The 56,476-nt window shown below is 68.2% G+C and carries 55 protein-coding genes and 2 pseudogenes (1 of these 57 cut by a window edge); 25 read left to right on the plus strand and 32 right to left on the minus strand.

What is annotated here, in order from left to right:
• Positions 1-367 (minus strand): annotated as a pseudogene (locus tag AB4Z09_RS21790) (hypothetical protein); the annotation flags it as partial.
• A gap of 98 nt (positions 368-465) precedes the next feature.
• Here AB4Z09_RS21790 and glmS point away from each other — a divergent pair.
• On the plus strand, positions 466-2,328 hold the full coding sequence (glmS, locus tag AB4Z09_RS21795; RefSeq protein ID WP_442240652.1) for a glutamine--fructose-6-phosphate transaminase (isomerizing): 1,863 nt from the start codon (positions 466-468) through the stop codon (positions 2,326-2,328).
• A gap of 28 nt (positions 2,329-2,356) precedes the next feature.
• On the opposite strand, the gene AB4Z09_RS21800 is transcribed toward glmS, so the two are convergent.
• Entirely contained in the window at positions 2,357-2,710 is a 354-nt protein-coding gene (locus AB4Z09_RS21800; protein ID WP_442240653.1) for a cupredoxin domain-containing protein, read from the minus strand.
• 73 nt (positions 2,711-2,783) lie between these two features.
• On the opposite strand from AB4Z09_RS21800, the gene AB4Z09_RS21805 reads away from it, so the two are divergent.
• The 8 genes from AB4Z09_RS21805 to tsaD all read left to right on the plus strand — a co-directional run bounded on the left by AB4Z09_RS21805 (position 2,784) and on the right by tsaD (position 10,100).
• Positions 2,784-3,563, plus strand: a complete 780-nt coding sequence (locus tag AB4Z09_RS21805; protein WP_174912283.1) for a VOC family protein — start codon at positions 2,784-2,786, stop codon at positions 3,561-3,563.
• Between the two features lie 2 nt (positions 3,564-3,565).
• Complete coding sequence (locus AB4Z09_RS21810; protein ID WP_174912280.1) at positions 3,566-5,017, plus strand: NAD(P)H-hydrate dehydratase; 1,452 nt, start codon at positions 3,566-3,568, stop codon at positions 5,015-5,017.
• A 100-nt stretch (positions 5,018-5,117) separates the two neighbouring features.
• Positions 5,118-6,296 carry an alanine racemase gene (alr, locus tag AB4Z09_RS21815; protein ID WP_254623025.1) on the plus strand — a complete coding sequence of 393 codons (1,179 nt, stop codon included), beginning with the start codon at positions 5,118-5,120 and terminating at the stop codon, positions 6,294-6,296.
• Complete coding sequence (locus tag AB4Z09_RS21820) at positions 6,293-7,387, plus strand: alpha/beta fold hydrolase (RefSeq protein ID WP_429515799.1); 1,095 nt, start codon at positions 6,293-6,295, stop codon at positions 7,385-7,387. The genes alr and AB4Z09_RS21820 overlap by 4 nt, the downstream gene beginning before the upstream one ends.
• Positions 7,377-7,877: a tRNA (adenosine(37)-N6)-threonylcarbamoyltransferase complex ATPase subunit type 1 TsaE gene (gene tsaE, locus AB4Z09_RS21825; RefSeq protein WP_114718998.1), complete on the plus strand. Its 501-nt coding sequence runs from the start codon at positions 7,377-7,379 to the stop codon at positions 7,875-7,877. The genes AB4Z09_RS21820 and tsaE overlap by 11 nt, the downstream gene beginning before the upstream one ends.
• A 26-nt stretch (positions 7,878-7,903) precedes the next feature.
• Positions 7,904-8,560: a tRNA (adenosine(37)-N6)-threonylcarbamoyltransferase complex dimerization subunit type 1 TsaB gene (gene tsaB, locus AB4Z09_RS21830; protein ID WP_174912275.1), complete on the plus strand. Its 657-nt coding sequence runs from the start codon at positions 7,904-7,906 to the stop codon at positions 8,558-8,560.
• A complete protein-coding gene (rimI, locus tag AB4Z09_RS21835) occupies positions 8,557-9,054 on the plus strand; it encodes a ribosomal protein S18-alanine N-acetyltransferase (protein ID WP_114718891.1) in 498 nt (165 codons plus the stop codon). The genes tsaB and rimI overlap by 4 nt, the downstream gene beginning before the upstream one ends.
• A 5-nt stretch (positions 9,055-9,059) precedes the next feature.
• Positions 9,060-10,100: a tRNA (adenosine(37)-N6)-threonylcarbamoyltransferase complex transferase subunit TsaD gene (tsaD, locus tag AB4Z09_RS21840; protein WP_174912272.1), complete on the plus strand. Its 1,041-nt coding sequence runs from the start codon at positions 9,060-9,062 to the stop codon at positions 10,098-10,100.
• On the opposite strand, the gene AB4Z09_RS21845 is transcribed toward tsaD, so the two are convergent.
• The gene (locus AB4Z09_RS21845) at positions 10,045-11,442 is read right to left on the minus strand and encodes an exopolyphosphatase (RefSeq protein WP_442240654.1); all 1,398 of its coding nucleotides are present in this window, start codon (positions 11,440-11,442) and stop codon (positions 10,045-10,047) included. The genes tsaD and AB4Z09_RS21845 overlap by 56 nt on opposite strands.
• Positions 11,443-11,649: 207 nt before the next feature.
• Between AB4Z09_RS21845 and AB4Z09_RS21850 the strand changes: the two genes are divergently transcribed.
• On the plus strand, positions 11,650-12,231 hold the full coding sequence (locus AB4Z09_RS21850) for a potassium channel family protein (protein ID WP_442240668.1): 582 nt from the start codon (positions 11,650-11,652) through the stop codon (positions 12,229-12,231).
• On the opposite strand, the gene AB4Z09_RS21855 is transcribed toward AB4Z09_RS21850, so the two are convergent.
• Positions 12,228-13,961 carry a TIGR03767 family metallophosphoesterase gene (locus AB4Z09_RS21855; RefSeq protein WP_174914911.1) on the minus strand — a complete coding sequence of 578 codons (1,734 nt, stop codon included), beginning with the start codon at positions 13,959-13,961 and terminating at the stop codon, positions 12,228-12,230. The two genes, AB4Z09_RS21850 and AB4Z09_RS21855, sit on opposite strands and share 4 nt — an antisense overlap.
• An 82-nt stretch (positions 13,962-14,043) precedes the next feature.
• On the minus strand, positions 14,044-14,643 hold the full coding sequence (locus tag AB4Z09_RS21860) for an XRE family transcriptional regulator (protein WP_114718894.1): 600 nt from the start codon (positions 14,641-14,643) through the stop codon (positions 14,044-14,046).
• A gap of 199 nt (positions 14,644-14,842) precedes the next feature.
• Here AB4Z09_RS21860 and AB4Z09_RS21865 point away from each other — a divergent pair, with 199 nt between their 5' ends.
• From AB4Z09_RS21865 to AB4Z09_RS21875, 3 genes are all read left to right on the plus strand, one after another.
• Positions 14,843-15,649, plus strand: coding sequence for an IclR family transcriptional regulator (locus tag AB4Z09_RS21865; protein WP_442240655.1), 807 nt, complete (start codon positions 14,843-14,845; stop codon positions 15,647-15,649).
• Positions 15,650-15,712: 63 nt separating this feature from the next.
• Positions 15,713-16,645, plus strand: coding sequence for a 3-carboxyethylcatechol 2,3-dioxygenase (locus tag AB4Z09_RS21870; protein WP_174912266.1), 933 nt, complete (start codon positions 15,713-15,715; stop codon positions 16,643-16,645).
• An 86-nt stretch (positions 16,646-16,731) separates the two neighbouring features.
• Positions 16,732-17,550: an alpha/beta fold hydrolase gene (locus AB4Z09_RS21875; protein WP_442240656.1), complete on the plus strand. Its 819-nt coding sequence runs from the start codon at positions 16,732-16,734 to the stop codon at positions 17,548-17,550.
• Between the two features lie 235 nt (positions 17,551-17,785).
• Here AB4Z09_RS21875 and AB4Z09_RS21880 read toward each other — a convergent pair whose 3' ends face one another.
• The gene (locus AB4Z09_RS21880; RefSeq protein WP_174912257.1) at positions 17,786-18,130 is read right to left on the minus strand and encodes a hypothetical protein; all 345 of its coding nucleotides are present in this window, start codon (positions 18,128-18,130) and stop codon (positions 17,786-17,788) included.
• A gap of 408 nt (positions 18,131-18,538) precedes the next feature.
• Between AB4Z09_RS21880 and AB4Z09_RS21885 the strand changes: the two genes are divergently transcribed.
• On the plus strand, positions 18,539-19,123 hold the full coding sequence (locus AB4Z09_RS21885; protein WP_442240657.1) for an HNH endonuclease signature motif containing protein: 585 nt from the start codon (positions 18,539-18,541) through the stop codon (positions 19,121-19,123).
• A gap of 16 nt (positions 19,124-19,139) precedes the next feature.
• Here the strand turns inward: AB4Z09_RS21885 and AB4Z09_RS21890 are convergent, their stop codons facing one another.
• From AB4Z09_RS21890 to AB4Z09_RS21945, 12 genes and pseudogenes are all read right to left on the minus strand, one after another.
• Positions 19,140-20,123 carry an endonuclease/exonuclease/phosphatase family protein gene (locus AB4Z09_RS21890; protein ID WP_174912252.1) on the minus strand — a complete coding sequence of 328 codons (984 nt, stop codon included), beginning with the start codon at positions 20,121-20,123 and terminating at the stop codon, positions 19,140-19,142.
• Positions 20,124-20,228: 105 nt separating this feature from the next.
• Positions 20,229-21,707: an aldehyde dehydrogenase gene (locus AB4Z09_RS21895; protein WP_174912249.1), complete on the minus strand. Its 1,479-nt coding sequence runs from the start codon at positions 21,705-21,707 to the stop codon at positions 20,229-20,231.
• The gene (locus tag AB4Z09_RS21900) at positions 21,704-22,351 is read right to left on the minus strand and encodes an HD domain-containing protein (RefSeq protein ID WP_442240658.1); all 648 of its coding nucleotides are present in this window, start codon (positions 22,349-22,351) and stop codon (positions 21,704-21,706) included. The genes AB4Z09_RS21895 and AB4Z09_RS21900 overlap by 4 nt, the downstream gene beginning before the upstream one ends.
• Positions 22,352-22,357: 6 nt before the next feature.
• Entirely contained in the window at positions 22,358-23,665 is a 1,308-nt protein-coding gene (locus AB4Z09_RS21905) for an NAD(P)/FAD-dependent oxidoreductase (protein WP_114718904.1), read from the minus strand.
• 2 nt (positions 23,666-23,667) lie between these two features.
• Positions 23,668-23,988: a 2Fe-2S iron-sulfur cluster-binding protein gene (locus AB4Z09_RS21910; RefSeq protein WP_114718905.1), complete on the minus strand. Its 321-nt coding sequence runs from the start codon at positions 23,986-23,988 to the stop codon at positions 23,668-23,670.
• Positions 23,989-23,999: 11 nt separating this feature from the next.
• Positions 24,000-24,737, minus strand: a complete 738-nt coding sequence (locus tag AB4Z09_RS21915; RefSeq protein WP_114718906.1) for an SDR family NAD(P)-dependent oxidoreductase — start codon at positions 24,735-24,737, stop codon at positions 24,000-24,002.
• 1 nt (position 24,738) lies between these two features.
• On the minus strand, positions 24,739-26,553 hold the full coding sequence (locus tag AB4Z09_RS21920; protein ID WP_114718907.1) for a PEP-utilizing enzyme: 1,815 nt from the start codon (positions 26,551-26,553) through the stop codon (positions 24,739-24,741).
• Positions 26,554-26,621: 68 nt separating this feature from the next.
• Complete coding sequence (locus tag AB4Z09_RS21925; RefSeq protein ID WP_114719001.1) at positions 26,622-27,695, minus strand: PEP/pyruvate-binding domain-containing protein; 1,074 nt, start codon at positions 27,693-27,695, stop codon at positions 26,622-26,624.
• 57 nt (positions 27,696-27,752) lie between these two features.
• A pseudogene (locus AB4Z09_RS21930) lies at positions 27,753-29,021 on the minus strand (cytochrome P450); the annotation flags it as partial.
• A gap of 2 nt (positions 29,022-29,023) precedes the next feature.
• Positions 29,024-29,791: an HD domain-containing protein gene (locus AB4Z09_RS21935; protein ID WP_114718908.1), complete on the minus strand. Its 768-nt coding sequence runs from the start codon at positions 29,789-29,791 to the stop codon at positions 29,024-29,026.
• Between the two features lie 76 nt (positions 29,792-29,867).
• Positions 29,868-30,620 carry an IclR family transcriptional regulator gene (locus AB4Z09_RS21940; RefSeq protein ID WP_254622615.1) on the minus strand — a complete coding sequence of 251 codons (753 nt, stop codon included), beginning with the start codon at positions 30,618-30,620 and terminating at the stop codon, positions 29,868-29,870.
• A gap of 467 nt (positions 30,621-31,087) precedes the next feature.
• A complete protein-coding gene (locus AB4Z09_RS21945; protein WP_174912246.1) occupies positions 31,088-31,510 on the minus strand; it encodes a hypothetical protein in 423 nt (140 codons plus the stop codon).
• A gap of 264 nt (positions 31,511-31,774) precedes the next feature.
• On the opposite strand from AB4Z09_RS21945, the gene AB4Z09_RS21950 reads away from it, so the two are divergent.
• Positions 31,775-33,070, plus strand: coding sequence for a helix-turn-helix transcriptional regulator (locus AB4Z09_RS21950; RefSeq protein ID WP_114718911.1), 1,296 nt, complete (start codon positions 31,775-31,777; stop codon positions 33,068-33,070).
• Positions 33,071-33,609: 539 nt separating this feature from the next.
• Here the strand turns inward: AB4Z09_RS21950 and AB4Z09_RS21955 are convergent.
• The 9 genes from AB4Z09_RS21955 to AB4Z09_RS21995 all read right to left on the minus strand — a co-directional run bounded on the left by AB4Z09_RS21955 (position 33,610) and on the right by AB4Z09_RS21995 (position 41,706).
• Positions 33,610-34,008: a hypothetical protein gene (locus tag AB4Z09_RS21955; RefSeq protein WP_174912243.1), complete on the minus strand. Its 399-nt coding sequence runs from the start codon at positions 34,006-34,008 to the stop codon at positions 33,610-33,612.
• Positions 34,005-35,606, minus strand: coding sequence for an acyl-CoA synthetase (locus AB4Z09_RS21960; RefSeq protein ID WP_174912240.1), 1,602 nt, complete (start codon positions 35,604-35,606; stop codon positions 34,005-34,007). The genes AB4Z09_RS21955 and AB4Z09_RS21960 overlap by 4 nt, the downstream gene beginning before the upstream one ends.
• The gene (gene hcaB, locus AB4Z09_RS21965; protein WP_114718914.1) at positions 35,603-36,439 is read right to left on the minus strand and encodes a 3-(cis-5,6-dihydroxycyclohexa-1,3-dien-1-yl)propanoate dehydrogenase; all 837 of its coding nucleotides are present in this window, start codon (positions 36,437-36,439) and stop codon (positions 35,603-35,605) included. Before hcaB ends, AB4Z09_RS21960 begins: the two co-directional genes overlap by 4 nt.
• The gene (locus AB4Z09_RS21970) at positions 36,436-37,317 is read right to left on the minus strand and encodes an alpha/beta fold hydrolase (RefSeq protein ID WP_442240659.1); all 882 of its coding nucleotides are present in this window, start codon (positions 37,315-37,317) and stop codon (positions 36,436-36,438) included. Before AB4Z09_RS21970 ends, hcaB begins: the two co-directional genes overlap by 4 nt.
• Positions 37,318-37,381: 64 nt before the next feature.
• A complete protein-coding gene (locus AB4Z09_RS21975) occupies positions 37,382-37,954 on the minus strand; it encodes an aromatic-ring-hydroxylating dioxygenase subunit beta (protein ID WP_114718916.1) in 573 nt (190 codons plus the stop codon).
• Between the two features lie 7 nt (positions 37,955-37,961).
• Complete coding sequence (locus tag AB4Z09_RS21980; protein ID WP_174912234.1) at positions 37,962-39,191, minus strand: NAD(P)/FAD-dependent oxidoreductase; 1,230 nt, start codon at positions 39,189-39,191, stop codon at positions 37,962-37,964.
• Positions 39,188-39,538 (minus strand): bifunctional 3-phenylpropionate/cinnamic acid dioxygenase ferredoxin subunit, encoded by a 351-nt coding sequence (locus AB4Z09_RS21985; RefSeq protein WP_174912232.1) that lies wholly within the window; start codon positions 39,536-39,538, stop codon positions 39,188-39,190. The genes AB4Z09_RS21980 and AB4Z09_RS21985 overlap by 4 nt, the downstream gene beginning before the upstream one ends.
• The gene (locus AB4Z09_RS21990) at positions 39,535-40,872 is read right to left on the minus strand and encodes an aromatic ring-hydroxylating dioxygenase subunit alpha (protein WP_442240660.1); all 1,338 of its coding nucleotides are present in this window, start codon (positions 40,870-40,872) and stop codon (positions 39,535-39,537) included. The genes AB4Z09_RS21985 and AB4Z09_RS21990 overlap by 4 nt, the downstream gene beginning before the upstream one ends.
• A gap of 18 nt (positions 40,873-40,890) precedes the next feature.
• The gene (locus AB4Z09_RS21995) at positions 40,891-41,706 is read right to left on the minus strand and encodes a 2-keto-4-pentenoate hydratase (RefSeq protein WP_174912229.1); all 816 of its coding nucleotides are present in this window, start codon (positions 41,704-41,706) and stop codon (positions 40,891-40,893) included.
• Positions 41,707-41,868: 162 nt separating this feature from the next.
• Between AB4Z09_RS21995 and AB4Z09_RS22000 the strand changes: the two genes are divergently transcribed.
• The 4 genes from AB4Z09_RS22000 (at position 41,869) to groL (ending at position 45,510) form a co-directional block, all read left to right on the plus strand.
• Positions 41,869-42,840, plus strand: a complete 972-nt coding sequence (locus AB4Z09_RS22000; RefSeq protein WP_114718921.1) for a zinc-binding dehydrogenase — start codon at positions 41,869-41,871, stop codon at positions 42,838-42,840.
• A complete protein-coding gene (locus AB4Z09_RS22005) occupies positions 42,837-43,271 on the plus strand; it encodes a PaaI family thioesterase (RefSeq protein WP_114718922.1) in 435 nt (144 codons plus the stop codon). Before AB4Z09_RS22000 ends, AB4Z09_RS22005 begins: the two co-directional genes overlap by 4 nt.
• 208 nt (positions 43,272-43,479) lie before the next feature.
• A complete protein-coding gene (gene groES, locus AB4Z09_RS22010; protein ID WP_005518479.1) occupies positions 43,480-43,782 on the plus strand; it encodes a co-chaperone GroES in 303 nt (100 codons plus the stop codon).
• Between the two features lie 114 nt (positions 43,783-43,896).
• The gene (groL, locus tag AB4Z09_RS22015; RefSeq protein WP_442240661.1) at positions 43,897-45,510 is read left to right on the plus strand and encodes a chaperonin GroEL; all 1,614 of its coding nucleotides are present in this window, start codon (positions 43,897-43,899) and stop codon (positions 45,508-45,510) included.
• Positions 45,511-45,590: 80 nt separating this feature from the next.
• Here the strand turns inward: groL and AB4Z09_RS22020 are convergent, their stop codons facing one another.
• From AB4Z09_RS22020 to AB4Z09_RS22035, 4 genes are all read right to left on the minus strand, one after another.
• Complete coding sequence (locus AB4Z09_RS22020) at positions 45,591-46,295, minus strand: anti-sigma factor (protein WP_114718924.1); 705 nt, start codon at positions 46,293-46,295, stop codon at positions 45,591-45,593.
• A 1-nt stretch (position 46,296) separates the two neighbouring features.
• Positions 46,297-46,962 carry a sigma-70 family RNA polymerase sigma factor gene (locus AB4Z09_RS22025; protein ID WP_174912227.1) on the minus strand — a complete coding sequence of 222 codons (666 nt, stop codon included), beginning with the start codon at positions 46,960-46,962 and terminating at the stop codon, positions 46,297-46,299.
• 63 nt (positions 46,963-47,025) lie between these two features.
• Complete coding sequence (locus AB4Z09_RS22030) at positions 47,026-47,688, minus strand: fasciclin domain-containing protein (protein ID WP_114718926.1); 663 nt, start codon at positions 47,686-47,688, stop codon at positions 47,026-47,028.
• Between the two features lie 164 nt (positions 47,689-47,852).
• Complete coding sequence (locus tag AB4Z09_RS22035) at positions 47,853-48,143, minus strand: WhiB family transcriptional regulator (protein WP_174912223.1); 291 nt, start codon at positions 48,141-48,143, stop codon at positions 47,853-47,855.
• A 552-nt stretch (positions 48,144-48,695) separates the two neighbouring features.
• Between AB4Z09_RS22035 and AB4Z09_RS22040 the strand changes: the two genes are divergently transcribed.
• From AB4Z09_RS22040 to AB4Z09_RS22050, 3 genes are all read left to right on the plus strand, one after another.
• Positions 48,696-49,544 carry a hypothetical protein gene (locus tag AB4Z09_RS22040; RefSeq protein ID WP_442240662.1) on the plus strand — a complete coding sequence of 283 codons (849 nt, stop codon included), beginning with the start codon at positions 48,696-48,698 and terminating at the stop codon, positions 49,542-49,544.
• A gap of 129 nt (positions 49,545-49,673) precedes the next feature.
• Entirely contained in the window at positions 49,674-50,252 is a 579-nt protein-coding gene (locus AB4Z09_RS22045) for a sigma-70 family RNA polymerase sigma factor (RefSeq protein WP_031938667.1), read from the plus strand.
• Positions 50,245-51,225 (plus strand): anti-sigma-D factor RsdA, encoded by a 981-nt coding sequence (locus AB4Z09_RS22050; RefSeq protein ID WP_174912217.1) that lies wholly within the window; start codon positions 50,245-50,247, stop codon positions 51,223-51,225. Before AB4Z09_RS22045 ends, AB4Z09_RS22050 begins: the two co-directional genes overlap by 8 nt.
• 81 nt (positions 51,226-51,306) lie before the next feature.
• Here the strand turns inward: AB4Z09_RS22050 and AB4Z09_RS22055 are convergent, their stop codons facing one another.
• Positions 51,307-51,711: a DUF5319 domain-containing protein gene (locus AB4Z09_RS22055; protein WP_114718928.1), complete on the minus strand. Its 405-nt coding sequence runs from the start codon at positions 51,709-51,711 to the stop codon at positions 51,307-51,309.
• 208 nt (positions 51,712-51,919) lie between these two features.
• On the opposite strand from AB4Z09_RS22055, the gene guaB reads away from it, so the two are divergent.
• The 3 genes from guaB to AB4Z09_RS22070 all read left to right on the plus strand — a co-directional run.
• Complete coding sequence (gene guaB, locus AB4Z09_RS22060; RefSeq protein WP_174912214.1) at positions 51,920-53,443, plus strand: IMP dehydrogenase; 1,524 nt, start codon at positions 51,920-51,922, stop codon at positions 53,441-53,443.
• 30 nt (positions 53,444-53,473) lie between these two features.
• Positions 53,474-54,613, plus strand: coding sequence for a GuaB3 family IMP dehydrogenase-related protein (locus AB4Z09_RS22065; RefSeq protein WP_114718930.1), 1,140 nt, complete (start codon positions 53,474-53,476; stop codon positions 54,611-54,613).
• A 196-nt stretch (positions 54,614-54,809) separates the two neighbouring features.
• Positions 54,810-56,476, plus strand: the 5' portion of a protein-coding gene (locus tag AB4Z09_RS22070; RefSeq protein WP_442240663.1) for an FAD-dependent oxidoreductase. The gene runs 97 nt beyond the window's last position; the window shows 1,667 of its 1,764 coding nt (coding positions 1-1,667); it begins with the start codon at positions 54,810-54,812; its stop codon lies off the right edge, out of view.

Raw genomic sequence — 56,476 nt, forward strand, 5'->3', positions numbered from 1 at the left:
ACGCTGATCCGACCGGGACCGAGGCGCACACCACGCTGATCCGACCGGGACCGAGGCGCACACCGGTGCAGATGTCGAGGGTGGTGCCCAGGTCGGCGGCGAGCCCGAGGTGTGACGGCACCGGGCCGCGTTCGGTAGCCGGCGCCGCAGCGACGATGCCCCACGATGCGAGGTGTTCGAGCGTCGCGGCGTAGTTGGCGGTGCTCGCCAGCCAGTCGTGCGCGAAGGCGACGGCGGGGAGATTGAACCCCTCGGCGGGGGTGTAGACCACGCCGGGTTGCCCCGCGAGCGCCAGGTCGCCGCGCAGCACCTTGCGTGGGCCACGCTTGGACAGCTTGGATACCAGGGACTTCGGTGTCTGCGCCACGGGGGAGACGTTATCCGATCGGGTGCGACCCCCGGGAGTTGCGCCGCATCGCCCGTCCGAGTTCGTTCCGGACTGTGGTCCAAGTACCCTGGTGAACCATGTGCGGAATCGTGGGTTACGTGGGCCACCGCCAGGCTTTGGGTGTTGTCGTCGAGGCGTTGCGGCGGATGGAATACCGCGGCTACGACTCCGCCGGGATCGCCGTGGCGGACGGTGTGGGCGGGCTGGCCACCGAGCGTAAGGCGGGGCGCCTCGCCAATCTCGAGGCGGAGCTCGCCGAGGTGGGCGCCGACAAGTTCGTCGGCACCACGGGAATGGGTCACACCCGCTGGGCCACCCACGGCAAGCCGACCGACCGCAACGCCCACCCGCACCGCGATGCGGGCGGCAAGCTCGCCGTCGTGCACAACGGCATCATCGAGAACTTCGCGCCGCTGCGCGCCGAGCTCGAGGCCGCCGGGGTGGACCTGCTCAGCGACACCGATTCCGAGGTCGCGGTGCACCTCGTCGCGAAGGCGTACGAGAGCGGTCCCACGGCGGGCGACTTCGTGGAGAGCGCGCTGTCGGTACTGCGTCGGCTCGAGGGCGCGTTCACGCTCGTGTTCACGCACGCCGACCATCCGGACATGATCATCGCCGCGCGTCGTTCGACGCCGCTGGTCGTCGGTGTCGGTGAGGGCGAGACGTTCATCGGGTCGGACGTGGCGGCCTTCATCGAGCACACGCGCGATGCCGTCGAGCTCGGGCAGGACCAGGTGGTGGTCATCACCGCCGACGGTTACACGATCACCGACTTCGCCGGCAACGAGCAGCAGGGGCGCCCGTTCACGATCGACTGGGACCTGCAGGCCGCCGAGAAGGGCGGTCACGACTACTTCATGCTCAAGGAGATCCAGGAGCAGCCGCAGGCCGTCTCCGACACGCTCCTGGGCCATTTCGCCGACGGCAAGATCGTCCTCGACGAGCAGCGACTGTCGGATCAGGAGCTGCGCGACGTCGACAAGATCTTCGTCGTCGCGTGCGGCAGCGCCTACCACTCGGGCCTGCTCGCGAAGTACGCGATCGAGCACTGGACGCGGCTGCCCGTCGAGGTGGAACTGGCCAGCGAGTTCCGTTACCGCGACCCGGTGCTGGATCGGTCGACGCTCGTCGTCGCGATCTCGCAGTCCGGTGAGACCGCGGACACGCTCGAGGCCGTCAAGCATGCGAAGGACCAGAAGGCTCGGGTCCTCGCGATCTGCAACACCAACGGTGCACAGATTCCCCGTGAGGCCGACGCCGTCCTCTACACGCGGGCCGGTCCGGAGATCGCCGTGGCCTCCACCAAGGCCTTCCTCGCCCAGGTGRCTGCGAACTACCTGGTGGGATTGGCCTTGGCGCAGGCGCGCGGCACGAAGTACCCGGACGAGGTGGCGCGCGAGTACGCCGACCTGGCCGCGATGCCGGAGCTGGTCACCCGGGTGCTCGCGACCGTCGAACCGGTGCGCGCGCTCGCACGCGAGTTCGCACAGTCGCCCGCGGTGCTGTTCCTGGGTCGCCACGTGGGTTACCCGGTGGCGCTCGAGGGTGCGCTCAAGCTCAAGGAGCTCGCGTACATGCACGCCGAGGGCTTCGCGGCCGGTGAGCTCAAGCACGGTCCGATCGCGCTGATCGAGGAGGGCCTGCCGGTCATCGTGATCATGCCGTCGCCGAAGGGCCGGGCGGTGCTGCACTCGAAGCTGGTCTCCAACATCCAGGAGATCAAGGCGCGCGGCGCGAAGACGATCGTCATCGCGGAGGAAGGCGACGAGGCGGTGCGGGCACACGCCGACCACCTCATCGAGATCCCGGCCGCGCCGACGCTGCTGCAGCCGTTGTTGTCGACGGTACCGCTGCAGGTCTTCGCCGCCGAGGTGGCGCAGGCCCGTGGCCTGGACGTCGACAAGCCGCGCAACCTCGCGAAGTCCGTCACGGTCGAATAGCGAGACCGTCAGGACAGGCTCGGTGTCGTCACATCACGATGACGACACCGAGCATGTCCGGGTGCAGCGAGCACGTGTAGTCGTAGGTGCCGGGCTCGGTGAAGGTGAACTCCCACGTCCCGGTGGTCTTCAACGGGCTGCGCAACACCGATTTCGCGTCGCCGAGGCCCACGACGTCGTGTGGTGTGCCGCGATCGTCGAACACCCACGTCACCGTCTGTCCCGCGGAGATGGTGATCGACGAGGGCGAGTAGGTCATGTTCGAGACCTTGACCGTCGGCYCGCTGTCGGCGACGGGTTCGTCGGTCGAGGAGTTGGTGCAAGCGGAAAGGCTTGCAGCCAAGGCGATTCCGGCGATCATCGCAGTTGCCCGTGTCTTCATGGGATTCAGCGTAGTCTGGCGATGATTGTGCCTCGAGTTACATCTCCCGACCTCGAGTTCGCGAGGAGTAGTCATGCCAACCCGTGAATCCGCGCCGATCGGTGCGCCCTGCTGGATCGACCTGCAGACCTCGGATCCCGAACGCGCCGCCGCGTTCTACGACGCCATGTTCGGCTGGACCCACGAATCGTCCGGAGAGGCGTACGGCGGTTACGTGATGTTCTTCTCCGACGGGAAGCCCGTCGCCGGCATGATGGCCGGGCAGCCGGGGAACCCCTACGTGAACATCTGGACCACGTATCTGGCCACCGCCGACGCCGATGCCACCGCGAAGGCCGTCACGGAGTCCGGCGGTCAGGTGATGATGGAACCGATGACCGTGCCCGAGCAGGGCCGCATGGCGATGTTCCTCGATCCGTCCGGCGGGGTCGTCGGGGTGTGGCAGCCCGCCGAGCACAAGGGCTTCGGTGTCATGGGCGAACACGGTGCCCCCGCGTGGTTCGAACTGGTCAGCAAGGACTACGACGCCGCGTTGCCGTTCTATCGGGACGTCTTCGGCTGGAACCTGGCAACTCTCAGCGACACGGGCGAATTCCGGTACACCACAGGCCGGTTCGACGGTGAGGACCTGGCCGGGATCTTCGACGCGAGCACCGCGATGCCGGCGGACGTGCCGTCGCACTGGCAGATGTTCGTGGCGGTGGACGACACCGACGCCGCTGTCGCGCGGCTCACGGAACTCGGCGGGACGGTGCTGCGCGAGCCGTGGGATTCCGAGCACGGCCGGATGGCGAACGTCGCCGATCCGAACGGCGCGCAGTTCATGATCTCCGGTCCGGTGGCGGCCGGGTAGAGATGCGGAACTTCTACACGGCGCAGCAGGTCAAGGCCGCCGAGGCGCCGCTGCTGGCGCGCCTGCTCGAGGGCACGCTGATGCGGCGCGCCGCGTACGGCCTGGCGCGTGTCGCGGCCGACGAGCTGCGGGATCGAACGGGGGGCGTGTCGGGCCGCGACGTCACGCTACTGGTGGGCTCGGGTGACAACGGCGGTGACGCGCTGTGGGCGGGAACGCTGTTGCGCCGGCGTGGCGTGGCGGTCACCGCGGTCCTACTCAACCCCGAGCGCGCGCACGCCGCCGGATTGGCGGCGCTGAAGGCCGCCGGTGGGCGCGTCTCGTCGGATCCGGGCAGCCCCGACCTGGTGCTCGACGGGATCGTCGGGATCTCCGGCAAGGGCCCGCTGCGCCCGGCCGCGGCCGCGATCGTCGCGGAACTCGATGCCCCGATCGTCGCGGTCGACCTGCCCAGTGGCGTGGACCCCGACACCGGTGCCGTCGACGGTCCCGCCGTGACCGCTGCCGTCACCGTGGCGTTCGGGGCGCTCAAACCGGTGCACGTCCTGGCCGCGCCGAGGTGCGGCCGGGTCGAACTGGTGCCGATCGGCCTGGACCTGCCGACGCCCGACCTGGTCGCGCTCGACGCGTGGGAGGTGGGCCGGTTGTGGCCCGTTCCGCGGCCGGCGGACGACAAGTACACGCAGGGCGTGGTGGGCGTCGTCGCGGGCAGCGGACGTTATCCGGGCGCTGCCGTGCTGTCCTCCGGCGCCGCGGTCACCGCCACCGCCGGGATGGTGCGGTATGCGGGTCGTGCCGTCGCGGAGGTGCTCGATCACTGGCCCGAGGTGGTCGCTGCCCCGTCGCCCGCCGATGCGGGCCGAGTACAGGCGTGGGTCGTGGGCCCCGGCATCGGCACCGACGACGACGCCCTGACGGACCTGCGGACGGTGCTGGAAACCGACCTACCGGTCCTCGTCGACGCCGACGGGCTGAACCTGCTGGCCGAGCACCCGGACCTGGTGCGGGGGCGCGGTGCGCCGACGTTGCTGACCCCGCATGCGGGCGAGTTCGAGCGGCTCACCGCTGTCGCGCCGACGCCGGACCGCGTCGCCGCGACGCGGGCACTGGCCGCCGAGTGGGGCGTGACCGTGCTGCTGAAGGGCCGGGCCACCGTGATCGCGGACCCGCACGGCCGGGCGTACGTCAACGACGCGGGCAGTTCGTGGGCGGCCACGGCCGGGTCGGGTGACGTCCTGTCCGGCGTCATCGGTGCGCTGATGGCGACGGGTCTGGCACCGGAGGCCGCGGCCGCGGCGGGGGCCCGGGCCCACTCGCTCGCCGCCAACCTCGGGGCGCGGGAGGGTTCGGAGGACATCGGGGACGCCGGGCTCGCGCCGATCTCCGCGTCGACGTTGCTGGCGCACCTGCGGTCCGCGATTCGGATCCTTCGCTCACATGTGCCCGAATCGTGACGGGTCGGGTTGTACCCAGGAACCGGGCTGGTCCCGGTGAGTGGCAGGATCGAATTCTGTGACTACTAGCGCGCAGGAGACCGACACCGACCCGAACACCGTGAGCGCCACCTCGGCGGCGGACACACCCCCTCCGGCGGCGGCGCCGCAGGCGGAAGCGGTGATCGATCTCGACGCGGTAGCCCACAACGTGCGGATCCTGCGCGAGCACGCCGGCGATGCGGCGGTCATGGCCGTCGTGAAAGCGGACGCCTACAACCACGGCGCGGTTCCGGTCGCGCGGGCCGCACTCGCTGCCGGTGCCCGGGAACTGGGTGTCACCACCCTCGCCGAGGGCATCGAACTCAAGAACGCCGGGATCACCGCCCCGGTGCTGTCGTGGCTGCACACCGCGGACTCCGACTACGCCCCCGCGATCGCGCTGGGCGTCGAGGTGGGGCTGTCGTCGCCGCGGCATCTCGCGGCCGTCGTCGCGGCGGCGCGGGAGGTCGGCACGCCCGCGACCGTGACGATCAAGGTCGACACCGGCCTGAACCGGAACGGCGTCTCGCGTGAGGAGTGGACGGACTTCCTGAAGGACCTCGCTCGGGTCGAGGCCGAGGGGGCGGTTCGTTTCAAGGGTGTGTTCTCGCACCTCGCGCACGCCGACGAACCGCACCACCCCGCTATCGACGATCAGCGGGAACGTTTCACGGGTGCCCTCGCGGACGCCAAGCGGATCGGTTTGGCTCCGGAGGCGGCGCACCTGTCGAACTCGGCGGCCACCCTCACCCGTGCTGACCTGCAATTCGACATGGTTCGGCCCGGAATCGCGATATACGGACTGTCCCCGGTACCGGATCTGGGGACGTTCGGCCTGCGGCCGGTCATGACGTTCCGATCGAGGGTGGCGCTGGTGAAGAAAGTGGCAGCTGGTGAGGGTGTGTCCTACGGGCACACGTGGGTGGCCCCGCACGACACGACGGTCGCGTTGCTGCCGGTCGGGTACGCGGACGGTATTCCGCGCGCGCTGGGCGGACGGTTCGACGTGCGCCTGGGTGACGACCGGCGCCCGGGCATCGGACGGGTCTGCATGGACCAGGTCGTCGTCGATCTCGGTCCCGACGGTGCCGGTGTGCAGGAGGGCGACACCGCGGTGTTCTTCGGCAACGGCGAGCACGGTGAACCGCACGCACAGGAGTGGGCGGACGCGCTCGACACCATCCACTACGAGGTGGTGACCTCGGTGCGGGGCCGGACGGTGCGAACCTATGTCGGCGGTCCCGGCGGTCGTTCGTGAACGTCCTGAACAGGCTCGGCCTGTTCGGGGGAGTGCTGGGTGCCGCGGCGATCGGCGCGATCGCGGGGATCAACGTCGTCAAGTCTGCGGCGACGCGACGAGGACCGGAGATCTACGGGTCCGAGGACTTCGCGCTCATGACCGGCGACCGCAGCCGCGTCGTGGCGACCGAGGACGACGTGCCACTGCTGGTGCGGGAGGTGGGTCCACCGGATGCGCCCCTCACGGTGATCTTCGTGCACGGCTACTGCCTGCGGATGGAGTCGTGGCACTTCCAGCGCGCGCAGCTCGCGGAGCGGTGGGGCGATTCCGTCCGCATGGTGTTCTACGACCAGCGCGGGCACGGTGAGTCCGGCGTGCCCGCCGCCGAGAGCTGCACCATCGCCCAGCTCGGCCGCGACCTGGCGGCCGTCGTCGAGGACGTGGCGCCGTCGGGCCCGGTGGTGCTCGTCGGGCATTCGATGGGCGGCATGACGATCCTGGCGATGGCCCGGCAGTTCCCGGAGCTGTTCGACGACAGGGTGATCGGTGTGGGGCTGCTCGCGACGACCGCCGCCGGCCTGAACAAGTCGGGGCTCGGACGCAACCTCGACAACCCGGTCATCGACGGGTTCCGCCTCGCGGTGCGCACCGCCCCCGGCGCCGTGCAGCAGGCACGGGGCGCCGCGCGCGCGATCATCTCGCCGATCCTGCGGGCCGCGTCGTACGGCACCGAGGTCAGTCCGCGGCTGGTCGCGTTCTCGGAGGGCATGCTCAACGACATCTCGGTGGTGACGATCGTCAACTTCCTCGAATCGTTGGAGTTGCATGACGAGTCGGAGGCGCTGCCGGTGCTGTCGGACACACCGGCGCTGGTGCTGTGCGGTGACGCCGACATGATCATTCCGTTCACCAGCTCCAAGTCCCTCGCGGCCGCCCTGCCGCGCTCGGAACTGGTGCGGGTGCGCGATGCCGGCCATCTCGTGGAGCTCGAGTTCCCGCAGGTAACCTCCGATGCGATCGATCGGCTGGTCCGGCGTGCCGTGTCGAGTCGTGCGAACCACGAGAATGCTGTGCCGGCGGGTGAACTGGAGCGAACCGATGTCGGCTGACACACGTACCGGGGGCAACGCGACCCTGCCCACGACCGAGGACACCGAGGCTCTCGGGCGGGCGCTGGCCCGCGACCTCGTCGCGGGTGATCTCGTGGTGCTGGACGGCCCGCTGGGCGCCGGGAAGACCGCGCTGACCCGCGGTATCGCGGCGGGTCTGGGCGTCGAGGGCCGGGTGACGTCGCCGACGTTCATCATCGCGAGAGAGCACCGGCCGGGGACGCGCCCCGACGGTGGCGCGCCCGTCGGCCTGGTCCACGTCGACGCGTACCGCCTCGGCGGCGAGGGCGGTGACGCGGGCTCGCTCGATATGCACGATCAGCTCGACGCGCTCGATCTCGACACCGACCTGGGCGACGCCGTCGTCGTGGTCGAGTGGGGCGAGGGCGTGGTGGAACATCTGGCGGATCGGCACCTGCGGGTGCGGCTGCGTCGCGAGCCCGAGTCCGATGTCCGCACCGCGAGCTGGGAGTGGGTGCCGCGCGCGTAGTACGGAGCCGAGTAGCCTGGTCTACCGTGCTTGTCCTTGCTATCGACACCTCCACTCCCGCGGTCACCGCGGGCGTCGTGAGCTTCGACCCTGATTCGGACCCGGGCGTTCCTCGGACGCTGGCCGTCCGAGTCACCGTCGACGCCCGAGCGCATGCGGAGGTCCTGACCCCGCAGATTCTGGACTGCCTGGCCCAATCGGGCCACAGCCCCGCCGATCTGGACGCGGTCGTCGTCGGCGTGGGGCCCGGTCCGTTCACGGGTCTGCGCGTCGGTATGGCGACCGCCGCCGCGTTCGGCGATGCGCTGGGCATCCCGGTACACGGGGTGTGCAGCCTGGACGCGATCGCCGCCGATGTCTCCGGAGAGCGGGACCTGTTGGTGGTCACCGATGCTCGTCGCCGCGAGGTGTACTGGGCGCGCTACTCCGGCGGGGCGCGGGTCGAGGGGCCCGATGTCGTCAAGCCGTCCGATCTCGATCCGTCGCCGTCGCAGGTGATCGCGGGCTCGGCCTCGCACGTGGACATGTTCGACCTGCCGGTCGAGCCGGTCGAGACCCCCTCGCCGGCCGGTCTGGTGAAGGTCGCGGCGCAGGCACTGCGGGTGGGCGTGGAGCCGGAACCGCTGGTGCCGTTGTACTTGCGGCGCCCGGACGCGGTGGAGTTGGCGGACCGCAGGAAATGAGCATCCGCATCGTTCCGATGGCCGACACCGACACCGACAGGTGCGCCGAGCTCGAGCAGGTGCTGTTCCCCGGTGACGACCCGTGGAGCGCGCAGGCGTTCCGGTCGGAACTCGCGGGCGGGCACAATCACTACTTCACGGCGCGCGACGACGCCGACACACTGATCGGCTACGCCGGGGTGGCACTGCTCGGCAACAGCGTGACGCCCGAGGCCGAGGTACACACCATCGGGGTGGATCCGTCGGCGCAGCGCGGCGGCATCGGCGGAGCGCTGCTGGCCGAACTGCTGCGCGTGGCGGACAAGTGGGGCGGACCGGTGTTCCTCGAGGTCCGCACCGACAACGAGCCGGCGATCGCGCTGTACAAGCGTGAGGGCTTCGAGATCGTCGGCACCAGAAAGCGCTACTACCAGCCGAGCGGCGCGGACGCGTACACGATGCACCGCCCGGCGCGGATCGACGCGGAGGCCGCCGAGCGGCAGGGCAAGGAGTGACGGCCATGATCGTGATGGGTATCGAGAGTTCGTGCGACGAGACCGGGGTCGGGATCGTCCGCTGGCACGATGACGGGCGCTGCGAGCTGCTCGCCGACGAGGTGGCGTCGAGCGTCGACCAGCACGCCCGCTACGGCGGTGTGGTGCCCGAGGTGGCCTCGCGCGCGCATCTCGAGGCGATGGTTCCCACGATGCGTCGCGCCCTCGCGGCCGCGGGCATCGACAAGCCGGACGCGATCGCCGTGACGATCGGCCCCGGTCTCGCCGGCGCCCTGCTGGTCGGTGTCGCGGCGGCCAAGGCGTACGCGGCCGCGTGGGACGTGCCGTTCTACGCGATCAACCATCTCGGCGGGCATGTCGCGGTGGACACGATCGAGCACGGCCCGATGCCGCCGTGCGTCGCGCTGCTCGTCTCGGGTGGGCACACGCACCTGCTGCACGTGGAGGAACTGGGCCGCAAGCCGATCGTGGAACTCGGCACCACGGTCGACGATGCGGCCGGTGAGGCGTTCGACAAGGTGGCGCGCCTGCTGGATCTCGGATTTCCGGGCGGCCCGGCGCTCGATCGCCTGGCGCAGCAGGGCGACCGGGACGCCGTCGTGTTCCCGCGCGGCATGACCGGTCCCCGGGATGCCCGGCACGACTTCTCGTTCTCCGGGCTCAAGACTGCGGTGGCGCGGTTCGTGGAGGCCAAGGAGCGTGCGGGCGAACCGATTCCGGTCGCCGATGTCGCGGCCGGATTCCAGGAGTCCGTGGCGGACGTGCTGACGATGAAGGCGGTTCGCGCGGCGCAGGACGTCGGCGTCGACACCCTCGTTCTCGGCGGCGGCGCCACCGCGAACTCGCGGATCCGGTCGCTCGCGGAGGAGCGGTGTGCTGCGGCGGGATTGACGCTGCGGGTGCCCAGTCCGCGGCTGTGCACCGACAACGGCGTGATGATCGCGGCCCTCGGCGCGCACCTCATCGCGGGAGGCGCACAGCCGTCGGCGCTCACCTCGGCAACGAATCCGGGACTTCCGGTGTCGGTGAGCCAGATTCGGGACTGACCTCTGGCTGCGGCCCGGCCGGCTCGGTCCCCGGGGCGGGCGGCTCGGAGGTGGGGGTCTCGGAAGCCGGCGGCTCGGAGGTAGGCGGACCGGTGGTGGGCGTCTCGGTGGTGGGCGTGGTCGGATCGGCCGAGAGGCTCGGAGGGTCGCCGTCCGGAGTCGGAACCCCCGGTACGAGACCCGGGAGCCACGTGGGCAGTTCGGGCCACATCGGCGGAATCCACGGCCGACTCTGCGTGGTGCTCGGTGGCGGTGTCGTCGTGGTCGGCGCCTCGGTGGTGGTGGGCGTCGGGGGAGTCGTCGTGGGTGGGGGCGGTTCGACGGTGGTCGTGTACTGCGTCGTCCAGGCCGGACCGCTGTAGTCGTCGGTGGTCGGTAGTGGCACCTGCGAGGCGGGCACCTGAACGGTCGAGGTCGGGGTCGGATCGCCCGACGGGATGTCGGTGTCGTCCGGATCGACAGTGGGGACATCGGGTTCGCCCGTGGGTGTCTCGATGACCTGGCTGCCGGTGGGTGCGTAGTTCTCCTCGCTCTGCGGGATCACTTCCTTGACGCCGTAGCCGAGCATCAGGCCACCGACGACGAGTGCGCCGACGATAGCACCCGTCCCACGTCCTCCACCCGACCCGGCGACCACCGGGAAATCCTGTCTGGCGTTCGATCCGGCCAGCAGCGCGGCGCCTTTGGCGGTCGCGGCCTCCGGTTCGGGCACGACGATCGTGACGCCGTCGAAGCCGGCGTCCAGTGCCGCCCCCACGTCGGTGATGTTTCCGCCGCCGCCGACGAGGACCGCGGCCTCGGGAGTGCGGAAGCTGCGAGCGCAGGTGCCGGTCACGAACTCGACGACGCGCGAGGCGATGTCGGCGTCCGGTTCATCGGCTGCACCGTCGCCGCTGACGGTCGTGGTGCGGTCACGGCACAAGATCGAGCCGCTGGCCTGGTCGACGACCGTGACGGTGAGTCCCGATGCGCCGAGATCGACGACCGCGATGCTCCCGTACTGCGCGACCAGCCCGGTGCTACGGAGATAGGCCAAGGTGGCGGCCGTTTCGGGAATCAAGCGGATGGCCCGACGTTGGCGCTTGGCCGCGGACCGAACGGCTGCGGCGTGGCCCTCCGTGCGGTACGCCACCGCGATCGCGTCCGGCTCGATTCTGTGGTCGGGAACCTGGACGGTCATCAGGCCGATCGCGGAGAGGCTGAGGTCGCCGAGGTCGGTGTGGGTGCCGAGGTCCGAGGACAGCGTCCGGTACTCCATGGACTGCATGCCGGTGTCGTCGGTGGCGACGAGTGCAGTGCACACGCCGGCCGCTCCGGCAGAGATACCGAGTGAACTTCGCACTTGTCCACCTCCCACTTTCGGTGTTCGGATCTGTTCGCGTTCTCGACTCGCTCGCACCGGAAAGCTGGACTACTTCCCTTCCAGACGTCGACGTCGTTATCCGAACGTTACCGAAGATCGGTCCGCTCTGCTCGGTCAGGTGTGTCGTCGCAGGTCGGTGCCGACATTCGCGGTAGTACGGTGTGACGAATGCAGAAGCGAGAGCCTATGACCGACCCGGCCCGACTGCAGGAGCTCGACAAGCACGAGCGCCGTCGATTGCTGCGTCGGGCTCTGCTTCGTCCGCTCGGCACGGTTGTCGTTCTGGTCATCGCGTACTTCGCGCTGCCGATGGATCACCTGTCGAACGCGGGCATGGTCGCGATCCTCGTCGGCGGCCTGCTGTTCGTTGTGGCGTTGTGTATCTGGCAGGTTCGGCAGATCTTGCGCTCCCCGGTGCCCGCCATACGGTCGGCCGAGGCCCTGATGGTGACGCTGCCGGTGTACTTGCTGGGCTCGGCGGTGGCGAGCTTCCTCCTGTCCCAGATGAATCCGGAGTCGTTCACGGAGCCGCTGACCAGGATCGATGCGCTGTACTTCACGCTCACGGTCTTCGCGACGGTGGGCTTCGGCGACATCGCGGCGGTCGACCAGACTGCCCGTGCGGTGGTCACGGCGCAGATCGTCGGGAACCTCGTCATGCTTGCGGTCGGGGTACGACTGCTGACCGAGGCCGTGCGGTGGAGCAAGGCCCGGCGGGAGACCGACGGCGGCGCGGACGCTCCGAAGGACGCCCGCGCCGACGGCTAGCGGAGTGTGGCCAGGACCAGTTCCACATTGTGGTCCGGGGAGCCGCCCAGCAGTTTCGGGTCGGCGTGGATGTCGTTGAACGAGAACTCGCGGTACAGCGATGCCAGGCCCGCCGGAGAGAAGTCGTCGTAGTCGACCTGGTACGGGCTGTCGGCCTCGATCAGCGTGGTCAGCAGCGACACCGTGCCGTCCTCGTTGTCGACCACCTCGATGATGCGTCCCTGCTGCGGGAAGTCGATGTGCGATGCCGTGTTGATCTCCCAGAATCCCTGTGCCGGAGTCTGGCCCACCTGTGCGGTGATGCGGTTCTCGTGGGTGTGGCCGTTGACCCAGGCGAGGACATTCGGGAAGCGGTGCAGCATATCCACCAGCTGGGCGCCCTTGTACCGGGGCTCGAGCGGGCGCTCCGGGTCGGGCAGGGTGTTCGCCATCGTGGTGCTCGTGTGGTGGCTGAACAGCACGAAGTAGGTATCGCTGCGGCTCTGCGTGACGAGCGCGCCGTTGGTGTCGTAGTACTTGCTGCTGCCCGCGAGCAGCGTCTGCTCGATCCACTTGAACTGCGCCTCGCCGAGCGAGCCGTCGACGAAGCCCGCGCGGTTGGTCGAGTCCATGCTGATGCCGATCACGCCGGGCGCGATCTCGAAGGTGTAGTAACCGATTCCGGTTTCGTCGGCGTCGGCCGCGAAGCCGTGGCCGACCGGGCCGGGGCCGGCGTTCGCCGGGTCGAGGTGGGCGGCGATGAACTCGCGCGGCGTGAAGGGGTGGCGCCGCGCGTCGGGGGTGACGATGCGCGGCGGGGTGGTGATCGCCGACAGCAGGTTCAGGACGGCGGTCGGATCGGAGCTCAGGGCGCTCGAGATGCGCGCGGCCTGGTCGGAGGAGTCCGGGACCTCGAACTTCTTGTCTCCTGTGTACATCTGCTCGAGGAACGGGATGCCGCTCGGGAGGGTGCCCTCGACGGAGTCGTCGTGGTTGCCGAAAACGCTGTACCACTTGGTGTTCAGGCCGGGGCTGGTGACCGGCTGCAGTGCCGCCGACAGCAGGCCGGGGACCTCCGGGAATCCGGTCTTCTTGTAGATGTCCTGGATCGACGACTCGGGATTCCAGTACAGGTCCGCGCCCGAGTTCTGCACGCCCTCGTAGCGGGTCGGATCGCCGGTGTTCGGAACGATCGTGCCACCGTTGAGTGCCTTGAGGAACCAGTCGAGTTCGACGTGCTCCTTGTTGTCGGTGTTGTCGCCCGTGGTGATCACGGCGTCGAAGTCGCGCTGTGTGTGCGGACCCTGGCGCAGCGAGTTGACCCGGTCGATGAGGGAGACGAGGCCCTGCGCGGTCATGGTCTCCTGCGGCCGGAACGCGGCACCCTGGAAGGGGTGGACGTACTCGAACCGAACGGGTGACTGGGCGTCGAGCACGTGCACGTCGGTGAGCTGAACCATGGACGCGAGGGCGGAGCGACGGTCCTCGCGACCGGACTTGGGCTCGGCCAGATCGGTGCGGACCACCAGCGGCCAGCCCGGACCGGCGGTGAGACGGCGGTATCCGCTGCTGCCCAGAGGAACGGCGACGGATTCGAGAGTGGTGCCTGCGATCGACGCGGGCAGCGGGGCCGCGGAGGCCTGTGCTGCGAGCGGATTCCACGACCGGCTGCCGATGAGAGGCAGTCCGGCGACTCCGAGCGCTCCGATGCCGGCCGCTCCGAGGAAGGACCGCCGATTCCAACCGTTCATCTGCTGTTCACACACGGCGCCCACTGTAGGGGACGGTTCGTGCCACAGACTCCTGTTCGCCCCCTTTGCGGCCCCGTGTCGCTCAGTGACGGCTCTCGTCGGAGAGCGGTCCGAACTGTGGGACCTGCGGCATCGTCGTCACGACGTGCACGGTCGCCTCGCTGCTCAGTGCGGCGAGGATCCAGGGCGCGTCGCTGGGGAACTGGACGAAGTCCCCGGTGGTGAGGTTCGTCAGTTCGTTCGTCGGGCCGACTCGCACCTTTCCGGAGACGACGTAGGCGTGGATCAGGGTCCCGGCGGAGTCGGCCGGGCGCACCATGCTCTCGACGTCGCCGCCCGGCGCCTGCCGCAGTCTGGTCAGGCTCGTGCGCACGTAGCCGGAGCCGTAGATCTGATCGAGCACCTTCGTCGAACCGATATCGGACCGGTCGTTCCACGAACCCTCGCCGGAGCGGACGACGAACACCCGCGTCCCCCACTCGGTCACCAGGCGCCGCAGCGGAACGTCGAGCGCCTCGGCGATGGCGTCGATCGTCTCGACTGTGGGATTGCCGACACCCTGCTCGATCTTCGAGAGCGTCTGCTTGGACAGGTTCGCCCGCTTGGCGAGGTCGCCCATGCTCATCTGTCGTTCGTTACGGAACCGCTGCACGTTGCGTGCGATCAGGCCGTTGCTGTCCAACAGGGCCTCCTTTCGTCGATGACGCAATGCGCTCAATGTTCCACACGATTGAATCCCCGCTCGACCGTGTGTCACTTTTAATATCACTATCGTCCATCTTGACATCGAAACGGCAGGTGGGCACACTCGATCGCGAAGGCGCCGCCACGGGCCGTCGCGCCGGGAATGTCCTCTTTGCGTAGTGATTGGGTAGGGATCGATGGGTGTGCAGGAGTTGACCGATCTGTCGCATTCGGGGTCGACGCGGGACGGCCGTGCCGCCGTGGACAAGGCGATGAGCCTGCTCACCAGCTTCGGGCAGGAGGCGTACTCCGGCGTCGGTGTCAGCGAACTCGCGCGCCGATCCGGGCTCAGCAAGTCCACCGCGTTCCGCATCCTCGGGATGCTCGAGCGCAACCACGCCGTCGAGCGGGTCGGCAGCGACTACCGGCTCGGCGCCGAGCTCCACAACCTCGGTGGCCGGGTATACGCGCCGCAGCACTCCGTGATCCGCGACGTCCTGACTCCCTACCTGGCGGACCTGTACGAGGCGACCCGGCAGATGGTGCATCTCGCGGTCCTGCACGGTCCCGACATCCTCTACATCAACAAGCTCTACGGCCACCGTCACGTCGCGTCACCGTCGCGGGTCGGCGGGAAGGCGCCGGCGCACTGCACTGCGGTGGGCAAGGCGCTGCTCGCATACTCCGGTCAGGACGCCGAGGATCTGCTGGGCTCGGATCTCGCGGCCCGCACCGCTCGGACGGTGACCGACATCGGACAGTTGCGTGTCGAGTTGTCGCAGGTCCGGCGGTCCGGTGTCGCGTTCGACCGTGAGGAGACCCGCGAGGGCCTGGTGTGCATCGGGGGAGTCGTCAACGGCTCGGGTGCACGCCCTGTCGCAGCGTTCTCGGTGTCGGGTCCGGTTGCGAGCTTCTCGCCGGCGAGCGTGGAGCCCGCCCTGCGTCGGGTGAGTCTGGCCGCGTCGCGCGCGCTGTGCGCGTCCCAGATCGCACTCGCGTCGTAGCGACGCCACAACTTCCAGGAAAGAACCTCTCCCGGAATCTGATTCAGGCTGAAGGAGCCCTACATGCCAGTCGCACTGGTTGCGCTGTCCCATTCACCCCTGATCGGGCTGAACGATCCGGCTCAGGAGGTGCTCGACGAGGTCGACCACGCCGTCGCCGGGGCGCGAGCGTTCATCGAGGAGTTCGCTCCCGAGGTCGTCGTGCTGTTCGCGCCCGACCACTACAACGGCTTCTTCTACGAGAAGATGCCACCGTTCGCTATCGGCACCGGCGCAATCGCGGTGGGCGACTTCGGTTCCGCGGAAGGCGAGATCCTGGTCGACACCGATGCGGCCGACGCGATCGCCGAGGGTGTCCTCGAGCGTGACATCGACCTCACGATCTCGGCACGCATGGTCGTGGACCACGGATTCGTGCAGCCGCTCGAGATGCTGTTCGGCGGCATCCGGTCGGTGCCGGTCGTGCCGGTGTTCATCAACGGCGTCGCGGCCCCTCTCGGCCCGGTGCGCCGGATCCGACAGTTCGGCAAGGCGCTCGGTGAGGCCGCGGCGCTGCTCGACAAGCGCGTGCTGTTCCTGGCGTCGGGCGGACTGTCGCACGATCCGCCGGTGCCGATCCTCGCCGGTGCGCCGCCGCGGGTCGCGGAGGCGCTGATCCTCGGCAACCCGCCCACCCCAGAGCAGCGTGCCCGCGGTGAGCAGCGGGTCGTGCAGTCCGGAATCGATCTGGCGGCAGGAACTTCCACGCGTAAGCCGTTGAATCCGGAGTGGGACAACGACGTTCTCGACATCGTCGCCGCGGGAGACATCGCGCAGTTCGACGGCTGGACCAACGAGTTCTTCGAGGCGAACGGTGGCGGGTCGTCGCACGAGGTGCGCACGTGGATCGCGGCCTACGCGGCACTCGCGGCGTCGGGTGCGTACGAGTTGCAGTCGCGGTACTACCGGCCGATCCCGGAGTGGGTTGCGGGCTTCGCGGTGACCACCGCGAAGTAGCGACTCTCGCCGACCTCTCTCGGCGACCCTGGACATCGCTGTCGCGCGGTGTTACTCATGACGTAGTGCTTCGGGGAGGGGGCGTCATGGTGACATCCGCGCGACGGGCGGGGGCCGGCGAACGTGTTTTGCTGCTGCACGGATTCACGCTGTCACACCACGTGTGGCATCGCGTGGTCGACGAACTTGCTTCGGACTGCGACGTCCTGGCGCTGACGATGCCCGGTCACTGGGGCGGTCCGCGGCCGCGATGGCGGGATCTCGGCATCTCCGGTATTGCCGACGGGATCGAACGCGAGCTCGACGTGATCGGTTGGGACACATGCCACGTCGTCGGGAACTCGCTCGGCGGCCAGGTGGGATTCGAGCTGGAGCGGCGGGGCCGGGCCGCATCGCTCGCCGCGATCAATCCCAGTGGAGGCTGGAAGCGCTTCTCGGCGACGGAGTTCCGGATGGGGAGCGGGTTCGTCGCCCAGTTCCCGCTCGCGGCGCTCGCCCGGGTGCTCGGCGATCGCGCCGCGTCACATCCGCTGTTCCAGCGGCCGATCATCCGCAATTGCAGCCACGACATGTCGGCCGTCGACCCGGCAGACGCCACCGACGTGATCCGTGCCGTCTCCCGCTGTTCGGTCTACCTGCCGATCCTGCTCGCATTCCTGCGTGACGGCCCACTGACGGGTCTGGGCGCGGTGAGGGCGCCGACCTCGTTGATCATCTCCGAGTTCGATTCGTTCTTCCTGCGGGAGAAGTTCATCCAACGCTTCGTCGACGAGCTGCCCGACCATGTCCAGGAGGTCGCCCTCCCCGGAGTCGGCCACATACCTGCGCTCGAGAATCCGCAGCTGGTCGCCGCCGCCATCCGCGCACATCTCGAGGCGGTCGCCCACCGCGACGGCGTCGCCTGAGGGCCTACGAGTCGGACCTCGGCACGAAGAGGCCATGGCTGGTGCGATCGACCACGGTGAGTCGGGCGATCGCCTCGCGCGCATCGGGCTTGGGTCCTCAGGAACGGGTTTTCGGTATCGCGGGCCGGATCGCGCGACCGTCGGCATCGACGAGCCAGAGCATGGAGCATGGGATCCCCGGGGTGCAGTGTGCGCCGCCGGTGTAGTCGCGGGTCTTGCCGAACCACGCCTCGATTCACCAGCCCTGCGGGTCCGAATCCTCGGACAGCGCGGACAGGAGCACGGTGAGATCGCCGGCGTGCCGAACCTCGTCGACCGTCACCTCCGTGCCCACAGGGTTCCCGTTCGCATCGAGGCGCGACCTGCCGAAGGTCGGTTCACAGGACACGACGGCAACGGGAATGAAGTTGTCGGGCACCGATCCCGTCGATGGAGGTGTGAAGGTCTGCGCCGTCGGCGGTGGGAAACGGCCGGGGAACATGCCCGGATCCAGGCAATCGACTCCCGCCGCGATCTCCGCGTCGCCGGGCGGACTCGGCGGGCGCTCGTGAAGATGGACGAGGCCCGCCACCGCAACCACGGGACAACCGTGGCGGCAACGGGTCCGAGGATCCTCACAGCCTCGACGATGCCACGAAGTGGCGGGCTGCCGGTGGAGTTCGCTGACTTCGCGGGTGCTCGGAAGTAGCGTGTGTGGTTGACGGGAGGGGCGAGTCATGGGCTTTGCGTCGACACCGGACCGGCACAGGCGATATCGGCGAATCGCCTCGTCGGCCGTGGAAGAGATCCTGAACTACTTCGGCTCGCAACAGAACTGGGGCTCACACCGTCGACGCAGCCCACCGAGACTGATACGGGTACAGGTCCGGATGCGGACACCATTTCGGCGGCGCCGGGCGGCCAAGGCAACGCAACCGAATCCGCGCCACAGCGACGTCAGGGCCTGCAGGTGTTCCGCGCCCGGGGCCGCCGACACCGAGGGGGACGGTTGCCGGAATCGCCGATCCCGTCGTCGTGGTGGGATCGGCCACCACCACTGCCGGGACCGCCACCGGTCGGAGAGGGCACCACGATTGCGGACGTTCTGAACAGGCTCGACACCGACGCGACGTTGCGGCGCGGGCGATTCCCGGACGGGCACGGCGGACAAGCGCAGCCACCGCACGGCGCCCTCACGTACCGGCCGGACGCATCGACCACGAGCATGGTCCGCACCCGCGACGGGCACTGCCGGTTCCCGGGCTGCTCGGTGCCCGCGGCCCGCTGCCAACTCGACCACATCGTCGCCTTCACACACCGCAACCCGATCGCGGGTGGTTGGACCATTCCGTCGAACCTGCAGTGCCTGTGCCAGTTCCACCACAACCTCAAGACGATGGACCGCATCACCGCCACCATGTTGGCGGGCGGCATCCTCGTGTGGTCGAGCAGTTACGGCACCACCACGGTCACTCTTCCCGGCGGGGTCGCGATGACCGACCTCGACAACACGCTCGTCCCGCACCTCCCGCGACGCAGACACCGCCAAACGGCCGACGGCACGAACGAGACCGACGAACCGCCGCCGTTCTGATGCAACTCGTTCCGGCTCAGGATCCGGTCGTGAGCCGCACGTCCGCGACCAGCCCGTGGTGGTCGGATCCGACTACGTCGATGCGCTCGAGCGAGGTTGCCGTGCCGCCCTTCGTGAGGATGTGGTCGATCCCGACGACTGCGGGGTAGCGCTTGTCGGTGGGATACGTCGGCAGGATCCCGGCGCCCAGTTGGTCGGCCGCATCGACGTATCCGCCGTGGCGCAGATCGCGGAACTTGCTGTGCGAGTAAGTGGCATTGAAGTCGCCACTGACGATGACGTTGTCGTGCGCGGCCGACGAATCCATATCGGCGCGCAACCGATCGAAATCCTCCGTCCAATGTGCTGCCGGCGCGATGTACGCGGGCACCGGATGCACGTCGTACAGGATCACCGGCCGGCCGAGTCCGGCATCGACCTCGGTCACCAGATTGGTCAGTGCCATTCCCTCCACCTGGCGGCCGTTCGACAACGGCAGTCGGCTGTAGATGCCGCCACCGCCGCCGCCGGTGGTGTGCGGGGCCAGAACCTGATGGGGCAGACGGTCCTCGAGCCCGGCTTTCCGCAGGGCCTCGACGGACGGGTCGGTCAACTCCTGGATCGTGAGCACATCGATGTCACGTTCTCGCACCATCCGCACCAGGGCCTCCGGATCGGCGGAACCCACCATGATGTTGGACTGCATCACGCGAATCGACGGTCCGTTCTCGTCCACCACCGGTTCTCCGGACGCACCCGCGACGTACAACGGGCCGTACGCCCAGCCGCCGAGCCCGACGACGACCACGGCCGCGGCGAGCAGCAGCCACTGTCGTGCGACAGCCGAGACGATCGCGCCGACCACGGTGGCCAACAGCAGAAGCGGCGCCAACGATGCCAGCACGATCACGATGTTGTTGGAGGCACCCGAGCGGAATGTGGCCAGTGCCGCCACGCCCGCGACGAGTCCCGCCACCCCGACCGCACCCGCGATCAACCGCAGCGCCCTGGATCTCGTCATCGACTCTTCGCCCCCAGATGATTCGTGCGTTCCGACCAGCGACGGCAGCCTATCCGTTCGGTCCGGAAACGGGACAGGACGTGGACGGGCCCGTGGGGTCGCGCACTACTGCCGGTGGTGGACGGACTGCGGTGTGAGGTAGGCGTTCAGACCTTCGATTCCGAACTCGACTCCCAGGCCGGAGTCTCCACGTCCTCCGAACGGCGCACTGTGGTTCGAGGCGAAGAAGTTGATGCCTACCGATCCGGTGTCGATCCGGCGTGCCACCTCGATGGCACGATCCTCGTTGGTGGAGAAGATGATTCCGCCGAGACCGAACGCGGTGTCGTTGGCGATCGCGACGGCGTCGTCGACGGTCTCGTACCGCATGACAGTGACGACCGGTCCGAAGATCTCCTCGCGGGCGATGGTCATCTCCGCAGTGACATCGGCGAAGACGGTGGGCTGCACGAAGTACCCGCGGTCCGTGTCAGCGCGGCCACCGCCGGTGGTGAGGCGGGCGCCCTCGGCACGAGCGCCCTCGATGTACCCGAGGACCTTCCCGTACTGCGCCTCGGTCGCCGATGGTCCGAAGACGGTGTCGCCGTCGAAGGGGTCCCCATGCTTGGCCGCGGCGACGGTGCGCGTGACGGTGTCGACGACCTCGTCGTACCGCGCCGCGGGCGCGAGGATTCTGGTCGAGATGTAGCAGGTCTGGCCCGTGTTGCGCATGCAGGACCGGATCAACACCTGGGCGAAGGCGTCCAGATCGGCATCCTCGAGCACGATCGCCGACGATTTGCCGCCCAGTTCGAGTGTGACCGGCCGCAGTAGTTCACCGCACGCCGCCGCGATCTTCCTGCCGACCGGGGTGGACCCGGTGAATGCAACCTTACGGACCAGAGGATGGCGCACGAGGTGGTCCCCGACGGCGCCCGTCCCGGTCACCAGGTTCACGATGCCGGGTGGGACGCCGGCGGCCGCGACCGCCTCGATGACGAACCGGATCGACAGAGGGGTGGTTTCGGCAGGCTTGATCACGACGGTGCAGCCGGCGATGAGTGCGGGCGCCAGCTTGGCGACGACGAGGTTGATCGGGAAGTTCCAGGGCGCGATGAGGACACACACGCCGACCGGGTCGCGAAAGACGGTGGTCGTGCCGAGCCCGTTCGGGTAGGGGCGCTCGTCGTCGCGCTCGAGATACGACGCCAGCGATGCGAAGTAGCGGAAGATCCCGGCGGCATTCGCCGCACTACCCGAGGTCTCGGCGACAGGGCTGCCGTTCTCTCGGGTGTTCGTCCACGACATCGGTTCGGCCCGCTTCTCGATCTCGTCCGCGATCCGCAGCAGGTACTCCGCGCGGTCGGACGGACGCAGATCCGACCACCCCGGTCCGCGGAAGGCACGGTCGGCGGCGCCGACCGCGGCATCGACGTCGCGAGTGGAGGCGTTCGGTACCGAACCCCACACCTCCTCGGTGGCCGGGTCGACGACGTCGATGCGCGCGTTGCTCGTGGACGTGACCCAGGTGCCGTCGACGAAGAGATCGTCGACGTGTGTGTAGGGAAGCTCGACCCGGTCCCTGCTCGGCACGGCCCGTGTCATCGCAGCACGTCCGTCTTCAACAGCGCGCGGGACCGATCGAGGTCTGCCACGGCGATCCGGTATCCGGCTTCGGTTTTCAGTTCGGGCAGGATCTCGCTCTCGAGTCGGTCGCAGTACACCGAGGGCGTCATCCCGAACCAGGACGAGGCAAGTGCGATACCGACGGGAGCGAAGCGCCACAGACGGTCGGCGTCGCGCACGAGTTCGTCCTCGAGGGATTTGGCGTCGGGCCGTGTGTCGTGGCCGTCGATGATCTCGCAGACGCGCTCGACGAACTCGTCGTCGTAGCCGAGCGGCGGCAGTACCTCGCGAGCGATGATGCAGCCCTGACGTTCGTGTTCGTACCGGATCGCGGCCTTGCGCCAGTCGCCGCTGAAACCTTCGGAGATGATCCGTGATTCGTCGACACGCCCCCATCCGGTGTCGTGCAGCAGGATCGAGACGCGGACGATGAGCGAGTCTGCCTCGGGGTAGCAGTCGCACAGGCGCTCGGCGTATGCGAACGACGTGGGCAGGTGGATGTCGTTGCCGCGGGCCCGGGACTCGGGAACCACCGACTTCCAGATCGGATCCAAGTCGGTGTCGGCGTCGGGAGCCACGACGATCGRCGAGGTGTCGACGGGAAGGGCGGTAGGGGTACGCATTGCGCACTACCTCGATTCGGATGGAGTCGGAGCCGGGAGCGCGTCCGCGCTCTCGGCGGTGATCGTCTTGAGGGCCGTCGCAGGGTCGGCCGCGAGATCGGCGGGGATGTGGGCACCCTTCGCTAGGGCGCCCCGCACGGCCATGAAGTCGAGCGGGTTGTTGACGCAGTCGGCCGCGATGAGGCGTCCGCCGCGGTAGTACAGAACCGTGTACTTGCCTTTCGCCTCGTCCCTGCGCACGACCGTGGTGTCGTATCCGGTCGACAGGCCCGCGATCTGCAGCTTCAGATCGCCCTGGTTCGACCAGAACCACGGAATGCTGGTGTATTCGGTGCGGCGCCCGGTGAGCGAGTAGGCGGCGATCTTGGCGTGTTCGATGGCGTTGTTGACGCTCTCGACCCGGATCCGGTCGCCCGGGTCGGCGCCGGGCACGGGGTTGGGCATGTTTGCGCAGTCACCCACGGCGACCGTGGTGCCGTCGGAGGCCAGCGCGTACTCGTCGACGCGGACGCCGTCGTTGCAGACGAGTCCCATCGACTGCGCCAGTTCGACATTGGGCACGACGCCGATGCCGACGAGCACGATCTGCGCGGGCAGGACGCGTCCGTCGGTCAACTCGACGCCCGTCACCGCGCCGTCCGCTTCCACGATCCGGGAAACCTTGGCGTCCAACTCGATTCGCATTCCGCGTGTGCGGTGTGCCTCGAGGAGATACTCCGACGTCTCCGGCCCGACGGCCCGGCCGACCAGGCGCGGCCCGGCCTCGAGCACCGTAGCGCTCTTGCCCATCTTCAGGGCGCTCGCGGCCGCCTCGATCCCGATGAACCCGCCGCCGACGACAACGATGTCGGTGGCGTCCGGCATGCGCCGGCGCAACTCGAGGGCGTCGTCGGCATTGCGCAGGTACAGCACCCCGTCCAGGTGGTGGCCCGGTACGTCGATCGTTCGCGCGCGGGCACCGACGGTCAGCGCCAGACGATCGAAGGGGAACCTCGTGCCGGACGCCGCGACGGCGACGCCCGACCCGTCGGGCCCGCGCTCGACGCTGGTGATGCGCTCACCCTTGACCAGCGAAATGCGGTGCTCGTCCCAGTATTCCGCGCTGCGGAAGATCAGCGATTCGGCGGAAACCAGACCCTGCAGGAACTCCTTGGACAGTGCCGGCCGCTGGTAGGGGCGGTGGTTTTCGTCGCCCAGCAGGGTGATCGGCGGGGCGTACCCGAGGGCGCGGAGCGAGCCGGCCAGCTGGACGCCGGCCTGGCTCGACCCGATGACGAGTAGCCCGCTGCCGGCGGCGGAGTCGTCGGAAACCATTGTCACACCTGCGTTTCCGGGGTGCGCACGTGCAGATTCATGCCGTCCGTGAGTTTGACCTGGCAGGACAGGCGGGAGTTGTCCTGGCGGTCCACCGCCGTGCCGTAGAGCATCTCGTCTTCCATGTCGTCCATCGCCGACAGGTCTTCGAACTGGTCCGGCCGGACGAAGACATGGCACGTCGCGCAGGACAGCGAGCCTCCGCACTCGGCGATGATGCCGGCGACGCCGTTGCGCATCGCGACCTCCATGACGGAATCGCCGACACTGCCTTCGACGACGCGGGAGTTGCCGTCGTGATCGGTGTAGGTGACTGTGGGCATTGCTGCGCCTCCTAGATGAACTGTCGGCCGCCGTCGACGACGAGTGTCTGGCCGGTGATGTACTTGCTGTCCGGACCGGCCAGGAACAGTGCGGCTCCGACGATGTCGTCGGGCTGACTGGCCCGCTTGATCGCGCCGCGGTCGACACCGTAGGTCTCGGCCTGTTCCATCAGGCCGTAACTGGCCTCGGTGAGGGTGAAGCCGGGAGCGATCGCGTTGACGGTGATCGACCGCGAACCCAACTCCTTGGCCATGACCCGGGTCAGAGCGACCACGCCACCCTTCGATGCGACGTAGTGCATCCAATTCGCCGATCCGCTGAGAATCGTTGCGGAGGAGAGGTTCACGACAGATCCGCCCTCTGCCAGGTGCGGGCTGCAGGCCCGCGCACACATCCATGGCCCCTTCAGGTTCACCGCCATGACGCGATCCCATTCGCCCGGGTCGATCTCCTCGAAAGCTGACCGGGTCACGCCGGCGTAGATCGCGGCGTTGTTGACGAGGACGTCGATGTGGCCGCCCCCGAACTCGGCGACCGCGGTCGCCATCGCGTCGGTGGATTCCACCGAGGTCACGTCCACCGCCGTCGACAGCGCCTCGGCCCCGCGCTCGCGGAGCTGTCTCGCCGTCTCCTCGGCGCCCTCGGCGTCGATGTCGGCGACGGCCACCCGGTAGCCGCGGTCGGCGAATCCTTCCGCGAATGCGCGGCCGAGTCCTCCTGCGCCACCGGTGATCAGAACGGTTCGCATGTCACTCGCCCACGATCGTGACGACACCCTTGGTGCCGTCGACGTGCAGGCGTTGCCCGGTCTTGATCTGCGTCGACGCGGACCCGGTGCCGGTCACGGCCGGCAGACCGTACTCGCGGCACACGATCGCGGCGTGGCTCATCATGCCGCCGATGTCGGTCACCGTCGCCTTGATCTTCCCGAAGATCGGGCCCCAGGACGGAGCGGTGACCGGGGCGACGAGAATCTCGCCGTCCTGGACGAGAGCCAGTTCGTCTGAACTGGTGATCACGCGGGCGATGCCTTCCACGACACCCGGCGACGCGGCCATGCCACGGAGATTGTCGCCGGACTGGTCGTCGTCGTTGAGCCACTGCTGGACCTGCTCGGTGGTGATGCCGTAGAGCATGCTCGTGAACGGCTCGGTGATGAACTCCGGGGGCGTGTTGAGCGCCGGCTCGGGGCGGCGGGACTTCAGCGCGTCGACGATGCCTCGACGGCGTTCGATCTCGGCGGGCCAGTAGTGCGGTCCGGTCGGCTCGGCGCCGACGGCCCATGCGGTGGCGAGGTCGAACAGGGCTTCGCGCACCTCGCCGCGCTTGAGGTAGAGCAGGTCGTCCTGCTCGGGCCAGAACCCTTCCTCATGCAGCATGCGGGAGAGCTCGCGGACCTTGCGCCAGAAGACGCCCATCGTCCAGTGCTCGATGTAGAAGTTGTGGTTCTCGACGTACGGGTAGGCGGTGCGGGCCAGTCCGAGCTTGGCGTCGAACGACTCTCGCGTGTCGTCGTCGAGCAGGTCGCGGTACTCCTCGGCGATCCGGTCGCGCTCGGCGGCCAGTTCGGCGACCGGGCGCATGATGTCTTGCCCCTCGCCGAGGCGCCGGATGTAGTCGGCGATGTAGCCGAGCGGCAGTTCCTGGTGCTCGATCCAGTACTTGTCGTGGCCGTAGAAGCCGTTGCCGACGGTGAAGTTGAACCACGGATCCTGGGCGCCTTCGTACTGGGTGATCCACCGGGCGCCGTTCTCCGCCGCCGCGATCCGGGCCAGGGTGCCGTCCGGGTCGTCCGTGTTGTCGAACAGCCCGGTCAGCCCGAGCTCGACGGCCAGCTTCGCGAGGCCCTTGAGTTCGTCGTCGGGCCGGAACAGCTCCATGTCGACGCCCTGGACCATCGTCGCGATCGACTGGTCGGGGATGTTCGGGAACACCTCCTTACAGAAGCCGAAGAAGTCGAGGTACGCGATGTACCCGAGGTTGAGGAACTCGAAGTGGTACTGCCAGTTCTGGTAGCAGAGCTGGATCAGCCGGTCGTAGTTCTCGAGCAGAACCTCGGTGCCGTCCATGGCCTTCCCCGAGCGGATGTCCTCGATCGACACCATGTCGGGCAGCTTCGCGAACGACAGCGCGTTCATCTCGTCGATCGTCTGGCGGACCTTCTTGTGCCACTGCTCGAGCAGTGGCTCCCAGTTCTGGTAGTAGTACGCCGCGCGCTCCTCGAACTGCGGTGCGCGGGTGTCGAACTCCTCCTCGGGAGCGGGGATCGGCGACATGTACAGATAGCCGAGGTGCATCTTGAACTCGATGCCGTTGGAGTTCGGGATGAGCAGGTGCCGGGTGTTGTACTGGCCCAGGCACTTGACGGCGAATTCACCGCCGATGGTCTCGAAGGGCTTGAAGACCGTGGGCCAGTGCTGGCTGTCGCAGAACCAGAACTTGGCGTCGTCGACCTCCTTGCGGTTCGGCTGGAAGACCATGTTGTACGGGTAGAGCTCCTCCCACCCCTCGGCGCCCGCGGGCGTCTCGAGGTCGAAGGGGCTCGGAAAGGACTTCATCGTCATAGGAGTTCCTCTGGAAGGAAAGCGGTGCGGGGCGGGTGCTGGATCTGTACGCGGAGTGCGCGGTCGGATCAGGCGGAGCGCGGCTTGGTCATTGCTCGGCTGATCGAGCTCATGTCGAAGCTCCGTCGAGCAGGCTTGGTGGTCTCGGTTGCCTTGTCCTGAGCGGGTTTTGCAGACCACACGGTTTCGGGGCGGGACTGCAGCAGCAGGAGGTTCTCGCCGTCCGGGAGGTCGGCGTCGAGTGCCCACTCGATGTCCTGCGGGCATCCGTAGTGCTTCTCGGCGCGTTTGGCGATCGCGGCGACGGCCTTCAGTTCCTCGTCGCTCAGGCTCCGGCAGGCGCGGCGGTCGGCGTCGACCTCACGCTCGACGAGGCGGTGGGAGACGGGATCGGGAACCAGTTCGGCGTGTTTGTCGCCGATCGTCTCGGACACCACGGTCAGCATCACCTTGTCGAGCACGATGTTGTCCGGGGTGACCTGACCGGAGACCACCATCTCGCCGACACCGTACGACGCGTCGACGGTGATCTTCGAGCGGTCCCCGTTGGTGGGGTCCATCGTCATCGCGACGCCGGCGACCCTGGCACTGACCATCTTCTGGACCGCCACGGCCATCGAGAGTCCAGCGTCGGGGATGTTGTTCTTCAGCCGGTACGTGATCGCGCGACTGGTGTAGAGCGATGCCCAGCAGTGCCGGATGTGCTCGAGTACCTCGTCGACCCCGTTGAGCCACAGGTAGGTGTCCTGCTGGCCGGCGAAGCTGGCGTCGGGCAGATCCTCCGCGGTCGCCGACGACCGCACAGCCACCGGCACGGGGTGCTCGAATCGTGACTGCAGGCGCTCGTATGCGTCGATCGTCAAGCGCCGCAGCGGCTCCGGGACCGGGCGCGAGGTGATCGCGTCCCTGATCCGGATGGAGATATCATCCACGCGGGTGACGTCCTCGGGATCGAGGCCGGCGAGCAGCTCACGGATCTCGTCGGCGATTCCGGCCGTCGCGATGAAATCGTCGTACAGCGTCGTGGTGAGTGCGAAGCCGGGTGGCACCGGCATGCCGGCCGCCGTCAGCGACACCAGCGACGCGCACTTGCCGCCCAACTGATCGTGCTGCGGTTCCCGCGGGCTGTCGAAGAACTGGATGTACCGTGCCGACGCGGTCTCGGTGGTGCCGTCGGTGTCGGCCCCGCTCTCGCCGAGTGCGTCCCACCGTACCGGTACCGACGTCGGGGCCCGGAACGACAGGTTCTCGCCGAACGTGATCGCGTCGGGATCTACGAGTTCGAGGAACGGCGCTGTTTTCAGTACCTCCTCGACGACGACGCGGGTCTGGAGCTTGGCGAGCATGTTGCCCAGGCAGTAGTGCAGGCCGAAGCCGAAGGCGAGGTGCTCGCGCGCATTGTCCCGAGTGATGTCGAACGTCTCGGGATCGGCGAAGTACGACTCGTCCCTGTTGGCGGAGCCCATCACGAGCAGGACGTTCGCCCCGGCGGGAATGGCCGTTTCGCCGATCATCGTGTCCTCGAGTGCCTTTCGGCGCCACGCGACGATCGAGGGGGAGAAGCGCAGCACCTCCTCGACGGCCTTCGGGATCTTCTTCGGATCGTCCCGTAGCGCCGCCCACTGCTCCCTGTGGGCCAGGAGCAGTCGCAGCGTATTGGAGATCAGTGTCGTGGTCGTCTCGTGCCCGGCGAACAGCAGGCTGTAGCAGACCGACGCGATCTCGTGGTCGGTGATCTCGGTGCCCTCTTGCTGGGCGCGCACCAGGTCGGCGACGAGGTTGTCCCCACCGTGCTCGTGGGCGTGGGCGACCAGTCGCCGGCACTCCTGCCAATACTCGACCAGGTTGTGCGCGTGCGGAATCTGCTGCTCGTCGCTCAGATTGCCCCACGTCATCGCGGCGCGGGAGTCGGACCAGCGCTTGTACTGGTCGACCTGGCTCGTGTCGGCGCCGATCAGTGTCAGGATCGTCACGGTCGGCACGTCGTAGGCGAGGTCGCGCAGCAGGTCACCGCGGCGGTCCTCGTGCGCGAGCAGGGCCCGCAGTTGCTGATCGACATTCGCGCGGACGAACGGCTCGAGTGCCTTGTAGCGGCGTGGAGTGAACGCCTTCGAGGTCGCCTTGCGGATGCGGGTGTGCTCCGGCGGCCTCCGGGCGGACAGTCCGGAGTAGGCGGTGAACCCGCCGTCGTTCATGATCTGCTTGGCCTGCGGCCCCCGTTCACGCACCGGTGCCTGGGCGTTCTCGCTGCTGAAGACCTCCCAGTTGTCGAAGACGGCCTTGATGTCCTCGTAGCGGGTGACCACCCAGCAGTCGATCCGCTCGTCGAACATGACGGGTTCCGCCGAGCGGAGTCGGGCGTAGGCCGAGAACGGATCGTTCATGTCGAACGGTTCGTAGCCATGGTGGGCGACGGGGCAACCACCCGTGGAGACGGTGTCGGTCGTCTTCTGTGTCGGCGCGGACATGTTCACTCCTGGAATCGGGGTGTCGGGTGCTCGTAGAGCGCGGTGTCTGAGGTATTCGTTGCGGCGGAAGACAGTTCGCGAAGCTGCGGTGACACGTCGGTCGACGCGATCGCGGCGAACGCGCGAGCCATCACTCGGGCCGGTTCGGTGCACAGGTGGGCGTGGGTTCGGGACCCCACGAGTCGGAGCGTCTCGGACTGGGCGAGCCCGAACCATCGGCCGACGGTGGCCAGTCCGTGCGGTGTGATCCGCCAGAGCTTGTCGGCATCCTTGACGACCGCGTCGCTGGGGCTTGTGGCCTCGCGGCGGCTGTCGTGACCGTCGATGATTGCGGCGATCTCGTCGATGTCGGTGTCGGGTGTGCCGAGGTCGCCGAGGATCGACCGCGCGATCGCGGCGCCCTCGATCTCGTGGACGCGGACCAGTTCCGGGTGCCGCGGCCGTGGCGCGATCGCCTCCAGCACCAGTTCCTCCGGGACCGTCGACCACCCGACGTCGTGGAGCAGGATCGCCGGCAGCACGATCTCGGGCCGCGCCCCCGGTACCTGGTCGAGTAGCGCGCGGGCGATGCCGAAGGCATACAGGGTGTGGGCGTCGTTGTCCCGTACCCGTAGGTACGGAGCAGCGCGCCGCCAGATGCGATCCTGAGGCGGGTCCATGTCGATCAGGTGCGGAACGTCACCGGTCGCCGGAACGAGAGCCCGGATGTCCCTGCCGAGGAGGCCGGTGTCGTCAGCGTCGCCTCGGTGCCGTGTGGTGGCGGTCTCCATGTCGTCCTCCTTATGACGTGGACCACTCTTGCTTCCGCCCGCGACGCAGCCAAGCAGGATCTTCCGATGAACGGAATCAACCGAGCCAGAAGGTTCGTATTGCCTGTTCAACGGGCTGCGGCAAAGCCTTGAAGACCTTCTCCAGCCGCGCGCCGGTGCCGCGGAGTGGGGGAAGGAAGCGCGCAATGTCGGCCGATCGGCTGCTCGGGAGCACGATTCCGATCGCTGCGACGACTTCGTCGTTCGGCGCGCGGACCGGTATCGCCACCGAACAGGACCCGAGGGCCATCTCCTCCTGGGTCCTCGCGTAGCCCTGTTCACGGATGGTGTCGAGTTCGCGCGCGAGCCGCGCCGGTTCGGTGATCGTGAATCTCGAGCGACGCTCGAGAGTGTGGGCCAGGTACGTCTCCCTGAACCACGGGTCCTGGTATGCCAGGAGCACCTTGCCGACAGCGGTCGGGTGCAGGGGGAGTCGGCTGCCGACGCGCGCCAGTCGGGGGACGCGTCTGCTTCCGTAGATGCGATCGACGTAGATCACTTCGGTACCGCGGCGCACCACGAAGTGAACGGTCTCGTGGGTGAGATCGAAGAGGTCCTGGAGCGGCGGATGGACGATGTCGCGGAGCCGGAGCCCGGCGTTCTGACCGATTTCCCACAGCCGGATGCCGATCTGGTAGCGGCCGTCGGGTCCGCGCAGCAGTGCGCCCCACTGCTCGAGTTCGCCGACCAGGCGATGAACCGTCGTCAGCGGCATGCTCGTCGCGGCCGCGATGGTGCTCAACGCGTGTGGGCCAGGATCCTCCCCGAATACCTCCAGGATTGCGAGCACGCGCGATGCTGTGGTTCGGCCGGCTTCCCGGGGAGTACCTGCCATGTCGAACCGCCTTCCGACTCTAGGGCCCCCTCGTCCCCAGATCCTGCTCCATCGGGCCGATCGTCACTACATCGCCGGGGTGGAGATCGGTGAGCTCGTTACCCTGGCCGACTCGCATCCTGCCGCTGACGACGTACGCGTGGACGAGGGTTCCGGCGGAGTCGGGTGGCCGAACGGGCGAGCCTGACCCGGTTCCGCCGCGTCGAGTCGGTTCCTCCAGCGACCCATCATCGCAAACTGCAGCCACGGTGCTTCCAGCGTCGATCCCGGCGACGCCACGAACGTCATCCGGGCGGCATCGTGCAGGTGACAGTAATCACACTGGCCGGAAAGCCGGACGGCTGGTGTCGACTACCTCGATGCGCCGCCGGTCCTCCGCTCCATCGGAGGGCATGGGACGCTCGGAGCCTGGTGATCCCGCGTCAGAACGGGGTGGACGTCATAGTGACGATGACAGCGGAGACGGTGGCCGCTGCCATCGCGCCGAGCACTACCAGTCCTGCAGCAGCGGTGAGTTGGTTCCATCCGGCGACCATGAGCACGAGCGCGACGACGGCGACGAGTGCATCGAGCACGACCGAGATGATCACGGCGGCGTCGATGTCGGTGAGCGCCCTCGCCAGCGCTGTCATGGCGATGCCTTGGATGACGAACCCGACCCCTATGGTCGCGAGTACTGCGGTCGCGATACCGGTACCTGCCGCGAATCCGTTGGCCAGGAGTGCCAGGGGGAGGATGCCGTAGAGGATCCGAGCGATTCCGACACCGCTGATCGTCCATCGGGTGACTGTCTGACGGGTCTGGTCATGGGTGGCCGGCAAATGGGCCTGGTCGGGAGTTGCCACATTTATGGGCATAGTGGCGTATGTCACAATTCTCACCTCGAGTGTAGTGGGTCACTTATGGACGCGATTTCGCGGCCTGGGGACCGCCATTGGTAATGGTTGACGACTGCGGTGCAAGCGACCGGATCGGATTCGAGTTTGGCGGTAGCGGTCGGTGTCCGACGTGAGGTGCACCAGCGAGATCCATCCGGAAGCATTGGCCAGTAAGGGTTTTCATCGGCTCCCATCGCGACTCCCTAAGCGCTTCAGGGTAGATGTGGGTCCATGATCGTCCCGAAAGCGGATGTAATTCGGATTCGTGCTCGAAGGCCCAGAACCAGAACATCACTCATTGCCGAATTCGACCTCGTGCAAACAGACGAAATCGGCGATAATCGAAGAACCCCGTGCTGTGCACCCGACCTCCACAAGGGGTGGTCGATGATCAGAGTCGATGAATTCTCCCGCCTTGTGTCCGCCATCTACGCGACGGCCCTCGCTCCCGAACAGTGGAATTCGGTACTCCGCGGTCTCGTACGCGCCTTCGACGGTCACGGTTCCGGCCTGCTGACGTCGTCGAGGAGCAAGCGACGAGCCGACTGGCAGGTCGGTGGTGAGCCTTCCGCACAAGCCGCCTACAACGAGTACTACGGTCGACTCGACTATGTGGCAGAAGTCGTGGAAAGCGCTCCGATCGGCATCATTCACACCGGCACCGAGTTGATCTACCCCCACGTGAACACGGAGTTCTACGCCGACTGGTGCCGCCCCAATCATTTCGAGGACGGCCTGTTCGTCCGACTGACCAGCGGTAGCAACACCGCGTGGCTGGGAGTTGCCGCCGAGCGTGGCCCGGAACCGTTCGGAACCACCGATCGGCTTTCGTCGTTCCGACAGTTGATTCCGCACCTACAACAGGCAATTCACACCCAAGCGAGACTCGCGGACCTTGCGCAGAGTGAACGCGACCTGTCCGCGGCGCTCGAGCAGGTGTCGCGCGGCATCGTGATCATTGGACCGGACACACGGATTCTGCACCTCAACACCGCAGCCGAGAGAATCTTCGTTTCCGGCGACGGCCTTCACCTCGATCGGCAGGGATCTATTTCAGCGTCCCTCACGCGTTCTGATCGAGAACTCCGCTCTCTCATGTACCGCGCGCTGAACGCACACGGCGACGGTGTTTCCTCCGGAGGCTCAGTCTCCTGCCCCCGCCCGTCCGGACGATGCGAATATGCAGTTCACGTGGTCCCTCTCAGTGCGGAGACCGTCGAGGAAACCATCGGACTGGACGCATCGAAGGCCACCGCACTCGTGGTGATCGACGACCCCGATCGCGTACCCAAATTGGACACCGCCATGTTGCGCCGGCTGTACGCGCTCACCAGCACGGAGGCGGAGGTTGCGCTGCGGGTCGCTCAGGGCGATGGGTTGAGGCCGATCGCCGAGGAACTCTCCGTCTCGACCACCACGGTCAGAACCCATCTTCAGCACATCTTCGAGAAGACCACCACGCACCGCCAGGCCGAACTCGTCCGACTCCTTCTGTCCATCGGCCCGGCAGGCAACCCCGGGCCATAGCTTCGAACAGTGCCGGCCGCATACCGGGATTTCTGTGACTCGCTTCCGGATGAGCTTGGGCGAGCGCTTGTGTGAGGTAGTCGATAGGGCCCTGCCGTCAGGACACGGGAGCAGATCCTGCAGGTGTTCGCGGATGTGGCCCTGCACGCACGATTCTCGCGGATCGACAACTACGGGCAGTATCGGGGGATGCCGCTCAGTCGGTGTTTCGGGAAGGTGCGCTGACAGCGTCGGAAGGCGGGGCTGCGATGGGTTCGGAGTCGATTCCGGCGAGGAGACCACGACGAATCGTGTCGTCCGACGCGCAGGAGATCTTGAATTGGTACCGCGATGCGCTCGCAGGCGGATGGGCCGTAACGTCGAATCTGCAGTGCCAGTGCCAGTAGGAGTGCGTGACATCGATGAGTCGAGGCCGGCACCCGGGGCGACGCACTGACGGATGTACCGGAAGGTGTCTCGTATGGGGGCGCCGCGGGAGGCCCCGAAAACGTAAGACGGGCAGTGGGATTCGGTGGAATCCCACCGCCCGTGCGGCGTGATCAGAGGGGGAGGTCGTCGACGGCGGTCGGCGCGTCGGCGACCCAGCCGGGCTCCATGACCAGGAGGGAGAGCTCGGTGATCCCCCGGCGCTCGCCCGGGACGTCGACGTCGACGACGTACCGGAACCCGGCGTCCTCCGCGAACGCGATCGCGGCCAGGTCGCCGGCCGGGACCGGCAGCACGATGCGTCGGCAGGCCGGGTTCTCTCGAAGGACCCGCTCCCCGAGCCCGCGCAGGGTCTCGGCGTCGCGCGGGCCACGGATGTCGAGCTCCAGGTCGGCGATGCCGGCCGGGTACGCGTTGCCGAGCGGCCCGCGCACGGCGTACCGCGCGCGGACCTCGACCGGAGCGTCACCGTCGTTGACGCCGTACGTGAGCGGCCAGCCCGGCGTGCTCATCGGCTCAGCGAGCCGTGGCCGTCGGCGGCCAGCTTGCGCAGCGAGACCTTGTCGAGCTTTCCGGATCCGTTGCGCGGCAGCGAGTCCAGCACCAGCAGCTCCTTGGGGAGCTTGTACCGCGCGAGGCGCTCGCTGGTGAACTCGCGGATCTCCTCGAGCGTCGGATCGGTGTCGGTCGACACGACGAGGACCGCGACGACGATCTCGCCCCACTTGGGGTCCGGGGCGCCGACGACGGCCGCGTCGGTCACGCCCGGGTACTCGACGAGCACCCGTTCGACCTCGGCCGGGTAGACGTTCTCGCCGCCCGTGATGACCATGTCCTTGATCCGGTCGACGATGTAGAGGAATCCCTCCTCGTCGAGGCAGCCGAGGTCACCCGAGTGGAACCAGTTCTCGGCATCGAACGCCGCGTCCGTGGCCTTCTGGTTGGCCCAGTAGCCCGGGGTGACGTTCGGTCCGCGCACGCAGATCTCGCCGGCCGCGTTGGGCTCGGTGAGCGTTGCACCGGTCACCGGATCGACGATCTTGATCTCCGTGAACGGCATCGGCAGACCCGCCGACGACGCCCGCTCGAGCGTGCGCTCGGGCGGCAGTGACGTCGCGAACGGCGCCGTCTCGGTCAGGCCCCACGCCTGCTGCAGCGCGACACCGTGGTGGCCGTATTCCTTGACCAGGCTGGGCGGCACCGGCGCGCCGGCAACGATCGCCGAGCGCAGGTGCGAGAGGTCCGCGTCCGCGAAGTGCGGCAACTGGGCGATCGCCGAGAACATGGCCGGCACCGCGAAGATCGTGTTGATCTTGTACTCCACCAGGTCGGCGAGCGTGCGGGCCGGGTCGAACGTGCGGCGCACCAGCGTCGCACCGCCGCGGGCGAGGCTGCGCAGCGTGAACGAGTTGAGGCACCCGATGTGGAACAGCGGCGCCACCGCGAGGTTCACGTCGCGGCGGTTGGTGTCCACCACGGAGTCCACGTTGAACGAGTTCCACCAGATGTTGCCGTGCGTGAGCATGACGCCCTTGGGGCGGCCGGTCGTACCCGACGTGTACATCAGCGCGGCCAGGTCGTCCGCGAAGCGGGGGAGCGGGGTGAGTTCCACCTCGAGTGCCGCGCCCCGTGCAAGTGCGGCTGTCAGCTTCTCCCAGCGCTCGGACGGCTCGTCGGTCAGCGGCACCGCGTCGTCGTTGTCGACCGCGATGAGCCGCGGCGGAAGCACCGCCGGGTCGATCTCGTCGACCAGCGGCATGTGGCCGGGCTCGACGACCAGCACGCGCGGTCCGAAATCGCCCAGCTGGTAGGCGATTTCGGCGGAAGCGAGCCGGAAGTTGACCGGCACGAAGACCGCGCCAACCCACGCCGACGCGAGGTAGCTCACGAGGAAGGTCGGGCTGTTGAGGCCGAGGTAGCCCACCCGGTCGCCCTTGCGGACGCCCGTCGCGTGCAGCGCCAGCGCCGCCGAGTGCACGCGCGCGGTGAGCTCGCGGTAGTTCAGCTCCTGGCCCTCGTAGATGAGGGCGGTGTTGGCGCCGTGCAGTCGGCCCAGCGACTGCAGTGCGCGGGCGGGGCTGATGTTCACAGGGGTCTTGTCGGTGCTCACAGATCGTCTCCGCCCGCTGCGGTGCGGAATCCGCGAGCGGCGATGCCGCCGTCGACGGGAATGATCGCACCGGTGATGTTGGAACTGTTGGCCGCGGAGGCCAGCAGCACGTACGGCGCCGTGAAATCGGCAGGTTCGACACTCGCGTCGTGCAGCGGCAGGAGCGGGTTGTCACCCGTCGTGGTGCCGCGCGCGAACGACGCCTCGATGGAACGGTCGGCCAGTCCGATCGACTCGGGGCCGCGCAGGTCGGTGCGCATGCCGCCGGCAGCGACACCGTTGACGCGAACCTTGGGAGCCAGCTCGTACGCCAGTTCGAGCACGAGTCCGCGGCAGGCGTGCTTGCTCGCGGTGTACAGCGGTCCGCCTCCGTTCGGATAGAAGGCCGAGTTCGACAGCGTCATCACGACGCTGCCGCGGGTCTTGACCAGCTCACGCCACCCCGCCTCGACGGCCAGCAGATAGCCCTTGACGTTGATGGCGAACAGCTCGTCGAATGCCGCGGACAACGCGTCGCCGTCCAGCCGGGTGATGCTGCGCTGGTAGTCCCAGATACCCGCGTTCGGCACCAGGGTGTCGAGTTTACCGAAGCGCGCGACGGCCTCGGTGACCGCGCGATGCTGGTCGGTGGTGGACCGGACGTCGGCCTCGACGGTGTGCACCCGGTCGGCGAGATCGCCGACCGACTCGATCAGGTCGTCCAGCTTGGCGGTGTCACGGTCGGCGACCACGACGGAGGCACCCTCGGCGAGGAAGCGCTCGGCGATCGCCCGGCCCAGCCCGGAGCCTCCGCCGGTGATGAGGGCGACGTTGCCCTCGAGCCACCCGGTCATGCGTCCCCCGAACAGTCCGCCAGGAAGTCGGCCACGAGCCGCTCGAACTCCTTCTGACGCTCGACCTGGACCCAGTGGCCGCACTTGCTGAACGCGTGCAACTGCACGTCGGGGATCTGCTTGAGCATCAGCTGCGAGCCCTCGAACGTGATGGTGCGGTCCTCGGTGCCCCACAGCAGCAGCGTCGGAGCCTTGATCTTGTGGGCGTTGCGCCACAGCGGATCCATGCCGTGGCGGCGGGCGAACGCGGCGTTGTAGCGGTGGTAGAACTCGATGTGGCTCTCGTCGAGCGACGCCTCGTAGCGGGCCTCGATGTTCGCGTCGTCGAACTGCTTGGGATCGGCGACCATCGTGCGGACGAAGTCCTTCATCTTCTTCACGCTCGGGCCGCCGCCGTTGTAGTAGCGGAACATGGCCTTCTGGCCCTCGGTCGGCGTCGGGCCGAACGGCAGCCAGCCGCCGCCCRGCGCCATCAGCACCAGACGGGTCACCCGCTCGGGGACGGCGAGCGCGAGCGCGATCGCGGCGGCGCCGCCGAGGCTGTTGCCCATGAGATGGAACTTCTCGATGCCCATCGCATCGAGGGTCTGGATCAGTGCGTCGACGGTGATCTGCGTGATGCTGCGCTCGTGCAGGTCCTCGTCGGTGGGGCGGTAGCTGCCGCCGAAGCCCGGCTGGTCCGGCAGGACAACGCGGAAGTGCGGCGTCAGTGCCGGCAGGTTCTGGCTGTAGTTGGCGATCGCCGACGCGCCCGGGCCGCCGCCGTGCAGCATCACCAGGACGGGGCCACTGCCGGCCTCGCTCACCTTGATGGTGCCCAGCGAGGTTTCGACCTCGCGGGTGCTCAGGGCTGTCTCCGCCGCTGCATTCGTTGTCACTGTTTCACGCGCTCCTGTGTCTGGGAAGAGTCGGTGTCGGGAGGGGATCGTCGCCGTGGCGCGATCAGAAGAAGGTGCTGATGTTCTTGGCCAGCAACACGTTCTGGTCGAGCAGGATCGTGCGGCGGGCGACGAGCAGCGAGCCGGGAGGGCCGTCGGGGTTCTCGCGGAGGATGTCCTCGCGTCCGCCCGAGTAGATGTCGACCTCGCGTTCGAGACGGTTGCGGTAGACGAGGAAGTTCGAGCGGACGTGCCATTGGCCGATCTCGCGCTCGTCCTCGTCGGCGTGGCGGACCACGACGTTGCTCACCAGGTGCCGGGTGCGCGACGGCGGATCCTCCGCCCACGCCATGCCGGAGTCGAAGCGGCGGATGCGCCACGCCAGGCTGGCGCGGGTCTCGTCGAAGAATGCGGCCTCACCGCGCGCGGCGACCGCGAGCGACTGCTGGCGCCGCAGGCGGTTGGTGCGGGTGGGAGCCCAGTAGTGCAGGTCCTCCGCCAGCAGGTCGAGCCAGTCGGTGAACCGGCCGTCGTCGATCAGCTCTGCTTCGTGGAAGTACAGCTGCTGCACCCGGAAGTGGGTGTCGGCGTCGGCGGTGGGGCGCTGCGTGGTCGGCTGGGTGGTGTCGGTTGCCATGAGTCAGTCATCCTTTGGCGAGCTTGCGCAGGTTCACGGTCGGGTCGGCCAGCGCGGCCGGATCGACGGGAAGTGCGCGGTCGATGATGATGCGCGCGGCCCGCACGGCGGGGCCGCCGTCGATGAACGCGGCGCCGACCAGGGTGTTGCCCCGGACCCGGAACGCCATCTGCGGTCGGGTGGCGTCGTCGGGGTGCGGCCGGATCACGGTCTCGCCCTCGGCGGTCATCGATCCGACGCCCTGCACGTGGATGCCGTGCCGGTCGGACCAGAACCACCCCGCGCACTCGGGCTCGGGGTCTTCTCCCAGGACGCGGGCGGCCACCGCGCGTCCGTTGAGTTGCGCTGCCTCCCAGTGCTCCTCGCGACGATGGAGTGTGCCGTCGGCATCGCGTCGGCGTGCCACGTCACCAGCGGCGTACACCGCGGGATGGCTCGTCCGCAGGTTCTCGTCCACCAGGACACCGCCGTCGACGTCGAGGCCCGCGGTTTCCGCGAGTTCGGTCGACGGGATCGAGCCGATGCCCACCAGGACCGCGTCGGCGGGGAGTTCGTCGCCGGTCGTGAGGACGACGACCACGCTGTCGTCGTCAGTCGAGCGGATCTCGGCGACGCCCGCCGCGTGCACGTCGATGCCGTTGGCGGCGTGCTGGTCGTGGAGGTAGCGCGCGAGCTCCGGGCCCACGGCGGGGGCGATGGGGGGATCGATCGGATCGACCAGGGTGACGGACGCTCCGAGCTGCAGTGCGGCGGAAGCGGTCTCGGCACCGATCAGGCCCGCGCCGATCACCACCAGGCGAGCGCCGGGTACCAGGCGGGCCTTGAGTGCGCGGGCATCGTCGATGGTGCGCAGCAGGTGGACCTGCGGCAGGCCACCGCCGGGCACCGGCAACGGACGCGCGCCGGCGCCGGTGGTCAGGATCGTCACGTCGGCGTCCAGACGAGTGCCGTCCGCCAGTTCGACCACACCCTCGTCGGGCTTCAGTGCCGTCACGGCGACGCCGGTGCGCAGCGTGACCCTCTGTGCGAGATACCAATCCGGCTTGGCGAGAGCGAGATCTGCCTCGTCGGCGGTACCGAACATGAACGCCTTGCTCAGCGGCGGACGGTCGTACGGCGCGGGTCCGCCGTCGACGAGGGTGATCTCACCCTCGAAGCCGCGGGCCCGCAGTTCGCCGGCGGCGCTGACTCCCGCCAGACCGCCGCCGACCACGACGACTGCGGAGGGGGTACTCACTGCGCCTCTGCGTTCTGGCCGGGGTAGAGCCAGATCTCGTCGTCGGTGACCTCGACCTTGTGGGCCGCGACGTCCTCGGTGGCCGGCATCGAGAGCACCGAGCCGGTGCGCAGGCAGAACTTGCCCGAGTGCAGCGGGCATTCCACCTGGCCGCCCTCGATCCAGCCGTCGGCGAGCGACGCCTCGCCGTGGGTGCAGCGGTCGTTCAGGGCGAAGTACTCGCCGTCGTCGTGGAAGACGGCGATCGGCTCGCCGGTGCCGGTCTGCTCGGCGTCGACGACCAGCGCCTCGCCGTCCTCGATGTCGCCGACCGCGCCGACCTTGATCCTGGTGATGGTCTCGCTCACTTCGCGCCCTTTTCGTGCCATGCCGGTGTGTTCATCAGTTCTGCCCAGCGTCGGTAGAAACCGCGGCCGGCGGCGTCGCTGTACAGCTCGCTCGTCTTGCCGGGGTAGACGCCGTCCTCGCGCTCGCTGCCCAGGCCCATCTGGTAGTTGAGCGGCACACTGTTGGTGATGAAGCCGCCCGCGATGGCCTGGCACTCGCTCCAGTTCTCTCCGTCGTCCTGCTCGAAGATGCCGCTGGGACCGAACGTGCGCAGGTTGTACAGGCGCTGGGCCTCACGTACTTCCTCGGGCATGGACTTGTCGACGATCGTCCACGCCCAGACCTCCATCTTGTCCGGGCCCTTCGGGTGCCAGACGCGGATGCTGCCGTTGACCGGCAGGTACGAGAAGTTCGGGAAGACGGTCGCGTGGCCCGTGGTCATCGGGCCCTCGACGCGCTCGTCGCCGAGGCGCTCACGCAGCGCGTCGTAGTCGTAGTACTCGTGCACCGGCTGAGCGTCGAAGCGGCTGCGCGGATGCGTCGGGAACCCGGCGCCGTGCCCCATCGGATCGCTGAACTGGCGGCCCGGCGTGTTGACGATCTCGGCCTTCGGCCCACGGCCGGTGGGGGAGAGCACCATCAGCGCCGACGCGTGCGACATGTTGACGTGGTACCAGTCGGTGGCGAACTGCTCGGCCGCCAGCTTCCAGTTGCCGTCCAGCACCCACTTGTGGATACCGCCCACGGCGACCGTGCCCTCGGGATCGCGGTCGAGCATCGCGTCCATGTAGTAGGTCATCCCGCCGAGTGCTTCCTTCAGCGGCGGTGCGTCGGGGTTCCACGTCGCGAAGACCAGGCCGTGGTACGTGTCGAGCTGTGCGACCTCGACCAGGCCCCAGTCCTTCTTGTCGAAGCTCTCCGGGTAGCCCGCCTCGTTGGGGACGCTGACCAGCTTGCCGGCGGTGTCGAAGCTCCAGCCGTGGTACGTGCACGTGAAGTTCTTGGTGGCGCCGAAGTCGGCGCGGCACACGCGGGCGCCGCGGTGGCGGCAGGAGTTGAGGAACGCGCGGATCTTGCGGTCCTTGCCCATCGACACGATCACCGGATCCTCACCCATGAAGGTGGTGAGGACGTCGCCCGGCTTGGCGAACTGCGACGTGTGGCCCAGGAACAGCCAGCTGGGCGCGAAGATGCGGCGCAGCTCCTGCTGGTAGATCGCGTGGTCGGTGAAGACCGCACGGTCGACGTAGCCGTTGTCGCCGTCCACCATCGTGGACACGTCCACGAACTTGGTGAGGGCGGCCGGCCTCTGGATCGAACCCTGGGGAACGGCGTTGCCGTCGGAGGTACACATAGGTCGTCTTCCTTCGAGCTAGACGATGCGGACGGTGACGTCGGGCAGGCCCGGCGAGGTGACACCGAAGGTGGAGCCGGCGGCCAGCGGGACCGCGGCGTGGACGGCGCCGGCCAGGACGAGGTCCCCCGCGCGCAGGTGATCGCCGTACTGCGCGAGCGAATCTGCCAGCCAGACAATGGCGTTGAGCGGGTGATCGAGCACCGCGGACCCGGGCCCCTCGCCGACGGTCTCGCCGTCGCGGGTGAGCGTGAGGATCCGTTCCGGGAGCGTGTCGAGGAGTTCCCGGGTGGCGGGAACACCCGGACCCGCGACCAGACGGGCGCTCGACGCGTTGTCGGCGACGGTGTCGACGAGGCCGATCTTCCAGTCGGCGATGCGGCTGTCGATGAGTTCGAGGCTGAGCATCACCTCGCCGACCGCATCGCGCACCTGCTCGAACGTGAATGCGGACTCGCCGGGCACCAGGTCGCTCGCGAGGCGGAACGTGAACTCCGCCTCGGCGCGCGCGGCCACGAGGTCGTCCAGGGCCTGCTCGCCCTCGTGCGGGACCACCATCGTGTCGAGGATCGCGCCGAAGTCGGGCTGGTCGACACCGAGTTGGCGCTGCATCGCGAGCGACGTCAGCCCGATCTTGCGGCCGACGACCCGTTCGCCGGCCTCGACCCGACGCGCGATGTTGCGGCGCTGGATCTCGTACGCGTCGGCCACGGTGAGGTCCGGGTGGGACGAGGTCGGTTGCGCGATCGGCCGCCGAGTGCGCTCCGCCTCGGCAAGCTCGGCGGCGAGCGAGGGGACTGCCGCATGCAGCGCGCCCCTGGTGTCAGTTGGCATGCGTACAGGAGACCGTCGGGGCGACACCGAGTGCCAGCGGTCGTGCCGAGGTACGGCACGGTCTCTCGCGCGAGGGCCCGGCGGGCGTCGACCATGGGTATCCGAACACGTATTTCACGACCGCTGCACCCGGCGGTTGTGTCCGACAGCACAGGAGAATCCATGCTCGCAGCCGTCGCCGTCGCCCAGAACGCGGACGATCCGCTGAGCGGTCTCGAACTCCGCGAGGTTCCCGACCCGGTCGTTCCGGACGGTTGGGCCAAGGTCGCGGTGCGGTCGTCCGCGCTCAACATGCACGACGTGTGGACGCTGCGCGGCGTCGGGCACCCGGCCGATCGGATCCCGATGATCCTGGGCTGCGACGCGGCCGGTGTGGACGAGGACGGCAACGAGGTGATCGTCTACCCGGTGATCGCCGACGCCGACGGTGGTGGCGGCGACGAGACGCTCGACCCCGGCCGTGCGCTGCTGTCCGAGCAGCACGACGGTGCGTTCGCCGAGTACCTCGTGGTGCCCCGGCGCAACCTGATCCCCAAGCCCGAGTGGCTGTCGTTCGACGAGGCGGCGTGCCTGCCGGTCGCGTGGACCACCGCGTACCGGATGCTGTTCACGCAGGCGCAGATCAAGGCCGGCGACCGCGTCCTGGTGCAGGGTGCCGGCGGTGGCGTCGCGACCGCCGCGATCAGTCTGGCGGCCGCCGCGGGCGCCAAGGTATACGCCGCGAGTCGCAGTGCCGAGAAGCGTGCGAGCGCGCTCGAGCTCGGCGCGCACACCGCGATCGAGGCCGGCGCCCGGCTGCCCGAGAAGGTCGACGTGGTGATCGAGACCGTCGGCGAGGCCACGTGGGCGCACTCGATGCGCGCGCTACGTCCCGGGGGCACCATCGTCATCGCGGGTGCGACGTCCGGCTCCAACCCGTCGGCCGACCTCACCCGCATCTTCTACCTCCAGCAGCGCATCCTCGGGTCCACCGGTTGCACCCGGGCGGAGCTGGTGTCGATGCTGCGGATGATGGACGCCACCGGACTGCGACCCAAGATCGACCGCGTGATTCCGTTGCAGGACATCCACTCCGGGTTCCAGGCCATGATCGACGGCGACGTCAACGGCAAGGTCGTGGTGAAGGTCTCGTGAGCATCTGGATCGGCGATCCCACCATCGAGATCGCGAACGAGAAGGGCGTCGACACCCTCAACCGCAACCTCGGCATCGAGCTGACGGAACTGACYGAGAACTCGCTCGAGGGCCGGATGCCGGTCGACGAGCGCACCAAGCAGCCCGCGGGYGTGCTGCACGGTGGCGCCTCGGTCGCGCTCGCCGAGACCCTCGCCAGCTGGGCGTCGATCTTCGCGGTGGATCGCAGCAAGTTCCATTGCGTCGGTATGGAGATCAACGCCAACCACGTCCGACCCGTGAGCTCGGGCTGGGTGCACGGCAAGGCGACGCCGCTGGCATTGGGCCGCAAGACGCACGTGTGGGAGATCAAGATCGTGAACGACGAGGGCAAGCTCGTGTGCATCTCGCGATGCACGATGGCCGTCCTGGAGACGCCGTCGCAGTACTGAATTCGTTCGCTGGAGGTGGCGCCSGAGCACTCGCTCCCGCGCCACCCTTGAGTGCTGGCACTCTCATGTATAGAGTGCTAGTCGACACTGAGCGAGTCCCGGCACCCGCGACGACGGGGCGCGTGAAGAGTCACTGTGGTGACTGAATTGATGGTGGTCCGAGGAACAGCCTCGGGCCCGACAAACCCCTGAAAGTGGAGGGCTCATCGTGGCGAGCGTGAACATCAAGCCGCTCGAGGACAAGATCCTCGTCCAGGCCAACGAGGCCGAGACGACGACTGCCTCCGGCCTGGTCATCCCCGACACGGCGAAGGAGAAGCCCCAGGAGGGCACCGTCGTCGCTGTTGGTCCCGGCCGCTGGGACGAGGATGGCGAGAAGCGCATCCCCCTGGACGTCCAGGAAGGCGACACCGTCATCTACAGCAAGTACGGCGGAACCGAGATCAAGTACGCCGGCCAGGAGTACCTGATCCTGTCGGCTCGCGACGTTCTGGCTGTCGTCGCGAAGTAAGCCTTACGCCTCCCGCCCCGGAGTTCCGCATCGGACCCGGGGCGGAGTGCGTTCCGGCCGACACCCTGACATCCGTTCCGGGACGAAAACCCTGAGCCAGGAGTAGCTGAATCAATGTCCAAGCAAATTGAGTTCAACGAGAAGGCCCGGCGCGCGCTCGAGCGTGGCGTCGACCAGCTCGCCGACGCCGTCAAGGTCACCCTCGGCCCGCGCGGTCGGCACGTCGTGCTCGCCAAGGCATTCGGCGGCCCCACCGTCACCAACGACGGTGTGAGCATCGCCCGCGAGATCGAGCTCGAGGACCCGTTCGAGAACCTCGGCGCACAGCTCGTCAAGAGCGTCGCCACCAAGACCAACGACGTCGCGGGCGACGGCACCACCACCGCCACCGTTCTCGCGCAGGCGCTGGTGAAGGCCGGCCTGAAGAACGTTGCCGCGGGAGCCAACCCGATCGGCCTCGGCATCGGCATCAGCAAGGCCGCCGACGCCGTGTCGGAGGCGCTGCTCGCGGCCGCCACCCCGGTCGAGGGCAAGGAGGCCATCGCACAGGTCGCCACCGTGTCGTCGCGTGACGCGGAGATCGGCGAGCTGGTCGGCGAGGCCATGACCCGAGTCGGCGTCGACGGTGTCGTCACGGTCGAGGAGTCCTCGACCCTGCACACCGAGCTCGCCGTCACCGAGGGCGTCCAGTTCGACAAGGGCTACCTGTCGCCGTACTTCGTCACCGACATCGACGCCCAGCGCGCCGTTCTCGAGGACGCGCTGGTGCTGATGTACCGCGACAAGATCACCTCGCTGCCGGACTTCCTGCCGCTGCTCGAGAAGATCGCCGAGTCCGGCAAGCCGGTCCTCATCATCGCCGAGGACATCGAGGGCGAGGTGCTCTCCACGCTCGTCGTCAACGCGATCCGCAAGACGCTCAAGGCCGTCGCCGTCAAGGCGCCGTTCTTCGGTGACCGTCRCAAGGCCTTCCTCGAGGACCTCGCCGTCGTCACCGCCGGCACCGTGATCAACACGGACATGGGCATCACGCTCAAGGAAGCCGGTCTCGACCTGCTCGGCACGGCACGCCGCGTCGTCGTCACCAAGGACGAGACCACTATCGTCGACGGTGCCGGCACCGAGGCCGACATCGCCACCCGCGTCGCGCAGCTCAAGCGCGAGATCGAGAACACCGACTCCGACTGGGACCGCGAGAAGCTCGAAGAGCGCCTCGCGAAGCTGGCCGGCGGCGTCGCCGTCATCAAGGTCGGCGCAGCCACCGAGACGGACCTCAAGGAGCGCAAGTTCCGCGTCGAGGATGCCGTCAACGCTGCCAAGGCTGCGGTCGAGGAGGGCATCGTCCCCGGTGGCGGCTCCGCCATCGTGCAGGCCGGTCAGGTCCTCACCGACCTGGCTGCGTCGCTCTCGGGTGACGAGGCCACCGGTGTCGAGGTCGTGCRCACCGCGCTGCGCGCTCCGCTGTTCTGGATCGCCACCAACGCAGGCGTCGACGGTTCCGTCGTGGTCAGCAAGGTGTCCGAGGCGCCCAAGGGCCACGGCTTCAACGCCGCGACCCTCACCTACGGCGACCTGCTCGCCGACGGTGTCGTCGACCCGGTCAAGGTGACGCGTTCGGCTGTCGTCAACGCGGCATCCGTCGCGCGCATGGTGCTCACCACCGAGAGCGCCGTCGTCGAGAAGCCCACCGAGGAAGCAGCGGACGCCGGCCACGGCCACGCTCACTGATCTCCTCGGCACCAGCTGAGACGAAAGACCCCCGGACGGTTTCGTCCGGGGGTCTTCGGCTTTCGGGGACCCGCATCGGATCAGGTGAGCGGGATGGACGCGAACATGTCGCCCGTCGGGGACGTCGACCCGCCGGGCGGTTCCACCGTGAAACCGAGCTGGGTGGCACCGTCGATGCCCTCGAGCACCGCGGTCGTGGTGGGGGACACCTGGTCGGGGCCCATCGTGCCGGCCGGCACCGGCTCGTCGCCACGTACCAGCCACATCTGGTAGACGGTGTCCGACTTCGGCGGCGTGACACCGTTCATCACCAGCATCGCCGCGTTCGCGTCCTTCGAGTACATCGTGGTGGCCGTGCCGCCACCCGGAATCTCGGCTGTCACCGAGTGCATGTCGGGTGCGTCGAGGATCTGCGCGGTGACCGACGGTGTCGGCGGGGTCTCCGTGATCTGGTGACCGATGACCACGCCGCCGGCGAGCAGTGCCACCGCAGCGGCAACGGACGCGATCGCGATCCGCCATCGGCGCCCGGGCGTCCGACGGGCCGCGAGTTCGTCGCCCGTGACCTGACGGATCAGATTGTGGCGCAGGGATGCCGGCGGCGTGACTGCGACGAGGGAGCTGGCGGCGGCCATCGTCTCGCGGGCCAGCCGGACCGCGGCGTCGAACTCGGCGCGAGTCGCCTCGTCCGCCTCCGCCAGTCGTGCGTCGAGGTCGCGTCGCTCGGAGTCGTCGAGGGCGTGCAGCGCACAGGCGTGCGCCCATTCGATCAGATCGTCGTCCATCTCATATCACCCCCAGGCAGCCTCTGAGCCTTGTCAATCCGTCTCTGATCCGTGACTTCACGGTCGGCACCGCCACCCCGAGTTCGGCCGCCACCTCGCGGTACGTCCGGCCGCCGTAGTAGGCGAGCGTGACCGATTGTCGTTGAATGTCGGTCAACGCCTGGAGGCAGTCCAGAACTGCCTGCCGTTCGGCGCGGTGCTGCACATCCTCCGTGACCTGATCGAACTCGTCCACGCGGTTCGCAGTCTCGTAGACCACCTCACGATCGGAGTGGGACTGTTCCGACCGCACCCGGTCGACCGCGCGGCGGTGGGCGAGCGTCATCAGCCACGAGAGTGGTGATCCGCGTTCGGGATCGAAGTTGCCGGCCGATCTCCACACCTGGAGGTAGACCTCCTGAGTGGTCTCCTCCGAGAACCCGGGGTCACGCAGGACCCGCAGGACCATGCCGTACACCCGCGCGCCGGTCCGATCGTAGAAGTCCGCGAACGCAGCGCGGTCACCTTCGGCGATATCCGCCAACAACTTTCGCAGGTGAACCGATTCCTCGTGGCGGGCGGCGACGAGCTTCCCGTTGTCGACGGGGCATGCGTCATCGCCGCCGGAGGATCCGGCCGAGCTCACGTGTCCTCGTTCGAGTGCATCGAGGACCACCGTAGCGTTCATCGGCCGGATCCTCCCGGAGTGGGCGGCTCGTAGTGGCATGGTCGTGGACCGTCGTGACTATGACTACTGCGGCATCAGCACCGAGTCCACGAGGTACACGGTCGCGTTCGCCGTCTGCACGCCGCCGCACACGACTCCGGCCTCGTTCACCTTCAGGTTGTCTCCGGACCCGGTGACGGTGACGTCGGAGCCCTCCACCGTCGCGTGGGTCCCGTCGACCTGGCTGGGGGCCAACTGTCCCGGAACCACGTGGTACGTGAGGATCTTGGTCAGCAGGGCGTCGTCGGTCTTCAGCGTCTCGACGGTCGCCGGATCGAGCTTTGCGAACGCCGCATCGGTGGGAGCGAACACCGTGAACTGGCCGCCGTTGAGCGTGTCGACGAGGTTGACGTCGGGATTGAGTTGGCCGGACACCGCGGCGGTGAGTGTCGTCAGCATGGGGTTGTTCGACGCGGCGACCGTGACGGGATCCTGTGCCATGCCGCTGACCGAGCCCGGGCCGTCGGGAACCATCGCTGCGTACTCTGCACAGCCCGGACCGACCGGGTTCGCGGCCGCGGCGGTGGCACCCGAGGACATCATTCCGGACTCCGCCGAACCTGATGTCGTGGTGCTCGTCGTCGGGGCGTCGCCGGAGTTGTCGTCGGACGAACACGCAGCGACACCGAGCAACGCGATCGATGTGGTGGCGGCTACGGCGATGAGGCGGGACGTCTTGATGTTCATGGGACTGCCTTCCTGACGGGATGGTCTTCAGCACTGTCGGAAAGGCATTCGGAGTACCGGACGCCGCGGATGGGTCGACGCGGACACGACTGCGCCCGGGGAGACCTCGACGTCGAGGTCTACCCGGGCCTGCGCGTGTACTCACCTACGGGTGACGGGCACCCCTAAGCGATGCGGCGGCGCGACTGCCTGGTCAGCATCTCGCGCTCGGACTCCGACATCCCACCCCAGATCCCGTACGGCTCGCACACCGACAGCGCGTGGTTGCGGCACTGTGCCAGCACCGGGCACTGTTGGCACATCTCCTTCGCGCGGCTTTCCCGCTGGGCCCGAGCACGGCCACGTTCGCCGTCCGGGTGGAAGAACACGGCGGAGTCCACACCACGACACAACCCGTGCATCTGCCAATCCCAGATATCGGCATTCGGGCCGGGAAGATGATTCGGAACAGGCATCAGGACTCCTCTGTCAGCAGGCTCGCGGTGACGCTGCGAGCGGCCCGCCACCCCCCGGGATGACAAGACCTATGAAATCGGTTACGCCCCGCAACCGTAAAGGGGCATATGAAATCCCGTCAACACTTACGCTGAGTGGTGATTTCCATATCCCTGGAGCCAAGAATTAACGCCCTGGACATTTACATGGGGCGGCGGCTGTGATTGCGTAGCGACACGGGGGTCGATCGCTTCCGCGTTGGCCGACGTTGCCCTCACCTGGACGATCGTCCTGATTCTCCCCGACTGGTTGGTTACTCTGGAGTATTGTTCGGCGATTCTCGTTAACCTCGACGCCACATATTCTTCAAATTTGAATCATGTTCGCGCGGCGAATCGCCTTTATGGTGCACGAACATTATTAACAGGTCGTCCAGTTGGAGAAGTTTCAACGGTTCATCGTGTGTCTTCAGTCGCGTCTGCAATGGCTATCGGGGGCTATCGGGGCGGGATCGGACGTCGGCCGACCGGTATGCGGAATGGCGTCGGCGCCCGCAGTGGCATGATCACCGGATGCCGCACGACCCGCACGACCCGCACGGCTCTCACGACTCACACGACTCGCACGGTCTTGGGGGCGCCGCCTTCGGTTCGGATCCCGGACGGAGCCCGTTGCCGGTACCTGCCGATCCGCTGGGGCGCTGGTTGCGCGCCGTCGCACTGGGTGGACAGGGGCGGTACGCGCAGGCCCGGGCCGAGCTCGAACCGCTGCGCCGGATGTCCGCGACCGAGCCGGCGGTGGCCTCGCTCGCGGCCAGCACACAGGCATCCCTGCTGCGGCAGCTCGGCGCCCACGCCCTCGCTTCGGGCTACGACGGTGCCGCGCTGGCGCTGATCGGGATGACCCGTACCGGCGACCGATGGTGGCACGAGGCACGCTGCGATGCTCTGACGGGACTTGCTGCCGACGCGCTGGGATGCGGTCGGCTGGCGTTGGGGCGCACGCTCCTCGTCCGCTGCGAGGCGTACCTGTCTGCGGTCGGCGAACCGGACACGCTGTGGCGTCAGTACGTGAGACTGCACTGGGTGACGGCCGAGATCGCGCTCGCGGCCGGAGACTTCGCCGCCGCAACCGTCCATGCTCAGGCTGCGGTCGACCGCTCGGCCGACTGCCCGTCCGTGCGGCATCGGATCAAGTCCGAGCTGCTGTTCGCGGCGTCGGCGACCGGAAGGCCCGAGCCGGACCTCGCACTCGAGACCGCGGAGCGGGTGCTCGTCGACGCCGGTGCACACGGACTGGTCCCGTTGCGATGGGCGGCAGCGATGTTGGTGGACGGCGTGCGCCCGAATCCGGCCGCACGAGCGATCCGTGACGAATGCGCCGATGCGATCGCTCGCCGGGGCGGGAGGTTCTCGAAATGACCGCCCGATATTCGAACGATGCACTGACGCGTCGGACTCTGTCGTTACTCTTACAGACGTTCCGCCGTGAGGCGGAAGCACACCCGGCTGGGGGGACGTGCCACTGTAACGCCAGGATTCGCGCTGACGATGTCTAACACGGGTGAGGAGTTGAACTCCGCCGTCGCTGCCGCAGCGCAGGGCGATCGGAATGCTCTGGCCCAGGTCCTGAAGAGTATTCGCCCTCTGGTCGTGCGCTATTGCCGTGCCAGGGTCGGCGCCGCGGAGCGTGGGCAGTTGTCCGCGGACGATGTGGCGCAGGAGGTGTGCCTCGCGGTGATGACGGCACTTCCGCGCTACCAGGATCAGGGTCGTCCGTTCATGGCTTTCGTCTACGGCATCGCCGCACACAAGGTCGCTGACGCTCACCGAAACGCTGCGCGTAACAAATCCGATCCAGTTGCTGAAGTACCAGATGTCGTTTCCTCCGACGACAGTCCCGAAGAGCGGGCGCTGAGTTCGGAGACGAGCCGACAGGTGAACGCACTGCTTCAGACGCTTCCCGAGAAGCACCGCGAGATCCTCGTCCTTCGGCTCGTCGTCGGTCTGTCGGCGGAGGAGACGGCAGCAGCAGTCGGAAGCACCGCTGGCGCGGTGCGGGTGGCTCAACACCGAGCCATTGCCAAGTTGAAGAAGGAAGTGACGAGAGCAGGTGAGAGGCATGGCTAGGGGCCAGAATGGCGAGCCGGGCGATCCCCACGCCGATCTCGCTGGAAACGGCACGCCCGTCGACGTCGCCGCGGTGCGTCGCGACGATGCGCTGATCGACGCGATCGCCGGCGACCGTCCCGTCGCAACCGACAGTCCTGAGGAATACCAGGTCGCCGCGCTGCTCGCGAACTGGCGGACCGAGATCCTGGCGCAGCCCCTGCCTGCTGAACCGGACCTCGACGACATCGTTGCCCGCGTCCACCGCGAACTCGAGGCGCAGGACTCACTGTCGACCCGGTCGCGGTCCGGGCGCAGCCAACTCCGACTGCTCCGACCGATCGCCGCGGCCGCCGCCGTCGTCGCGATCGCGATGGGCGGCATGAGCATCTTCTCGTACAACGCCGAACCGGGCGACCCGCTGTGGGGCGTCAAGCAGGTGGTCTTCACCGAGCGGGCGGCCTCCACCGTCGCGAAGATCGACACGACGTCCAACCTCCAGGAGGCCGAACGTCTCATCGCGTCGGGTGATGCGGTCGGCGCGAAGGCCAAGCTCGACTCGGCCGGTGCGCGCGCGAGCGCCGTCAACGAGGCCGGGACCCGGGACGAGCTGAACGTGTGGCGCGACCGACTCCTGACCGAGTTGGGGAAGGTCGTGCCGCCACAGGCTCCGAACGTGCCGCCGACGACGACCCCGCCACCCGCCACCGCCGGCGACTCGTCGTCCACCAGTCCGGGGCTGGAGACGTCGGTTCCGGTCACGGAGTGGCCGTCGCCCACGATCGACCCCCGCATCCAGGGCGTGATTCCGGGCACCTCGACAGCGCCGTCACAGTCGCCATCGCCATCGGCGACCTCCTCACCGAACCCGGCGACCGCGACGTCCGAGACGCCGCCTCCCACGACGACCACGACGACGCCGCCTGCGACGTCGACCACACGGGCCACGAGTGGCTCACTGGGCGGACAGCCGCCGGTGACGCCCTCGCCCTGACGATTCAGGGATGGATCCCGCACGAACGAGTACGGCCCGGCAAGCAATGCTTGCCGGGCCGTAGCCGTCGAGGGGTGACTCTCAGAGTTCGAAGCCGTCGCCGTGGAGGGCGTCGTTCATCGAGGCGTCCGCGTAGCCGCGGCAGTAGTCCCAGGTGACGTACGCGTCGGGCGACGGGTCGTACGCGGGCTCGTGCGGGCGGACCGTGCCGTCGACGAGCAGCTGGAGCAGGTTCGCGCGCAGCATGTCCCAGTCGTGGTAGTGGTCCTGCTGGCAGTCCTCGCAGCACACGACCAGTCCGCGAATTCCACGGTGGCCGAGCAGCGCCTCGTAGACGGCGAGGTCCGCGAGGTCCTCCTCCACGGCGAGACGCTCATGGGGATCCAGCGGCTGGCCCGGCTCGATCGCGTCGAGCGCAGCAGACGGGTCGGCAGGGTCACCGGCGAAGGGGTCCGGCGGAAGACCGGGAGGCAGTTGATCGCGCACAACACCACGGTACGCAGTTCATCCCGGTCTGCGCTAGCTGATAGCCGTGGGTGAGTCGCCGGGACGGCCCGCGTGCACTTTCGGGCGAGCCGATACCATGGTCCACGGAGGTCTGCGCACGGCAAATCCCGCACGGGAATCTTTCGTCGGCCCAGACTCTTCTTCCGTAATCAATATCAATCGACGCTTCATGGAGGGCCCGAGCCGCATGAGTAGTACCGGAGGGCACGTGCACACCGGGGGAGACGACCCGAACAAGGTTGCGATGCTGGGTCTAACCTTCGACGACGTGCTGCTGCTGCCGGCGGCTTCGGACGTCGTCCCCAACCAGGTGGACACCTCGAGCCAGCTGACCCGTGAGATCCGCCTCAACGTCCCGCTGGTGAGTTCGGCGATGGACACCGTCACCGAGGCCCGCATGGCCATCGCCATGGCGCGCGCCGGCGGCATGGGTGTCCTGCACCGCAATTCCGCCGTCGAGGCGCAGGCCGGATGGGTCGAGACCGTCAAGCGGTCCGAGGCCGGCATGGTGACCGATCCGGTCACGTGCAGTCCGTCGGACACCCTCGCCGAGGTCGACGCCAAGTGCGCGCGGTTCCGTATCTCCGGACTGCCCGTCACGGACGAGACCGGCACCCTCGTCGGCATCATCACCAACCGCGACATGCGGTTCGAGGTGGACGAGAACCGTCCGGTCGCCGAGGTGATGACCAAGGCGCCGCTGATCACCGCGCGCGAGGGTGTGACCGCCGAGGTCGCGCTCGGCCTGCTGCGTCGTCACAAGATCGAGAAGCTCCCGATCGTCGACGGCCACGGCAAGCTCACCGGGCTCATCACGGTCAAGGACTTCGTCAAGACCGAGCAGCACCCCAACGCCACCAAGGACCGCGACGGACGCCTGCTCGTCGGTGCGGCGGTCGGTGTCGGTGACGACGCCTGGGTCCGCGCGATGACGCTGGCCGACGCCGGTGCCGACGTCCTCGTCGTCGACAGCGCGCACGGCCACCAGATCAACATCTTGCAGATGATCGCGAAGCTCAAGGCCGAGATCGGCGACCGCGTCCAGCTCATCGGCGGCAACGTCGCCACCCGCGCCGGCGCTCTCGCTCTCGCCGAGGCCGGCGCGGACGCCGTCAAGATCGGTGTCGGCCCCGGCTCCATCTGCACCACCCGCGTCATCGCCGGTGTCGGCGCCCCGCAGATCACCGCGATCCTCGAGGCCACGGCCGCGTGCAAGGCACTCGGTGTCCCGGTCATCGCCGACGGCGGCCTGCAGTTCTCCGGTGACGTCGCCAAGGCGCTCGCCGCCGGCGCGTCCACCGCGATGCTCGGCTCGCTCCTCGCCGGCACCGCCGAGTCCCCGGGCGAGCTGATCCTGGTCGGCGGCAAGCAGTTCAAGAGCTACCGCGGCATGGGCTCGCTCGGCGCGATGCAGAGCCGCGGACAGGGCAAGTCCTACTCCAAGGACCGCTACTTCCAGGACGACGTGCTCGCCGAGGACAAGCTGGTCCCCGAGGGCATCGAGGGCCGGGTTCCGTTCCGCGGCCCGCTGTCGCAGGTGATCCACCAGCTCACCGGCGGCCTGCGCGCGGCCATGGGCTACACCGGCTCCGGGACGATCGAGCAGCTCCAGGAGGCGCAGTTCGTGCAGATCACCGCGGCGGGCCTCAAGGAGAGCCATCCGCACGACATCACCATGACCGTCGAAGCGCCGAACTACGCTGCCCGCTAAGCACTCATAACAATCGAGAAAGGGGCGCGCGTGCGCGACCTCGTCGAAATCGGCATGGGCAGAACTGCCCGACGCACCTACGAGTTGGACGACATCAACATCGTTCCCTCTCGCCGGACCCGTTCCTCGAAGGAGGTGTCGACGGCCTGGCAGATCGATGCGTACCGCTTCGACATCCCCGTCCTGGCTCATCCGACCGACGCGCTGGTGTCGCCGTCGTTCGCGATCGAGCTCGGCAAGGCCGGCGGTCTCGGTGTCATCAACGGTGAGGGCCTGTGGGGTCGGCACGCCGACGTCGAGGTCAAGCTCGCCGAGCTCGCCGAGATGGCCGAGAAGGAGATCGATCCCGACGCAGCCGTCGCACGCCTGCAGGAACTGCACGCCGCGCCGCTGCAGCCCGAGCTGCTCGCGGCAGCGGTCGCGCAGGTCCGCGACGCCGGTGTCACCACAGCTGTCCGCGTCAGCCCGCAGAACGCCCGCGCGCTCACCCCGGCGCTCGTGAAGGCCGGCATCGACCTGCTGGTCATCCACGGCACGATCATCTCGGCCGAGCACGTCGCGCACGGCGAGAGCGAGCCGCTGAACCTCAAGACGTTCATCTCCGAGTTGGACGTCCCGGTCATCGCCGGTGGTGTGAGCGACCACCGCACCGCGCTGCATCTGATGCGTACGGGCGCGGCCGGCGTCATCGTGGGCTACGGCTCCACCGAGGGCGCCACCACCACCCGTGAGGTGCTCGGCATCGGCGTGCCGATGGCGACGGCGATCGCCGACGCCGCCGCGGCTCGCCGGGACTACCTCGACGAGACCGGCGGACGCTACGTCCACGTCATCGCCGACGGCGACATCACGTCGTCGGGCGACTTCGCGAAGGCCATCGCATGCGGTGCCGACGCGGCCGTCATCGGTGCGCCCCTCGCGGTGGCGCAGGAGGCTCCGGGCGGTGGCTGGTTCTGGCCGTCCGCGGCCGCGCACCCGTCGATGCCGCGTGGCTCGCTGCTGCCGGTCTCGTACGGCGAGCGTCCGGCGCTCGACCAGGTCCTGAACGGGCCGTCGGACGACCCGTACGGTTCGCTCAACTTCGTCGGCGGCCTGCGCCGCTCGATGGCGAAGTCGGGCTACTCCGACCTCAAGGAGTTCCAGAAGGTCGGCCTGAGCGTTCGCGCCTGATCCACCTCGTTCCTGTGGCCGAATGTCACATCCGTTCAGTTGAACTGAACCGGTGTGACATTCGGCCACAGGCGTTTCGGGGAACCGCCACCGTTCGTGCGACCGGTGGTTACAGTTAGGGCACCCTTGTGGTACGAGTCACAGGACTGCGGTGCATACTGGCGAGTAACAAATCCGTTCATGGTGGAGGTGTCCTATGGGCAAGCAGCGCGCGACCGACTACGACGTGCTGATCGTCGGCTCCGGCTTCGGTGGAAGCGTCACCGCGCTCCGGCTGGTGGAGAAGGGCTACAAGGTCGGTGTGCTCGAGGCCGGGCGCCGCTACGCCGACGCCGACTTCGCGAAGACCAGCTGGGACCTCAAGCGCTTCCTCTGGGCACCGGCGTTGGGCTGCTACGGCATCCAGCGCGTGCACCTGCTGCGCGACGTTCTGATCCTCGCCGGCGCGGGTGTCGGCGGCGGTTCCCTGAACTACGCGAACACCCTCTACAAGCCACCGTCGTCGTTCTTCCGGGACCCGCAGTGGCGCGACATCACCGACTGGGACTCCGAACTCACGCCGCACTACGAGCAGGCCCGCAAGATGCTCGGTGTCGTCCAGAACCCCCACATGACCCCCGCCGACGAGGTCATCAAGTCGGTCGCCGAGGACATGGGCGTGGGTGACACGTTCATCCAGACGCCGGTCGGTGTGTTCTTCGGGGAGCCCGGCAAGACCGTCTCGGACCCGTACTTCGGTGGCGTCGGCCCCGACCGCACCGGCTGCATCGAGTGTGGTGAGTGCATGACCGGCTGCCGCCACGGCGCCAAGAACACCCTCATCAAGAACTACCTCGGCCTGGCGGAGAAGGCCGGCGCCGAGATCATCCCGATGACCACCGTCGAGTCGCTGTACGAGCGGTCGGACGGCACGTGGGACGTCGCGACCCACCGCACCGGGGCGAAGGTCCGCAAGAACCGCAGGACCTACACCGCGCAGTACGTCGTGGTCGCGGCCGGCACGTGGGGTACCCAGCAACTGCTGCACAGGATGAAGGACACCGGGACGCTGCCGCGGCTGTCGAATCGCCTCGGCGAGCTCACCCGCACCAACTCCGAGTCCATCGTCGGTGCGGGCAAGTACAAGATCGATCCGGCGATGGACCTCACGCACGGCGTCGCGATCACGTCGTCGTTCCATCCCACGTCGGACACGCACATCGAGCCCGTCCGGTACGGCAAGGGCTCCAACGCGATGGGTCTGCTGCAGACGCTCATGACGGACGGTGGCGGCAGCACGCCGCGCTGGATCAAGCTGCTCAAGGTGATCGCCGCCAACCCGCGACAGATGCTCCGGATGCTCACCGTGAAGAACTGGAGCGAGCGCACCATCATCGCACTCGTGATGCAGAACCTCGACAACTCGATCACCACGTACACCAAGAAGGGGGTCCTCGGCCGCCGCAAGGTCACCAGCAAGCAGGGCCACGGCGAGCCCAACCCCACGTGGATCCCGGCCGGCAACGAAGCCACCCGACGGRTCGCCGAGAAGATCGACGGTGTCGCGGGCGGCACGTGGGGCGAGGTGTTCAACATCCCGCTCACCGCGCATTTCCTCGGCGGTTGCACCATCGGGTCGGATGCCGACCACGGAGTCATCGACCCCTACCACCGGGTGTACGGCTACCCGACGCTCAGCGTCGTCGACGGTGCCTCGGTCTCCGCGAACCTCGGCGTGAACCCGTCGCTGACGATCAGCGCGCAGGCCGAGCGGGCGGCGTCGCTGTGGCCCAACAAGGGCGAGCAGGACAATCGTCCCGCGCAGGGCGCCGGCTACTCCCGGATCGCCCCGGTGGCGCCGAAGAATCCCGTGGTCCCGGCGGG

Source organism: Rhodococcus sp. TAF43, from assembly GCF_052113525.1.
Classification (GTDB): domain Bacteria; phylum Actinomycetota; class Actinomycetes; order Mycobacteriales; family Mycobacteriaceae; genus Prescottella.

Bases quoted from the DNA above. Each gene is read 5' to 3' on its own strand.
- AB4Z09_RS21805 (WP_174912283.1), top strand. From the start codon at position 2,784: ATGCCAACCCGTGAATCCGCGCCGATCGGTGCGCCCTGCTGGATCGAC.
- AB4Z09_RS21810 (WP_174912280.1), top strand. From the start codon at position 3,566: ATGCGGAACTTCTACACGGCGCAGCAGGTCAAGGCCGCCGAGGCGCCG.
- tsaE (WP_114718998.1), top strand. From the start codon at position 7,377: ATGTCGGCTGACACACGTACCGGGGGCAACGCGACCCTGCCCACGACC.
- rimI (WP_114718891.1), top strand. From the start codon at position 8,557: ATGAGCATCCGCATCGTTCCGATGGCCGACACCGACACCGACAGGTGC.
- tsaD (WP_174912272.1), top strand. From the start codon at position 9,060: ATGATCGTGATGGGTATCGAGAGTTCGTGCGACGAGACCGGGGTCGGG.
- AB4Z09_RS21850 (WP_442240668.1), top strand. From the start codon at position 11,650: ATGACCGACCCGGCCCGACTGCAGGAGCTCGACAAGCACGAGCGCCGT.
- AB4Z09_RS21855 (WP_174914911.1), bottom strand. From the start codon at position 13,961: ATGAACGGTTGGAATCGGCGGTCCTTCCTCGGAGCGGCCGGCATCGGA.
- AB4Z09_RS21865 (WP_442240655.1), top strand. From the start codon at position 14,843: ATGGGTGTGCAGGAGTTGACCGATCTGTCGCATTCGGGGTCGACGCGG.
- AB4Z09_RS21870 (WP_174912266.1), top strand. From the start codon at position 15,713: ATGCCAGTCGCACTGGTTGCGCTGTCCCATTCACCCCTGATCGGGCTG.
- AB4Z09_RS21875 (WP_442240656.1), top strand. From the start codon at position 16,732: ATGGTGACATCCGCGCGACGGGCGGGGGCCGGCGAACGTGTTTTGCTG.
- AB4Z09_RS21890 (WP_174912252.1), bottom strand. From the start codon at position 20,123: ATGACGAGATCCAGGGCGCTGCGGTTGATCGCGGGTGCGGTCGGGGTG.
- AB4Z09_RS21895 (WP_174912249.1), bottom strand. From the start codon at position 21,707: ATGACACGGGCCGTGCCGAGCAGGGACCGGGTCGAGCTTCCCTACACA.
- AB4Z09_RS21905 (WP_114718904.1), bottom strand. From the start codon at position 23,665: ATGGTTTCCGACGACTCCGCCGCCGGCAGCGGGCTACTCGTCATCGGG.
- AB4Z09_RS21910 (WP_114718905.1), bottom strand. From the start codon at position 23,988: ATGCCCACAGTCACCTACACCGATCACGACGGCAACTCCCGCGTCGTC.
- AB4Z09_RS21915 (WP_114718906.1), bottom strand. From the start codon at position 24,737: ATGCGAACCGTTCTGATCACCGGTGGCGCAGGAGGACTCGGCCGCGCA.
- AB4Z09_RS21920 (WP_114718907.1), bottom strand. From the start codon at position 26,553: ATGACGATGAAGTCCTTTCCGAGCCCCTTCGACCTCGAGACGCCCGCG.
- AB4Z09_RS21935 (WP_114718908.1), bottom strand. From the start codon at position 29,791: ATGGAGACCGCCACCACACGGCACCGAGGCGACGCTGACGACACCGGC.
- AB4Z09_RS21950 (WP_114718911.1), top strand. From the start codon at position 31,775: ATGATCGTCCCGAAAGCGGATGTAATTCGGATTCGTGCTCGAAGGCCC.
- AB4Z09_RS21955 (WP_174912243.1), bottom strand. From the start codon at position 34,008: ATGAGCACGCCGGGCTGGCCGCTCACGTACGGCGTCAACGACGGTGAC.
- hcaB (WP_114718914.1), bottom strand. From the start codon at position 36,439: ATGACCGGGTGGCTCGAGGGCAACGTCGCCCTCATCACCGGCGGAGGC.
- AB4Z09_RS21975 (WP_114718916.1), bottom strand. From the start codon at position 37,954: ATGGCAACCGACACCACCCAGCCGACCACGCAGCGCCCCACCGCCGAC.
- AB4Z09_RS21990 (WP_442240660.1), bottom strand. From the start codon at position 40,872: ATGTGTACCTCCGACGGCAACGCCGTTCCCCAGGGTTCGATCCAGAGG.
- AB4Z09_RS21995 (WP_174912229.1), bottom strand. From the start codon at position 41,706: ATGCCAACTGACACCAGGGGCGCGCTGCATGCGGCAGTCCCCTCGCTC.
- AB4Z09_RS22000 (WP_114718921.1), top strand. From the start codon at position 41,869: ATGCTCGCAGCCGTCGCCGTCGCCCAGAACGCGGACGATCCGCTGAGC.
- AB4Z09_RS22020 (WP_114718924.1), bottom strand. From the start codon at position 46,295: ATGGACGACGATCTGATCGAATGGGCGCACGCCTGTGCGCTGCACGCC.
- AB4Z09_RS22025 (WP_174912227.1), bottom strand. From the start codon at position 46,962: ATGAACGCTACGGTGGTCCTCGATGCACTCGAACGAGGACACGTGAGC.
- AB4Z09_RS22030 (WP_114718926.1), bottom strand. From the start codon at position 47,688: ATGAACATCAAGACGTCCCGCCTCATCGCCGTAGCCGCCACCACATCG.
- AB4Z09_RS22035 (WP_174912223.1), bottom strand. From the start codon at position 48,143: ATGCCTGTTCCGAATCATCTTCCCGGCCCGAATGCCGATATCTGGGAT.
- AB4Z09_RS22040 (WP_442240662.1), top strand. From the start codon at position 48,696: ATGCCGCACGACCCGCACGACCCGCACGGCTCTCACGACTCACACGAC.
- AB4Z09_RS22045 (WP_031938667.1), top strand. From the start codon at position 49,674: ATGTCTAACACGGGTGAGGAGTTGAACTCCGCCGTCGCTGCCGCAGCG.
- AB4Z09_RS22050 (WP_174912217.1), top strand. From the start codon at position 50,245: ATGGCTAGGGGCCAGAATGGCGAGCCGGGCGATCCCCACGCCGATCTC.
- guaB (WP_174912214.1), top strand. From the start codon at position 51,920: ATGAGTAGTACCGGAGGGCACGTGCACACCGGGGGAGACGACCCGAAC.